This window comes from Rheinheimera sp. 1928-s (genome assembly GCF_029269265.1).
Taxonomy (GTDB): Bacteria; Pseudomonadota; Gammaproteobacteria; order Enterobacterales; family Alteromonadaceae; genus Pararheinheimera.
In genome coordinates, this window is the sequence record NZ_JARIXP010000013.1 from 1 (window position 1) to 47,807 (window position 47,807).

48 protein-coding genes are annotated in these 47,807 nt (G+C 46.2%); 19 read left to right on the forward strand and 29 right to left on the reverse strand.

Annotated elements, in window-relative coordinates; translation table 11 throughout:
- Positions 1–281 precede the first annotated feature (281 nt).
- From P3C17_RS19970 to P3C17_RS19980, 3 genes are all read right to left on the reverse strand, one after another.
- Entirely contained in the window at positions 282–1,325 is a 1,044-nt protein-coding gene (locus P3C17_RS19970) for an alpha/beta fold hydrolase (RefSeq protein ID WP_300931058.1), read from the reverse strand.
- A gap of 9 nt (positions 1,326–1,334) precedes the next feature.
- Positions 1,335–2,369 carry a serine hydrolase domain-containing protein gene (locus P3C17_RS19975; protein ID WP_300931059.1) on the reverse strand — a complete coding sequence of 345 codons (1,035 nt, stop codon included), beginning with the start codon at positions 2,367–2,369 and terminating at the stop codon, positions 1,335–1,337.
- Between the two features lie 85 nt (positions 2,370–2,454).
- Complete coding sequence (locus P3C17_RS19980) at positions 2,455–3,474, reverse strand: alpha/beta hydrolase (protein ID WP_300931060.1); 1,020 nt, start codon at positions 3,472–3,474, stop codon at positions 2,455–2,457.
- Between the two features lie 73 nt (positions 3,475–3,547).
- On the opposite strand from P3C17_RS19980, the gene P3C17_RS19985 reads away from it, so the two are divergent.
- Positions 3,548–5,689, forward strand: coding sequence for a winged helix-turn-helix domain-containing protein (locus P3C17_RS19985; protein WP_300931061.1), 2,142 nt, complete (start codon positions 3,548–3,550; stop codon positions 5,687–5,689).
- A 29-nt stretch (positions 5,690–5,718) separates the two neighbouring features.
- Here P3C17_RS19985 and P3C17_RS19990 read toward each other — a convergent pair whose 3' ends face one another.
- The 5 genes from P3C17_RS19990 to P3C17_RS20010 all read right to left on the reverse strand — a co-directional run bounded on the left by P3C17_RS19990 (position 5,719) and on the right by P3C17_RS20010 (position 8,672).
- The gene (locus tag P3C17_RS19990; protein WP_300931062.1) at positions 5,719–6,093 is read right to left on the reverse strand and encodes a nuclear transport factor 2 family protein; all 375 of its coding nucleotides are present in this window, start codon (positions 6,091–6,093) and stop codon (positions 5,719–5,721) included.
- 73 nt (positions 6,094–6,166) lie between these two features.
- Positions 6,167–6,763, reverse strand: a complete 597-nt coding sequence (locus P3C17_RS19995) for a flavodoxin family protein (RefSeq protein ID WP_300931063.1) — start codon at positions 6,761–6,763, stop codon at positions 6,167–6,169.
- Positions 6,760–7,653 (reverse strand): EamA family transporter, encoded by an 894-nt coding sequence (locus P3C17_RS20000; protein WP_300931064.1) that lies wholly within the window; start codon positions 7,651–7,653, stop codon positions 6,760–6,762. The genes P3C17_RS19995 and P3C17_RS20000 overlap by 4 nt, the downstream gene beginning before the upstream one ends.
- A gap of 110 nt (positions 7,654–7,763) precedes the next feature.
- Positions 7,764–8,276, reverse strand: coding sequence for a GNAT family N-acetyltransferase (locus P3C17_RS20005; RefSeq protein ID WP_300931065.1), 513 nt, complete (start codon positions 8,274–8,276; stop codon positions 7,764–7,766).
- Positions 8,277–8,672 carry a DUF4440 domain-containing protein gene (locus tag P3C17_RS20010; protein ID WP_300931066.1) on the reverse strand — a complete coding sequence of 132 codons (396 nt, stop codon included), beginning with the start codon at positions 8,670–8,672 and terminating at the stop codon, positions 8,277–8,279.
- Positions 8,673–8,851: 179 nt separating this feature from the next.
- Between P3C17_RS20010 and P3C17_RS20015 the strand changes: the two genes are divergently transcribed.
- Entirely contained in the window at positions 8,852–9,223 is a 372-nt protein-coding gene (locus P3C17_RS20015; protein ID WP_300931067.1) for a BON domain-containing protein, read from the forward strand.
- 98 nt (positions 9,224–9,321) lie between these two features.
- Here the strand turns inward: P3C17_RS20015 and P3C17_RS20020 are convergent, their stop codons facing one another.
- From P3C17_RS20020 to P3C17_RS20035, 4 genes are all read right to left on the reverse strand, one after another.
- The gene (locus P3C17_RS20020) at positions 9,322–10,413 is read right to left on the reverse strand and encodes a phospholipase A (RefSeq protein WP_300931068.1); all 1,092 of its coding nucleotides are present in this window, start codon (positions 10,411–10,413) and stop codon (positions 9,322–9,324) included.
- Between the two features lie 172 nt (positions 10,414–10,585).
- On the reverse strand, positions 10,586–11,032 hold the full coding sequence (locus tag P3C17_RS20025; RefSeq protein ID WP_300931069.1) for a GFA family protein: 447 nt from the start codon (positions 11,030–11,032) through the stop codon (positions 10,586–10,588).
- 59 nt (positions 11,033–11,091) lie between these two features.
- On the reverse strand, positions 11,092–11,886 hold the full coding sequence (locus P3C17_RS20030) for a PhzF family phenazine biosynthesis isomerase (protein ID WP_300931070.1): 795 nt from the start codon (positions 11,884–11,886) through the stop codon (positions 11,092–11,094).
- Between the two features lie 26 nt (positions 11,887–11,912).
- Entirely contained in the window at positions 11,913–12,383 is a 471-nt protein-coding gene (locus P3C17_RS20035; protein ID WP_233080288.1) for a DUF1456 family protein, read from the reverse strand.
- Between the two features lie 135 nt (positions 12,384–12,518).
- Here P3C17_RS20035 and P3C17_RS20040 point away from each other — a divergent pair, with 135 nt between their 5' ends.
- Both P3C17_RS20040 and P3C17_RS20045 read left to right on the forward strand, forming a co-directional pair.
- Positions 12,519–12,992 carry an NYN domain-containing protein gene (locus P3C17_RS20040; RefSeq protein ID WP_127687438.1) on the forward strand — a complete coding sequence of 158 codons (474 nt, stop codon included), beginning with the start codon at positions 12,519–12,521 and terminating at the stop codon, positions 12,990–12,992.
- A gap of 77 nt (positions 12,993–13,069) precedes the next feature.
- Complete coding sequence (locus tag P3C17_RS20045) at positions 13,070–13,411, forward strand: zinc ribbon domain-containing protein YjdM (RefSeq protein WP_300931071.1); 342 nt, start codon at positions 13,070–13,072, stop codon at positions 13,409–13,411.
- Between the two features lie 66 nt (positions 13,412–13,477).
- Here P3C17_RS20045 and P3C17_RS20050 read toward each other — a convergent pair whose 3' ends face one another.
- Positions 13,478–13,825, reverse strand: a complete 348-nt coding sequence (locus P3C17_RS20050; RefSeq protein ID WP_300931072.1) for a GFA family protein — start codon at positions 13,823–13,825, stop codon at positions 13,478–13,480.
- A gap of 147 nt (positions 13,826–13,972) precedes the next feature.
- Between P3C17_RS20050 and P3C17_RS20055 the strand changes: the two genes are divergently transcribed.
- Complete coding sequence (locus P3C17_RS20055; protein WP_300931073.1) at positions 13,973–15,709, forward strand: DUF4153 domain-containing protein; 1,737 nt, start codon at positions 13,973–13,975, stop codon at positions 15,707–15,709.
- 21 nt (positions 15,710–15,730) lie between these two features.
- On the opposite strand, the gene P3C17_RS20060 is transcribed toward P3C17_RS20055, so the two are convergent.
- The 11 genes from P3C17_RS20060 to P3C17_RS20110 all read right to left on the reverse strand — a co-directional run bounded on the left by P3C17_RS20060 (position 15,731) and on the right by P3C17_RS20110 (position 26,259).
- Complete coding sequence (locus P3C17_RS20060) at positions 15,731–16,441, reverse strand: polysaccharide deacetylase family protein (protein WP_300931074.1); 711 nt, start codon at positions 16,439–16,441, stop codon at positions 15,731–15,733.
- Positions 16,428–17,318, reverse strand: a complete 891-nt coding sequence (locus tag P3C17_RS20065) for a sterol desaturase family protein (protein ID WP_300931075.1) — start codon at positions 17,316–17,318, stop codon at positions 16,428–16,430. The genes P3C17_RS20060 and P3C17_RS20065 overlap by 14 nt, the downstream gene beginning before the upstream one ends.
- 25 nt (positions 17,319–17,343) lie before the next feature.
- Complete coding sequence (locus P3C17_RS20070) at positions 17,344–17,871, reverse strand: GNAT family N-acetyltransferase (protein ID WP_300931076.1); 528 nt, start codon at positions 17,869–17,871, stop codon at positions 17,344–17,346.
- Positions 17,868–18,293: a hypothetical protein gene (locus P3C17_RS20075; protein WP_300931077.1), complete on the reverse strand. Its 426-nt coding sequence runs from the start codon at positions 18,291–18,293 to the stop codon at positions 17,868–17,870. The genes P3C17_RS20070 and P3C17_RS20075 overlap by 4 nt, the downstream gene beginning before the upstream one ends.
- Before the next feature lie 60 nt (positions 18,294–18,353).
- Positions 18,354–19,115 (reverse strand): SDR family oxidoreductase, encoded by a 762-nt coding sequence (locus P3C17_RS20080; protein ID WP_300931078.1) that lies wholly within the window; start codon positions 19,113–19,115, stop codon positions 18,354–18,356.
- Positions 19,116–19,154: 39 nt separating this feature from the next.
- Positions 19,155–20,045, reverse strand: coding sequence for a 3-hydroxyisobutyrate dehydrogenase (gene mmsB / locus P3C17_RS20085; protein WP_300931079.1), 891 nt, complete (start codon positions 20,043–20,045; stop codon positions 19,155–19,157).
- Position 20,046: 1 nt separating this feature from the next.
- Positions 20,047–21,231: an enoyl-CoA hydratase/isomerase family protein gene (locus tag P3C17_RS20090; protein WP_300931080.1), complete on the reverse strand. Its 1,185-nt coding sequence runs from the start codon at positions 21,229–21,231 to the stop codon at positions 20,047–20,049.
- A 6-nt stretch (positions 21,232–21,237) separates the two neighbouring features.
- Positions 21,238–22,011, reverse strand: coding sequence for an enoyl-CoA hydratase (locus P3C17_RS20095; protein ID WP_300931081.1), 774 nt, complete (start codon positions 22,009–22,011; stop codon positions 21,238–21,240).
- Between the two features lie 107 nt (positions 22,012–22,118).
- On the reverse strand, positions 22,119–23,276 hold the full coding sequence (locus tag P3C17_RS20100) for an acyl-CoA dehydrogenase family protein (RefSeq protein WP_300931082.1): 1,158 nt from the start codon (positions 23,274–23,276) through the stop codon (positions 22,119–22,121).
- A gap of 170 nt (positions 23,277–23,446) precedes the next feature.
- The gene (locus P3C17_RS20105; protein ID WP_264342522.1) at positions 23,447–24,943 is read right to left on the reverse strand and encodes a CoA-acylating methylmalonate-semialdehyde dehydrogenase; all 1,497 of its coding nucleotides are present in this window, start codon (positions 24,941–24,943) and stop codon (positions 23,447–23,449) included.
- Positions 24,944–25,074: 131 nt separating this feature from the next.
- Positions 25,075–26,259: an acetyl-CoA C-acyltransferase gene (locus tag P3C17_RS20110; protein WP_300931083.1), complete on the reverse strand. Its 1,185-nt coding sequence runs from the start codon at positions 26,257–26,259 to the stop codon at positions 25,075–25,077.
- 269 nt (positions 26,260–26,528) lie between these two features.
- On the opposite strand from P3C17_RS20110, the gene P3C17_RS20115 reads away from it, so the two are divergent.
- The 8 genes from P3C17_RS20115 to P3C17_RS20150 all read left to right on the forward strand — a co-directional run bounded on the left by P3C17_RS20115 (position 26,529) and on the right by P3C17_RS20150 (position 35,118).
- Positions 26,529–26,960, forward strand: coding sequence for a MerR family DNA-binding transcriptional regulator (locus P3C17_RS20115; RefSeq protein WP_300931084.1), 432 nt, complete (start codon positions 26,529–26,531; stop codon positions 26,958–26,960).
- 101 nt (positions 26,961–27,061) lie between these two features.
- On the forward strand, positions 27,062–28,231 hold the full coding sequence (locus P3C17_RS20120) for an isovaleryl-CoA dehydrogenase (protein ID WP_127687413.1): 1,170 nt from the start codon (positions 27,062–27,064) through the stop codon (positions 28,229–28,231).
- 101 nt (positions 28,232–28,332) lie between these two features.
- Positions 28,333–29,946: a carboxyl transferase domain-containing protein gene (locus tag P3C17_RS20125; protein ID WP_346015681.1), complete on the forward strand. Its 1,614-nt coding sequence runs from the start codon at positions 28,333–28,335 to the stop codon at positions 29,944–29,946.
- A gap of 18 nt (positions 29,947–29,964) precedes the next feature.
- The gene (locus tag P3C17_RS20130; RefSeq protein ID WP_300931086.1) at positions 29,965–30,762 is read left to right on the forward strand and encodes an enoyl-CoA hydratase-related protein; all 798 of its coding nucleotides are present in this window, start codon (positions 29,965–29,967) and stop codon (positions 30,760–30,762) included.
- Between the two features lie 14 nt (positions 30,763–30,776).
- Positions 30,777–32,753: an acetyl/propionyl/methylcrotonyl-CoA carboxylase subunit alpha gene (locus P3C17_RS20135; RefSeq protein ID WP_300931087.1), complete on the forward strand. Its 1,977-nt coding sequence runs from the start codon at positions 30,777–30,779 to the stop codon at positions 32,751–32,753.
- Positions 32,754–32,779: 26 nt separating this feature from the next.
- Positions 32,780–33,718 (forward strand): hydroxymethylglutaryl-CoA lyase, encoded by a 939-nt coding sequence (locus P3C17_RS20140; RefSeq protein ID WP_300931088.1) that lies wholly within the window; start codon positions 32,780–32,782, stop codon positions 33,716–33,718.
- Positions 33,719–33,747: 29 nt separating this feature from the next.
- A complete protein-coding gene (locus tag P3C17_RS20145) occupies positions 33,748–34,449 on the forward strand; it encodes a CoA transferase subunit A (RefSeq protein ID WP_300931089.1) in 702 nt (233 codons plus the stop codon).
- Positions 34,450–34,461: 12 nt separating this feature from the next.
- A complete protein-coding gene (locus P3C17_RS20150; RefSeq protein ID WP_300931090.1) occupies positions 34,462–35,118 on the forward strand; it encodes a CoA transferase subunit B in 657 nt (218 codons plus the stop codon).
- 38 nt (positions 35,119–35,156) lie between these two features.
- On the opposite strand, the gene P3C17_RS20155 is transcribed toward P3C17_RS20150, so the two are convergent.
- Positions 35,157–35,672 carry a hypothetical protein gene (locus P3C17_RS20155; RefSeq protein WP_300931091.1) on the reverse strand — a complete coding sequence of 172 codons (516 nt, stop codon included), beginning with the start codon at positions 35,670–35,672 and terminating at the stop codon, positions 35,157–35,159.
- 101 nt (positions 35,673–35,773) lie between these two features.
- A complete protein-coding gene (locus P3C17_RS20160; protein WP_300931092.1) occupies positions 35,774–36,799 on the reverse strand; it encodes a helix-turn-helix domain-containing protein in 1,026 nt (341 codons plus the stop codon).
- A gap of 93 nt (positions 36,800–36,892) precedes the next feature.
- Between P3C17_RS20160 and P3C17_RS20165 the strand changes: the two genes are divergently transcribed.
- Positions 36,893–37,063 (forward strand): hypothetical protein, encoded by a 171-nt coding sequence (locus P3C17_RS20165; RefSeq protein ID WP_300931093.1) that lies wholly within the window; start codon positions 36,893–36,895, stop codon positions 37,061–37,063.
- Between the two features lie 13 nt (positions 37,064–37,076).
- Here P3C17_RS20165 and P3C17_RS20170 read toward each other — a convergent pair whose 3' ends face one another.
- Positions 37,077–37,964 carry an NAD(P)-dependent oxidoreductase gene (locus P3C17_RS20170; RefSeq protein WP_300931094.1) on the reverse strand — a complete coding sequence of 296 codons (888 nt, stop codon included), beginning with the start codon at positions 37,962–37,964 and terminating at the stop codon, positions 37,077–37,079.
- Positions 37,965–38,065: 101 nt separating this feature from the next.
- Here P3C17_RS20170 and P3C17_RS20175 point away from each other — a divergent pair, with 101 nt between their 5' ends.
- Together P3C17_RS20175 and P3C17_RS20180 are read left to right on the forward strand one after the other, a co-directional pair.
- The gene (locus P3C17_RS20175; protein ID WP_233080315.1) at positions 38,066–38,551 is read left to right on the forward strand and encodes a glutathione peroxidase; all 486 of its coding nucleotides are present in this window, start codon (positions 38,066–38,068) and stop codon (positions 38,549–38,551) included.
- Between the two features lie 78 nt (positions 38,552–38,629).
- Complete coding sequence (locus P3C17_RS20180; RefSeq protein WP_300931095.1) at positions 38,630–39,613, forward strand: 2-hydroxyacid dehydrogenase; 984 nt, start codon at positions 38,630–38,632, stop codon at positions 39,611–39,613.
- 29 nt (positions 39,614–39,642) lie between these two features.
- Here P3C17_RS20180 and P3C17_RS20185 read toward each other — a convergent pair whose 3' ends face one another.
- The gene (locus P3C17_RS20185; RefSeq protein ID WP_300931096.1) at positions 39,643–41,859 is read right to left on the reverse strand and encodes a S9 family peptidase; all 2,217 of its coding nucleotides are present in this window, start codon (positions 41,857–41,859) and stop codon (positions 39,643–39,645) included.
- Positions 41,860–42,151: 292 nt separating this feature from the next.
- On the opposite strand from P3C17_RS20185, the gene P3C17_RS20190 reads away from it, so the two are divergent.
- From P3C17_RS20190 to P3C17_RS20200, 3 genes are all read left to right on the forward strand, one after another.
- Entirely contained in the window at positions 42,152–44,740 is a 2,589-nt protein-coding gene (locus P3C17_RS20190; RefSeq protein ID WP_300931097.1) for a TonB-dependent receptor, read from the forward strand.
- A 106-nt stretch (positions 44,741–44,846) separates the two neighbouring features.
- Positions 44,847–45,737, forward strand: coding sequence for an alpha/beta hydrolase (locus P3C17_RS20195; protein ID WP_300931098.1), 891 nt, complete (start codon positions 44,847–44,849; stop codon positions 45,735–45,737).
- A gap of 81 nt (positions 45,738–45,818) precedes the next feature.
- On the forward strand, positions 45,819–46,925 hold the full coding sequence (locus tag P3C17_RS20200; protein ID WP_300931099.1) for an META domain-containing protein: 1,107 nt from the start codon (positions 45,819–45,821) through the stop codon (positions 46,923–46,925).
- Positions 46,926–47,634: 709 nt separating this feature from the next.
- Here the strand turns inward: P3C17_RS20200 and P3C17_RS20205 are convergent.
- Positions 47,635–47,807, reverse strand: a 173-nt coding sequence (locus P3C17_RS20205; protein WP_300931100.1) for a transposase, incomplete at its 5' end; no start/stop codon positions are given.

The window sequence follows — 47,807 nt, forward strand, 5'->3', positions numbered from 1 at the left end:
TGGCCTTTTTGTTTTCGGCCCTAAACCACCTACTTCAGTAGGTGGTTATCATCCAAAAGGCTTTGCCTGAAACTCTGTTTGTATTTTTCTTACGAGCTATACCAAGCTGGGATTAGACATCGAATTCTTTGGCGTAGACTAAGTAAAAAAGTAACGGACGCTGAAGTTGCTAAGTTACTCGACAAAAGGCCCCTTTTAGGGGCTTAACACAAAGCCACCTTCTTCAGAAGGTGGATTCTTTACTTGCTTTATCCTGGCACTCTCTCAGCCGCTAAGCGTTTTTACTCTGATGCAAAATGCGTCAGCACCTTCTCAAGTACCTGTTGACGAATGTCATCCTGCTCAAACAACAGTTCGTGTTTAGCGCCTTTAATCACTTGCAAACCACCGACACAACCTGAGTTTGGATTATTTGCCAGTACAGTACAAAACTCTTGCTGCGCTGTTGCTGACACTAGCGTATCCAGCTCTGCCTGCATCACCAGCACTGGAATTTTGATTTTATTGGCTTGCTGCTGCATTTGAGGTAATACCGAGCATGCCTGATCCAACCACCCCCAAGTGGCACCACCTAACTGCAACTGCGGATTGTCCTGATACAAGCTTTGCATCCACTGATAACGCTGTTTTGAGCCTGTCAGTTCATTGCCATCAAAAGAACCTGCGACATAAGGCTTGTCAGCAAAACCGGCGTAACCTTCTGTGGAAAACAATGTCACTGTTGATGCCAGACGACAGGCATCCCATTCGTCATAGGCGAGTTTGCCATTAATACCATGCATAGGTGCCGACAAAGCCGCTTTTTGAAACACTTGCGAGTGCTGCTGTAAATACAAAGTGCTGATAGCGCCCCCCATAGAGTGGCCTATAAGATACATAGGTAGCTTTTGATCAGCTTGCGCTTTATCCGCCAACACAACGCGGCTGATGAGCTGATGCATATCATCAATATAGTGCTGAAAATCTTCAACATGACCTTTGTATGGGTTGTCGGTCAAACGAGTCGATAGACCCTGTCCTCGGTGATCAAACATCAGCACCTGATAACCTTGCTGGGTCAGTTGATACGCCAGTTCCTGATACTTCAGATAAGATTCAGTACGGCCATTCACTACAACCACAGTAGCTTTCACCTGTTCAAGTCTAATCAATACGTAATGCAAGCTAGTGCCATCAGACAACTTCAGTTGTTGTGGTGTTACAGTCTGCCAAAAGGGTTGGACTTGCTGCTGATACAGTGTGGCAAAATTATCCACGGCTTGTACGTCAGCTGTCATTGCTCCGCATACCAGCGCTGTGGCGATCAATGAATAATGAAATTTCATGCCTTGTCCTTATTTACTCTGGCTCAGGATCTGAATGACTGAGCTTCTTAATTTGTCATGATAATAAGCAGCTCTGTCGAAATCTGCCGGGTTCAGCGCTTGATTTTCCAGCACCACTAAGCTCAGTTGATGTTGTGGAAAATAGTTAAATACCGAGACATAACCCGGAATATAACCGCCGTGGCTCCATTCAACACCTGCTGCAGTTTGTGTGATTTGCACCCCATAACCGTAATACACCTCACCCCATCGATGCTGACGCAACAACTGAGGTGTTGTCATTTGCTGCAGACTGGTTTTTGTCAGCTGCTGTTGCATACACAAAGGTAACATTGCAACATCAGCGGCAGATGCTATCAGGCCACCGCTAGGCTCTGCTGCAACAGGCATAAAAGCTGTGATGGCTTTTAACTGCCCCTGCTCTTCATACCAGCCCTGACTGACCCCGTCTGCCTTGTCCGCAAAACCAGAACTGTGCATCTGGCATTGTTGCAGTAATTCTGTCGCCAGCTCAGCATAAGGACGCTTTGTGACAGCCGTCAGAATTTGTCCCAGCAGCTGAAAATTTAAATTGTTATAACGGAACTCGCCATAGTTATTCTGGGTATTGATATCCACCAGACCAGAGCTGTGATTCAATAAATCAGCAACGCGCACTGATGCTGCCCATGGCTGTTTCAGTTCAGGCAAGTAGCGTTTTACCGGCGCCTGTACATCGACTGTGTCTGATTGCACTTGTTGCATCACTAAGATAGCGGCCAGAGTTTTACTGATAGAACCAACAAAAAATGTGCTGTGTTGATCAAAAGACGGACCTTGTGACAGCTCAGGTGTATTCTTTTGTATAAAGCGCCCCTGCTGATATTGCCACAACACTTCGTTGCCACGCATTAACAAAGCAGAGCCCTGAAAAGCGGGTCGGCCAGCAATTTTTTGTTGGATCTGATTTGTTAAGATATCAAAATCTGGACTTGATAGTTGCAGGCCCGCATTCGCTGCAGGTAGTGAAAAAAGTAAAAAAGGAAAAATAGATAATTTGAACATAAGCCCCTGAACTCAAAACAGATCATAGCAATAAAGGCCAAGTCTACCCTGAGCCTTTACCCTTGTAACCAGAATCAGGGCATATTTATTCCACAGCGGACGCCATCAACCATTCCACCGCTTGCATCAGTGCAGCAGGCCGCTGAAAAAGTACCAAATGATCTGAGCTTTTCAGCTCAATATACTGACCACCAGAGCCTTCTGCTTGTTGTTTACTCCAGTCATCACCTTCTTGCTGCCACGCCATCATTTGCAGCTTTTGTTCAGGATTTTGTTTGATTTGTAGTTGCTCAAAATCAGAATTAATCACAGACACCGGCCGCTTTGTGTACAAAGGTAAAGTCTGGTACAGATCCAGATCTGCTGCGTAAGCGGCAATTTCCCTGGCTCTGCTTTGCTGACGTTCCAGCCGCAACCGTTGTTGTGCCATAAAGTCAAAATAGGTCCAGTCCATCTGATTGGCATAAGTTTCAGGCAGCAACCGTTGAACCAGTTTTCGTTCTTGTTGCAGCTTTTTAGCGGTGCGTTCTGTCCAGACTCCGGTTTCCAGCGCAGGCAACAGCTTCGGCAAATTCGCTTTATACCAGTCCGCCGGATAGCCCTTATACAAAGCCATGGATGCCGGCCGCGGAATATCCGGATCAATCAGCAACATGCCCTGAATAGTCAGGTCAGAGTTTTGATGAGCCACTAACAAGCTCGACACAGAACCGCTGGCAAAACTGAGCAGCAGAACATGTGGCTCATTCAACTCAAGCAAAACTAAGGACAAATCAGTGGCAAAACGCGTATAAGAAGGATCCTCGACATCAGAACTCAGACCCTGCCCTAAACGGTCTATCGCATAGGTGCGATATTTTGTTGCCAGTAGTGGTTGCAACAATGCAAACCAGCCACTGTCACTATGCCAATGCTCGTTAGGTCCGGACAACAATACAACGGCCGGTCCCTGATGTTCCAACCCCAAAGAGCGTAGCTGAAACCTGGCATCACCGGCTTTGATCACACTGACCCCCTCTGGTATAAACTCTTCAGCTTTTGCCTCTGCTAAGCTTACCCATCCCATCACACAATAAAATAGCAGCCACCTTAACCCGATCATCATAGTCCTCCATCAGTACAAGCTTAATGTTGCATCAGAAAAAGGCTGCAGGAACACAAGTGTTTCGGACGTTTTTATGATAAAAAGCTTACCCTTGGCCAAAGCTTCTTTCCGGACTTTTTCTGATATGCCTGAACACCACTCTCATCAGCGATTTTTGATTGGTCAACTGACCTTTGATGCCAACAGCCGCGAGCTAAGCTCGGCGACAGAAAGCTTGTACCTGGAGCCTCAAGCCTATCAGCTGTTGTCGCTTTTTATTGCAGCAGAGCAAGGCCAACTGAGCCGCGATCAAATGATTGAACAGCTGTGGGCTGGTCGCGTGGTCAGCGAAAGCGCCATTAATAAGTCGGTGTCTTTATTACGCAAAGCCTTTGCTCAACTTGACCCGGCAAGCCCTTATATTGAAACCCTGCCTAAGGTAGGCTATCGGCTTTGTCAGCCCCTGACTATTGAAGCGCCACAACAGCAAGCCGTCGAATTCGTTGCAGAACCCGCCATCACAACTCAAACCACAACGCCTGCAGTAGTTGCAGTGAAAAGCTCCGGCTTTAAAACTAAATTGGGATTAGGCTTACTTTGGGCATCCCCTTTGCTATTTTTTGTCTGGTGGTTTTTTATTACTTTAGCGCCTGCGCCAGAACAACTGACTACACCTTATATGACAGCCCCTGTGCCCGTCAGTCATGGCCAAGGTGTTGAGTATGATCTTAGCCTTAGCGCTGATGGCGCTGTGCTGTTGTATTTCTCTTCACAAGCAGAAAAAAAACAGCTGCTGTTACAACAGAATAAAGACCAACTCCAGCTGTTGTCCGAAGACAATGACATTAGCACCGCAGCATTAAGCCCTGATGCTTTGCAAATTTTATGGGTAAAACAAAATCCGCAAGGCTGTGTTGTCGAATGGTTTTTACTAGCCAAGCCAGAGCAGAAAAAAACAGTAGCCCTGTGCAATACAGATGCAGTGGTAAAACTTAGTTGGCAAAACGACAGCAAGGGTTTTTATCTGCGTGACAGAGCAGACAAAACCCAACCTTATGCCTTGAGCCATTATCGTTTGGATACTACAGCCAAACAGCAGATCACCAATCCGCTCAGTTCAGAAAGCCCAACCGGCGAGTTAGCTTTTGCTGAGTCCGATGATGGCAAAAAGCTGGCAGTTTTACGTTATATGGAAAATCAGCAGACTTTGCTGTTGATCCTCGACAGCAGCAGTTTTGTGGTGTTACAGCAAAAAATTCTGCCGCTGCAAGCCACGCAGATAGACTGGTTAGGCAATCAGTTGTTACTGAGTAAAGGCGCTGAGTTGCTGCAATACAGTTTCGATACAGACCAGCTGGAGTTTTTATTTTATACAGGCCGTACTGTGCAGTCTCTGGCTGTGGTGCAACAGCAGATCTACTACGCTGACTACGAGCTGGACGCTGATATCTGGCAACATGATTTGAGCGATAATAAAGCCAGGATCCGTATAGGCAGCAGTAAAATTGATCGTATGCCGAGGGTGAGCCACAAAGGAGACTTAGCTTTTTTAAGCCAACGTCATGGTAAAGATCAGATCTGGTTGCAGCCTGTTGGCCAAAACGAATACTTGTTGGCGGATTTACCTGGCGTCCCCGCTTTTGTGCGCCTGCAGTGGTCACCAGATGGCGAGTCATTAATCTTCAGCAAAGATGGCGCCTTATGGCAACTTATTGTAGCTTCAGGCCAGCAGCGGGTATTGGTCGCGCCCGAACATCAGGTGGAAGTGGCCAATTGGATAGCTGATGGTTCAGGCATTATCTACAGCAGTCAACAAAGTGGTGACTGGCAATTATGGCAACTGGATTTAAACACCGCAGCCACCACTCAACTGACGACTCAGGGTGGTTACAGCGGTTATCTGCTAAAGGATCAGCTGTATTTCAGCAAGTTTCATCAGGACGGTTTATTTCAGCTGGATTTAACCACTGGAGAAGAACAATTACTGATCGCCGACTTTAACAAAATCAACTGGCTGAACTGGAGCTTGTCGCAAGGGCAGATTTATTATTATCAGCCGGATCAGGGCATACGCCAGTACCAGTTACAAAGCAAAGAAAACAGCCTGCTGCTGGCGACACCAGAGCGGTTTGTCCATCATTACGCTATTGAAAACCAGCAGTTGTTTTATGTCAAAGCAGGCTTGCCCAAAGGCGATATTTATAAGCTGGTGCCTGATGGTGCTAAATCCAACTGACAAGCAGGTACTGAATAAAAGCTCTGTGCTTAAAACAGCACTTTTTCTCCGAACTGAAACAGGGCCTTGACGATAAGGCCCTGTTTTACCTGATAACTGCATAAGAGTTCAATCTGACCACGGCCTTCAGGGAAATTACGCTGAATAAGTTCGTGGTCAATCACCCACTCGCCCATCACTATCCGGTTTAATAGCTGCGCATGCAAATCAGCTTCAGCAAAACGCTGGCTGATACGCTGCTGCATGTCGCTATGACCGCGCGCCAACACTGTGCCGTGAAAATCCAGCTGCACTGCATCCGGGTGATAACAAGCCAGCCAGGCTGAGATATCTTTGCTGTTATAAGCTTCCAGTTGCTGCTGTATCAATTGCTCTGGTGTGATCCGTTTTTTGCTGTCGGTCATCTGAGCTTTACCTTGCAATAAAACTCAGATGATGAGCAAAACCGTGCTAAAACACCAGCGCAGCTTTGGAAACTCAGAGTTGCTGCGTTAGCTCTGTTTTGTGACCTGAGGGTTGTAATCGGCTAAGCAGCCGGGCCACCCTTTGCCCCAGATAAAAAGCAGTTTCCAGATCGGGCGCTTCTATAGAGCCATCCACAGCTCTGGCAATCAAACCAGCCTGAGCACCAAGCCGATTGGGTGCCTTTGCATCACCAGCACCAGCTAAATCCAGTCCTGTCCACAACATACCGTGCTGCGCCGCCAGAATTTGCAAATAATGCAGGCTATGTAATGTATCGCCACAGTAGCCGGTGCCCACAGTAAAACCAGCTGCGATTTTGTCAGCCCAAAGTTGCTCAACCCAATGATCGCCAGCTGTGGCATCAGCAAAAGCTTTAAACTGCGCCGATACAGAACCCATAAAAGTGGGAGAACCAAAAATGACAGCATCAGCCTGATCAATGACTTCAAGCACGGCAGAATTCTTGTATCGGCCTTGCTGTATATCCGCCCCTTCAATGCGAATAAGTTGAGGTTCTGCAGCTGCGACTGAACAGCAACCTGCAGCCACAGCTTCAGCCAACTGTGCTGTGGTACCCGTGACCGAATGATAAACAATAGCTATCTTCATTGGCTTGCCTCCGCTTTCACTGGCACCATCGGAGTTGCCATTTTATGCTGACCAAGCCAGACACCGGTCAACACCAACAGCATACCCAGACTTTGCAGCAGCGTCAGATGCTGATCCAGCACCACAATACCAAGCACGGTCGCACTTAAGGGGCTGAGTAAACTAAAACCCGTGACTGCACTGGCAGACATCCGCATCACACCCCGTAGCCAAAAGATATAGGTCAGGCCAGTACCAATAAAGCCAAGCCACAGATAACCCAGAATATGAGTCAGGCTGATGCTTTCTGGCAGGGTTTCGACACTTAAAGCAAGCGGCAACAAAAACAAGCCGCCAACACTAAGCTGCCAACTGGTGAGTACCATAGCACTGACCGGAGGCTGCCATTTTTTCGTTAATAAGGTGCCACAGGCCATTGCCAAAGCACCAGCAGCTGCGGCCACCACACCAATAGCATCCAACTGAGCTGCAGGTCCTAACACCAGCAGAGCAACCCCCAATAAACCCAACAAAGCAGCAATCCAGCTTAGCCATGACGTACGCCCATCCAGTACTGCCCAGCTCAATATCACCACCACCAAAGGCTGAATAGCTCCTACCGTTGCAGCGACACCTCCGGGCAAACGATAAGCAGCAACAAAAAGCAGCGCCTGAAATACACCAATATTTAAACAACCTAACAGCAGAATTTTTCCCCACCAGCCGGACTCTGGTAACTGACGTAACCACAACAACATCAAAAGTCCGACCGGTAAAGTGCGTAAAGCGGCAGATAATAAAGGTACATCGGGAGGCAAAAATTCTGTGGTGACTAAATAGGTGCTGCCCCATATCAGCGGGGCTAAAGCGGTTAACCAGGGATCATACCAACGGGATACAACTGAACTCATGAACAAACTCTCCTTTTACAGTGCACAGCGCACAGACTTAAAATCTGCCGCCACTGTAAAAGCTCAAGCTAACTTGAGGTCAAAAAGAATTTAAATGATTTTTGAATAGCTTAGAGTTTCAGCCACATCAAATAACCAGCAACAGCTTTGCCCTGCACTATGGCCACCTGCGGAATGGTTTCCATTTTGTGAAAACCAGCTTTTTTCAGCACCTGCATAGAGGCCCGATTTTCTGTCGATACGCAGGCAAACAAAACCATTAACCCCATGTGCTTTGCATGCTGTATTAATTGACACAAAGCAAAGCTGGCTACACCTTTACCAGACCACTGTTCAGCGATGCGGTAGCCAACATAAGCAGATTTTGTCACCTGATCTATGTCTTTGATGTTAGCTCTGCCTATCAGCTCATTTTCTGCATTAAAAATTAGTGTCGGCAAAGCAAACGCCTGCTGTTTTAACAACAAAAACTCAGCTATATGCTGCTGTACTGCTGCTGGCTGATAAAACTCGTCCGGTCTTGCTTCTATACTTTGTTCAAAAAAGCTTTTGTGAGCCAACTCAAACTGAAGCACAACTTCAACATCCTCTGGCTGTAAAGCTCGGATAGAATAACCGGGCATTTAGAGAGGCCCACTCGCGGGCAGCACTGCAGTGCCCTGATGAAACACCATTTGCCAGCCAAGGCTATTGAGTTGCCATAAAGAGCTGCGTAACGACAACTTGCTTTGCATCTCTCCTGCTTTACGCAATTTGGCTTTATACAATACCTGAGCTAAATCGGCGGATAACAGCCGGACCTCAAAATCAAAAGCTTCCACCGAAGGAGCTTGCTCTTCCGGTAGTCGCTGCAACACATGAGCTTTGTTAAAACGCACCCCAGAGGCTGCTATCTCTTCAAACCCATTGGCCAGCAACAGATTTAACTGGGTTTGACTTCGCCTTGTTTCCGGCTGATGCAGTTGTAATTCCAGTGCAATCAACTGCTTTGTTAAGGCCTTTTGTTGTTCTGATGTCACGATCACCTACTTTGTTAGGCTTTGAAGCTACTATCGTCGTTTTACCTCAGTTAACAGAACAGACGCAAGTGTTTCTGAATGCAGCACGCAAGAAGTACGTTAGCGCACAGACGGCAAACCCGAGAAAGACCAGTATTGATACACCCAGCCCCCACGCATGGCCCAACGGAGACTTTACTATGAAATTATCTACTGGTTTTACCTTATCTGCATTACTGTTTTCAGCAGTTACACTGACTGCTTGCGATAAATCCACACCAACCTACCCTGGTGCTGTTAAAACGACGGACGATCAAAGTGCAGTAGTGCCAGTTGCAGACAGTGCAGTGCCTGTGGCTATCTCTGACGCCAACATCAACAATGATGTGACAACAGCTTTATTGCGTGATGATGACTTAAAAAACTTTGAGATCACTGTTGTGTCTACCAAAGGCGATGTTCGTCTGACGGGTGAGCTGGATAGCCAAAACCAAATTAATCAGGCGATATTGATTGCTGAAGGTGTTATTGGCGTTAAAACTGTAAACGATGAATTGACGATAAAACGTTAACACAACCACCGCCTCTTTGATTGGAGGCGGTGTTATTGTGCAAGTTACTGATTTCTCAAATGCGATTGACGCCTTGTTTTCCTCTTCACACTCCTCACTTAGAAGTTAAATAACATCACCCCTATGCCCATACTGTTTTGGCGGAAGTTGTAATCCAGCAAGGTTTCGCCGTAGCCGGAAAATATCTGCAAGTGCCAGCGTAATCCGTCCAGTTTGCTGCTGTCGACCGGATAGGTCAGATCCAACTGCCAGGAACCGCGGCTTATATAGGAAAAATCATTACGCCAGGTCAGCTGAGCTGTTGCGTTACCAGGTAACCAATTGGCGCTTATTTCATGACTGCCGATATAGTCAATTAAATCCGGGTTATCGTCTTCATCACCGCTTTCAGAAATACGCTGGTTGTAACGCCAGTTCAGGCCAAACTCACCTTTATCCACCGCTAAACCCGCATACACTTTATTCCAGCTACGCGATAAAGGCTTCGCTTGCCCATTCGACTGGTGAGCTATACCAAATTGCAACATACGTATTTGCCATTCGCCGGGTAAGTCTCCCCACGTATCAGCCACAGGCACTATATACATGAGCTCGGGCTGATAGTCGGTGTTACGAAAGGGAGCAGAATCCTGATTGTTCCATAACTGCCACATCGATCTCTGGCTAAAAGCAAACCACAAGTCAGCACCTGGCAACAGCAGCTCTGTCATCAGCTTGGCACGCAATGACACCTGGATCTTGCTCTCCATTTGTTTGTAGTTTTCGTTGGCTTCGGCTTGCCCCCGGGTTGGACTTTGTGGCGCTTTATTAATATTGGACGTGATATGAGCAGGTAAAAAGAAGTTAGGCTGGTAAGTGCGAAACACAAAACGATCACGTTTTTCTTCAGGCGTCAGCTCCCAGTATTTTTGCATCACTGTGGCAATTGGGATTTGAGCTGCACTGACTTCAGGTGCCTGAGCTGTAGTATGTTGTTTTACTTCTACATCTGCTTCTGCTGATTTAGTTGCGGCTGAAGTTTCAACAGTTTCAGCACTGCTGGTGCCAAAAATGCGGTCATAACAGGCAAGACGTTGGTCTTTATTTGTGGTTTCACGACAATTTTTAACGTCCTGAGCAGAAACCCCGGCACTGACTGAACTTATCAGCACAATAGCCGTTAGTGTTGATACCTTCTGTAGTTTTTTCACGCTCACTCCCGTAGCCTAAATACTGTCCTGCATAATAAGGGTTATGCCCCCTTAGATAGATACCCTCTGGCAACCATCATTATAGGACCCAAATATAAACAAGGACTTAACCACTATAAAAATAGCACTGAAGATAAGCTGTTCTGTTTGATCAAAAGTCCTGCTTAAAGCCTTAAGTTGTACTAAATGCAGCGAAAACTTCAGCTCCGGTCAGTTCTGTGGTTTGGTTAGCAAAACAGTACCAGTCTGGTTTTTGCTCTATGAAAATCTGATGATCGAGCACCAGATTAGTCAACTGGTCCAACAACCCCACAGGAATAAAATACTGACCATTTTGTTTCAGCCGGTAAAACAAATGAGTGCCACAGTTGTTGCAAAAGCCCCGCTCTGCCCAATCAGAAGAACTAAAAGTGGAGACAAAACAAGCCCCATCCAGTTTTACCTCTGTGCCAGCATCAAGCGTAAATAGCGGCCCGCCGCCCCACTTCTGGCAATACTGGCAATGACAAACTCCTGCCTGCGATACCACTGCGCCTGCCTGAATTTTCACTTTGCCACATAAACACTGACCATGAGCTTTTTGCAATGAAGGCTGAACTGTTGAAGAGGACGCTGACATACACCACTACCCGCTGGATACAATACAGAGTATCAGCCTACTGGATTTTGTTTTAGCTGTTAAGCAATTGTTGCAATAGGCCGGGTCAGATGCGGTAAATTCACAGCCTGAGCCTTTAAATGCAGCTGTTGAGTGTTGATGGCGACCGAAAAACTGGCATCAATCAGCGAAAGCTGCCGCACTTTAAACTCCGTACGACCTATTTTTTTAAACCAATAAGGTGCAAGTGAACACTGAGCCGAGCCTGTGGCTATATCTTCATTGATGCCAATGCGGGGGGCGAAATAACGTAATACATAGCTGTCTGGTGGGCTAAAGGCGCTAATAATCAACGCATGTTGTTCTAATTGTTGTATCAAAGTGAAGTCAGGTTGAAATTGCTGTACTGCCTGCTCGTCGGCAAGCACCAATACTAAATCGCGGGTCTGAAAATAATCGATGCTCTGACAAGCCAGCAAAGCCGGGGGTAATTCAGTTTGTGTTTCAGGGCACGGCAGCCACTGTGGTAAAACCATCTGCAAAGCAGCAAAACTGGCTGTTACCTCTAAATCACCATGCTGGCTTAAAAACTGATAACAGCCCTCACCTTTGAGCTCACGCACCAAAGCGGCCGCAGCTAAAGTGCCATGGCCACATAAGTTGATTTCCTGCGAACAGGAAAACCAGCGGATCTGGTATTGATTAGGGGCATCWGCAACAGGCACTATAAAAGCTGTCACCACCTGTTCGGCTTCAGACGCAATAGCCTGTAATACATCAAGATCAGGCCAATGACTTAATAAAGCGCAAGCCGCCGGGTTACCCTTAGTTGGGTTGTCAGTAAAGACTTTAAAAAATTGCAGCTGCGCTTCCATGCGTTCGGCCCTGTTAACTCTTGCCTTTAGTCTTCGGAGCTTTCGCGGTACTTGATCTGTACAGCTTTTATAAAGTTACGCAAAATTTGATCCTGGCACTGACGGAAATGGTGATGATCCGCGCGGCGGAAAAACGCACTTAATTCAGGTTTGCTGATGCGAAAGCCAATATCCGTCATCATTTGCACTATGTCGTCGTCTTTTAAATCCAGCGCAATTTTTAACTTACGGAAAATAATATTATTGTTTAAACGGCTTTCAGGCACTGGTTGTTCGCCGTCTTTACGACCACGTTTTTCGATGATCAAGCCATTTAAAAAGTTGGCTAAAGTGACATCATCACAGGCCTGAAAGGCTTCATCTTCATCTTTTTTCAGCCAGTCACTGACCTGCGCCCGGCTCACTGTTAAGCCAGCATGGCTAAATAAATTCATCATTTGTTGATCGCCAAAATCAAAGGCGTAACGTAAACGGCGTAAAACATCGTTGTTATTCATAAAAATTCGCAAAGCGCTCCAGTCAAGTTGCCGACATTTTAACAGACACAATGCGCTGCTGGCTGATTTTCTTTCGCGGTTTCAAACAGATGCCATGTTATAGTCCATTTCATCTTGTTTTGGGTTCTGTTTTTTATGACTAAAATTGCCGTTTTTGTTGATGTACAAAACATCTACTACACCACGAAGCAGGCTTACGGCCGCTCTTTTAACTACCGTAAGTTCTGGCAGCAACTACAGCTTCGGGGTGACATCAGCTATGCCTATGCCTATGCCATTGATAAAAAAGACGATCAACAAATTAAATTTCAGGACGCTTTGCGGCATATCGGCTTTGAAGTAAAGCTAAAACCTTTTATCCAACGTGCCGACGGCTCTGCCAAGGGCGACTGGGATGTCGGCATTACCATTGATGTTTTAACCTTAGCGGCCGAAGTTGACACTGTCGTCTTGCTATCTGGTGATGGTGATTTTGATTTGCTGTTGCAGGCTGTCTACAAACAACATGGGGTTGATACAGTGGTGTACAGCGTGCCTGGGCTCACAGCTCAGTCGCTGCAACAAAGCTGCGCTCTGTGGCGCCCTATTGAAGCGGACTTATTGCTGTAAAGCCCTGTAAAAAGTAAGGCCTTTCGGCTACACTACGCGCCCTTTTAAAGCTGTACCGAATTAAATCAGGACCCGTCATGAGCCAATTCCCTGCCTGCCCACAATGCAATTCTGCTTATACCTACGAAGACAATAGTCTGTTTATTTGCCCTGAATGTGGCCATGAATGGTCGACAACTGCCGCTGCTGATGCAGTTGAAGGCGAAAAAGTCATCCGTGATTCAGCAGGCAATCTATTGCAGGATGGTGACACTGTCACTGTGATCAAAGACTTAAAAGTAAAAGGCTCCTCTTTGGTGGTCAAAATTGGCACCAAAGTCAAAGGTATACGGTTAGTGGAAGGCGATCATGATATCGACTGCAAAATTGATGGTTTTGGCGCTATGAAGCTAAAGTCTGAGTTTGTTAAAAAGCAGTGATTTGAATACAACAAGGACCGGAACAAACCCGGCCCTTGCCTCTCTGTTTTGATACCCTGACGTTATTTAGCTGTTTTTACCATCGTATTTATGGATCTCTAACGCATCCAGATCGATATCCTGTAAACAGCGTACATTAATAGCAGCGACTTCATTACCTTCTGGATCCACACCTAAGCCAAAAGGTGCACAGCCACAAACAGGGCAAAACTGGTGTTTGATTTTATGAGTATTAAAGGTGTAACTGGTTAATGGCTGCTCAGTTTTTAGCATCGTCAGATTGCTGCCAGGTACAAAGCTCAGCAAATAGCCTTTTCTGCTACAAATTGAACAGTTACAACTTAAAGCAGAACTGATATCAGCCTCCACCTGATAAGCCACAGCACCGCAATGACAACTGCCTTGGTAAATCATAGTAAACCCTTGTTTTTGCTTTAATCCCTGTACACTATGACGCAAATCATCTATTTTTCAACCTGCACTGCACCAGGAACTCAAGCCGTATTTGAGTTCAATACCGAACAAGTACAACMCACCCTTTAGCAACGTCAGGGACGACCTATGTCAGGCCAACAACAGTTACCCACCTCCATTATGCTCCTGCTTGCTTTACTGCAGGGATTGTCGCTTTATCTGTTACATCAGTCGATCAGTTTTGACTTTTGGCCGTCGACCCAACCAGAGTGGCTGTTTTTCCTGTATAGCCTGGTTTTTGTTGCACCTTTAACCTTGTTACTGTCACTGGAAAAAGGCCAGGAACTGAAACTAGCGCTGCGCTTAGTGCCTTTTGCTTTGCTTGTTGCCGTTCTTGGTTTTTATGCCGGTTTACAGGTCACGCCACTCGAACACATCAGTTATGAGCCTCTGTTGTTTGCCTTTATTTTTTCCATGCTGATCGCCAGTTTTAAAGCCTTGCTGTATATCCAACAGCAGTCGTCAGGCAGACCATTGAGTTACAGCCTGTTGTTTCTTTACTCCTGGCGTAATTTTTTAACTCTGGGATTGTCTCTGCTTTTTACTTTGGCAGTCTGGGCCGTGCTGATGTTGTGGGCTGCTCTGTTTAAAGTGATCCAAATTGAGTTGTTCACCGACTTGTTTGCCAAACCATGGTTTTATTACCCCACTCTGAATCTGGCTTTTGGCTTTGGCGTTATTATTTTTCGTAATCAGGCCAGTGTGATTGACACTAWTACCCGCATTCACCAAGCACTGATGAAGTTTTTGCTGCTGATTTTGGCACTGGTTTCTGTACTTTTTATGCTGGCCTTGCCCTTTACCGGCTTAGAACCCCTATGGAAAACAGGACACGGCAGTGTATTGATTTTATGGCTGCAGGCCTTGATGTTGTTTTTCGTCAATGCTGTGTATCAGGCCGAAGCCGACAGCCGCCCTTACCCTCTCTGGTTGCATCGCGCCCTTTACCTTGCGATAGCATTGTTACCTGTCTACAGCCTGATCGCCTGTTATGGTTTGATGCTGAGAGTTGAACAATATGGCTGGAGCGTCAGCCGCTGCTGGGGTTTTGTGTTGTGGGCCTTATTGGCTTTATTTTCTGTGGGTTATTTGTGGGGCATACTGAAAAAACGGGATCTGTGGTTACAGCAATTAAGCTGGGTCAATCTGCGGATGGGACTGGTGGTACTGGCAGTGATGCTGATTGCAAACTCCCCTCTGCTGGATTTTCGTAAAATCACGGTAGAGAGCCAGCTTGCCCGGTTACAGGATGGACGTACAAGTTTGGCAGATCTTGATCTACATTATTTCCGCTACGCCCTGGCAAAACCTGGTTATAACGCTTTGCAACAGTTAAAAGCTGATAAGGCGAACACTGATCCTGCCCTGGTGCTGCGTATTGATGCGCTGTATAGCCCTACAAACTATTCTGGCTTAGCTGAAGAAAGCAGCAAAGAGCAGCAGCAACAGTTTCTGGAGGCATTAAAGATAGCAGAAGGAGCTCAGTTGCCAGAGGGGTTAGAGCAATCCTTATACAAATGGCAAGCGGACCAGCACTGGCAGCGGCAATATATCAGCCAGTATCATCTGCGGCCTTTGGATTTGAATAATGACGGACAGCAGGACTATGTGCTGTTGACCTACTCTCATCACTCTGTCTCTGCAGTGTTATTTAGTTTAAAAGAAGGCGAATGGCAAAGCACTGCCATGACGTCCAGCACTAAAGCAGAGCCTGATAAAACACCACCAGAGCCACAACTTGAAACTTTAGAATTAAAAACAATCCCACCACAATGGCCATTATTACAAGTGGGCGACAGAACATTTCAGGTAATACAGAATTAATCTGCCGAAACAATGCAGGGGTTATTGCGTTGTCAGCAGTTCAGAGACTGTGACCATACGATAACCTTTTGCTTTTAGGCCTTTGATGATCAATGGCAAAGCTGCGCGGGACGCCTCGCGGCTTTTGTACATAAGATGAAGTAAAACAATTGAACCAGGCTGAACATTCTCCAGTACATAACTGGCAATGGCTTGTGGATCGTCGGCTATATCGCCATAGCTTTCAGGCTCCAGATCCCACATCACAGTGGTTCTGTTGGTCTGTGCCAGATACCAGGGCAGCATCAGTAGTTTTTTGCCATAAGGTGGCCGGAATAAAATTTCGCCTTGAAAACCAGCCTCGCGAATTTGTTGATCCGTACCTTCAATTTCACGGCTAATGTCATCCAAAGACATCAACAGCATGCGGTTATGAAACCAGCTGTGATTGCCAAGCTGATGACCAGCAGCCACTATTTGTTTGGCCTGAGTCATAAATCGTTGGGTTTCTGCACCTGTGACAAAAAAGGTCGCTTTCACCTGATACAACTCTAATAGCTGCAAAATACCGGCGGTGTACTGTGGTGTTGGGCCGTCATCAAAAGTTAATGCGACCAGCTTTTGTTCTGTGTCCACCTTATCAACAAGCTCACCAAACAGCTGAAACTGTCTGCTGGATGAGAGTTGCCATAGGGTGATAAAGGTCACCAAAAGCAGCAGAACCAGTTTCAGCCATAGCTTAGTCTTTAACATGCTGTTGCTCAGTCGATGGATCTGTGGTTGATGCCCGGGCATCTGTTAGCCTAACTTCAGCAAAAGCTTCTGGTGGGCCAAATAAAAGTTTGAATTTATTACGCCAGCCATGCAGCCGAGGCCATAACAAGGTAATTTTTCTCCATTCATAAAAGGTAATAGCAATAGGGTTATTCGACTGAAAATCGTCGGTAATGCCATAACGACAGGCTTCTTCTTCAGGCACAAAAGTACCGAAGAGCCTGTCCCAAATCACTAAAACACCCGCATAATTGCGGTCTATATACTGCGGATTGCAGGCGTGATGCACTCTATGCCAGGCAGGAGTATTCAGCACCCAGCCCAAAATGCCCCAGTGTTTACCGGATTGAGTATGCACAAAAAACTGAAAGGCTAAGTTAATTGCCACTACAGCCAGCACCAGCTGCACCTCAAAGCCCAGCAACACTAGCGGTAACCAGAATAACCACATACCGGAAATTGGATAAGTTAAGGACTGACGAAAAGCCGTACTGAAATTCATTAAACGTGAGCTGTGATGCGCCACATGAGAGGCCCATAACCAGCGCACCCGGTGCGAGCAGCGGTGAAACCAGTAATACAAAAAGTCTTGGGCGATAAAAAGCAAAAATAAATTCAGTGCTGAAAACTCAATAGAAAACAAGGCGAACTGCGATAACCATAACATCAATGGCAACAGTACCAGCAAGGCAATAAAGTCACCAGCCTGATGCAAAGCGGCTAAACCAAAGTTAGCTGCTGTATCACGCCACTGGTATAAGGCTTTGCCGCGTTTTTCGCTATAAAGCCATTCAAAGGCAATAAAAATGAAAAAAACAGGGCTCAATAGCAACAAAATAAATTCAACTGGGATCAAACTCTTACTCCCTGATTCACCGTTTTTAAGCCAATTTTTTGTAGATTAAATCTGCAAAAAATTTACCACCTATCTGATAGCCATTATGCTGACGTTCAATCAGGCTAAAACCACATTTTTCCAGCACACGGCCTGAGCCTTTATTGCCTTCGGTTACCACAGCCTGCCACTGTTTTACGCCAAGTGTAGTTCCATAATCCAGGCAGGTTTTTAACGCCAAAGTTGCATAACCTTTGCCAAAAAATTGCGGCAAAAACAGATAGCCTACTTCGGCGGTTAAAGCTGAGTCAGCATCCAATTCTAAACAATGAAAACCACAGACACCTGTCGCAGTACCACTGTGTGTTTCCACCACAACCAAGCTCAGCCAATGCACATCACCGGCTTGCCAGGGTTGTAAACGTTCATCAAAACGCTGGCGGATTTGTTCGTCGGATAAAGGATCTGCGACATACTGCAGCACCTGTTCATGACGATGCAACTGCAGAAATAATGGCCAGTCTGCTTCAGTCAGCAAGCGCAAGGTTAAACTGCCAGCCTCGAGCGGTTTCATGATTTCGTCTCTGGTTCTGTTTGAGTGCTGTGGTCTGGATCCTCTTGCTGATTATTTTGGTGAGTGTCTTGTTGATAGTCCCAGACCCCCTGCTCTTCCAGCACTACTTTGCCAGAACTGCCTATCACTTGTAGCAAACCTGAGTCATGCACCAGATAACGAATACGGCCATTGTTGAACTGATAACCTAAGAAGCGGCATGGCGTCACACCATCAGCACAAAGGCTGTGCCAGGCTTTGCCTTTTAGTTCGATACTGGCACCTGAGACTTTAGAAGTGCCTTTGTATAGCACATTCTGACATTGCACTTCGCCTTCAGGGCAAAGCTGCTGAATTTCAACGGTGTAATTAGGGGTATCCAGTTGCTGGGCAAAGGTAAAAGCAGAAGCCAGAAGCAGCAAAGGCAGGAGAATAAGTTTCATTGGTGAGATCCTGTAACCAGATTTTATAGAGGCAGAGTTTATCACTCTGCCTCTATAAAGTTACATACTAATACCGCCATCCACTTCAACGACACGGCCGGTAAAGAAATCGTTTTCAAAAATATACTTCGCAGTATGCGCAATCTCTGTGGCTTCACCTAAACGACCCACAGGTTTCATTGCGACTAAACGGTCGCGGGCTTCTGGTTTCATCGCATCTGTCATGGCAGTGCGGATCACACCCGGAGCTATAGCGCCTACACGAATACCGTAACGGCCTAACTCACGAGCCCAGGTCACTGTCATAGCCACTACTCCGGCTTTGGACGCTGCATAGTTAGTTTGCCCCATATTGCCTGAACGKGCCACGCTCGACATATTGATAATTACGCCTTTACGACCTGATTTCACCATCAAAGCCGCAGCTTCACGGCCACATAAAAACACGCCTGTTAAATTCACATCAATCACAGACTGAAACTGCTGATGCGACATTTTACTCACCAGTTCGCCGTCTTTAAATTTCAGCAATAAACCGTCACGCAAAATACCAGCGTTGTTAATCAGGCCATCAATAGCACCAAAATCTGCTGCTACAGCAGCAAAGGTGTTTTCGACACTTTCTTCATTGGCCACATTACAAACATAAGCACGCACAGTCACACCAGTAGCTGACAACTCATCTTTAGCTGAAGCCAGTTGCTCTGCATTCATATCCAGCAAGGCTAAATGTGCCCCTTCAGCAGATAACATCCGGGCCATTTCTAAACCCAGGCCCTGAGCACCACCTGTGACTACTATAATTTTGTCTTTTAAATTCATGATCTTTTTACCTGCAAAAACCAACTGATGCCAAAAGTCTTAGTTCTTTTTGGCAAACATCTGAAAAATACCTGAGAAATCTTCTTTGCCATGGCCCTGACGCTGATGCGCGACATAGAGGCTACGGGCTAAAGTGCCCATTGGCGTGCTGGACTGGCTGGACAGTGCGGTTTCTGTGGCTAAAGACAAATCTTTTGCCATTAAATCCACCATAAAGCCGCCCTGATAGCCATTGCTTGACGGCACATTTGGCATCACATCAGGGCATGGATTATACAGTTCTAAAGTCCAGTTACGGCCTGAGCTTTTCAGCATAATATCGGATAAAATCTTCGGATCCAGGCCATTGTCTATGCCCATTTGCAGCGCTTCGCTGGTGCCAAGCATTAACACAGACAACAGCATATTGTTACAAATTTTCGCCACCTGGCCAGCCCCCACATCGCCAGCATGAAACAGGTTTTTACCCATCACAGAGAGCACAGGTTCGGCCCGGTTAAAGTTTTGCTCTGAACCACCGACAATAAAGGTCAGAGTGCCGGCTTTCGCACCACCTACACCGCCAGAGACTGGCGCATCGATAAAGGCTATACCTTGTTCTGCCAGTTCAGCTCCGACTTTGCGGGCTGTGGTAGCATCAATAGTTGAACAATCAATGACTAAGGCATCTTTGCTTATCACTGAAGCTATGCCATTTTCGCCTGTGTACACCATAGCCACATGTTTACCAGCAGGTAGCATAGAAATCACAAAATCTGCCCCTGTTGCGGCTTCTGCTGCCGAAGTACAGGCCGTAGCGCCCTCTAAAGCTAATTGCTCTAAAGCAGTTTCGGATAAATCAAAAGCCTGAACCTTAAAGCCTGCTTTTAATAAATTGCTGGCCATTGGGCCGCCCATATTGCCTAAACCAATAAATGCAACTGTACTCATATTAATGCTCCAATGAACCTAAATGTTGTAATGGATGTAAGTCGGCAGCCCAGGGCGAATGAAACAGCTGATTAATCACATCTGCAGGCACGTCAGCGACTGTTTTATACAGCCAGTCTGGCTTCTGATCTTTATCAATCAACAGCGCTCGTACCCCTTCAGTAAATTCGCCCAGTTTGCCGCACTGCACACTTAAGCCCAGTTCCAGACGGAACGAATCGGCCAGAATTTTGCTTTGGCCAAGTTCTAACAACCGATACACAATATGAGCAGTAATAGGGCTGCCATACTGCAAAGAGGCTTTGGCTTTGGTTAACCAGGCGTCCTCATTGGGCATAGCCTGGATCAGCTCAACAGCCTGCTGCAAGGACGTAGCGCGGCCTACAGCACTAATAGAAGCCTGATGTAAACGAATTTGACTCGGCGGCATCTGACTGCGGCACATATCTTCCATGCCTAATAATAAATCGGTCAGCTTCTGATGATTCAGCGCTATGGTATTGCCCCATTTCACCTGGGTTAATTTATCCAGCACAGCGGCTTTTTTATCATGAGTTAAAAAATGGTCGGCTAAATCAATCAGTTTGGCATCAGACGAGTTGATCGAAGCGCCTGTTAACCCCAGAAATAAACCGCAACCTTCCGGCATGCGGTTTAAAAACCAGCTACCACCCACATCAGGGTATAAACCTATGGCCATTTCCGGCATCGCAATACGACTGGTTGCAGTAACAATACGATGCGATGCACCCGCCATCAGGCCTAAACCACCGCCCATGACAATGCCATTGCCCCAAACCAGTACCGGTTTTTCAAAGGTATGAATTAAATAGTCAAGATTGTATTCTTTAGTGAAAAAGTCTTCGACATAAGGCTGAAAAGTGCCAGGCGCTGCTTTCATCGCCTGATACAAATCGCGGATATCTCCACCGGCGCAAAAAGCTTTATCGCCTGCGCCCTGCAGTACAACCAAGGCTATATTGTTATCGTTTTTCCATTGCTGCATTTGCGGTAGCAACAGCTCAACCATAGGCAAACTTAAAGCATTCAGCGACTTCTCTGAGTTTAAAGTGGCAATACCAATAATTTTGCCACCAACACAGGCGATTTCTTCAAACAGCACCACATCACGCTGTATAGATTGATCAGTCACGGCTTGTTCTGTTTTTGTGTTCAATTCTGTCATAGGGCCTTATCCATTAATCCAGCTGGCTTTACGTTTTTGCAAAAACGCCTGCACCCCTTCCACCTGATCCTGAGTATCAAACAACTTCACAAACAACTCTCGCTCTAAAGGCAATGCCGTTTGTACAGGAGCACTGCGGCCTTTTTGGATCAGCTGTTTACAGGCAGCCACTGCAGGTGGGCTTTGATCTGCCACTTTATCAGCCAGCAGTAATGCAGCTTCAAGTGCCACTCCAGTACCAACCACTTCTTCGACTAAACCTATGTGTAAGGCTTTCTCTGCGGTTAAACGTTCACCACACAAGATCATTCGTTTAGCCCAGCCCTCACCTACTAAGATCGCCAGATTCTGAGTGCCACCTGCGCAAGGTAATAAACCGACTTTGGCTTCAGGTAAAGCCATTTGTGCCTGAGTTTCAGCAATACGGATATCACAGGCTAAAGCGACTTCAAGGCCGCCGCCCATGGCATACCCATTAATGGCGGCAATAGAGACTCCACGAAAAGCCGTTAAGGTTTCAAAGGCTTCACCAAAAATGGCCGACATATCGGCAGCAACAGCTTTGTCACCAGAGGCAAACAAATTTAAATCAGCACCAGCAGAAAAGAATTTTTCACCTTCACCTGTGATCACTAAGGCATAAATATTTTTGTCCTGTTCCAAAGACTTCACCGCATCACGCAATTGCGTCAGGGTGTCTTTGGTCCAGGTATTGGCAGGAGGATTTGCCATGGTAATTAAAGCGGTATGGCCGCGTTTTTCGAGTTTGAGTTGTGCCATAAAATCTCCGTGTCTACCGGGCTTTTAATCAGCTTTTACCGGTTAGCTTTAATCTTTAAATAACACAAAGCAGGCCACACACCTGCTTCGTTCTGGGTTATTGCGTTTTATAAGATTTCATTAGCTGCTTCATCTAATAAACGTCGGCCAATAATCAGTCGCATAATTTCATTGGTGCCTTCCAAAATCTGGTGTACCCGTACATCGCGGAAATGCCTTTCCAGCGGATATTCTTTAATATAACCATAACCGCCGTGAAGCTGCAGCGCCTGATCACAAACCTGGAAACCGACGTCTGTAGCAAAACGTTTGGCCATAGCGCAATAGGCTGTTTTTTCCGGGTCGTTTGAATCCAGTTTAAACGCCGCCAAACGCACTAATTGACGAGCAGCGACTAACTCCGTTGCCATATCAGCCAGTTTAAACTGCAACGCCTGAAATGCAGCCAGTGGCTTACCAAACTGCTGACGTTCCAGCATGTAGTTTCGGGCTGTATTTAAGGCTTGTTGCGCTGTACCTATAGAGCAAGTGGCGATATTAATACGACCACCGTCTAAGCCTTTCATCGCAAAGCCAAAACCCTCACCTTCATTGCCGAGCAGGTAATGAGCCGGAATACGCACATTATCAAAAGTGATTAAACGGGTTGGCTGGGCATTCCAACCCATTTTCTCTTCGGCTTTACCATAAATAACGCCTTGTGCGTCGGCAGGTACGATAAAAGCGGAGATGCCTTTAGGACCGGCTTCGCCTGTGCGCGCCATCACTACTAACACTTCAGTTTCACCAGCACCAGAGATAAACATCTTGGAGCCGTTTAACACATAGTGATCGCCGTCTTTTTTCGCACTGGTGCGTAAAGAGGCCGCGTCTGAACCAGAACCTGGCTCAGTTAAACAATAAGAAGCCAGCTTTTCGCCTGTAACTAACTCCGGGCACCACTGGGCTTTCGCATCTTCTGTGCCCCAGCTTGCTATCATCCAGGTTGCCATATTATGGATAGTGAGCATTGCAGTTGTTGCAGTGCAGCCCATCGACAGCTGTTCAAAAATAATGCTGGAATCTAAACGAGACAGGCCTAAGCCGCCTTGTTCTTCAGGCGTGTATAAAGAACAAAAACCCAGCTCACCTGCTTTTTGGATCACGTCTTTTGGAAAATGATGATCCCGATCCCAGGCTGCGGCATGTGGCGCCAGTTCCTGGTCGGCGAATTGTTTGGCGACCTCAACAAAGGCCTTTTGATCGTCTGTTAAATTAAAATTCATCGCATCACCCTGAGGTTTGCAGCAAAGCAGTGTCTATTGCACTGTGATAGGTCTGCCGCTTTGGTCTTCATGCATTTGTATGCATTTAATCTGGCTTGGTTGTTTGCCTTAAGGCTTATTTATTAGTAAAGCGTTCTGCTTTAAAACAGAACGCTTTTATCCTGCGCGACTTAACGCAGGTTGATCGACATATTAGGGCCTGACACCGGAATGGAGTCATCAAACCAACGGGCCGTGATGGTTTTGGTTTCAGTGTAGAAACGCACAGCTTGTTTACCATAAGCATGTTGATCGCCGTAAAACGAGCCTTTCCAGCCAGTGAACGAGAAAAATGGCAGAGGCACAGGAATTGGAATATTAATACCGACCTGACCTACTTCGATTTCATGCTGATACTTGCGGGCTGCTGCGCCGCTGGCAGTAAAAATAGAAGTACCGTTGCCGTATGGGCTGTTGTTAACAAGCTCAATGGCTTCATCCAAAGAAGCTGCGTTAACAGTTGCCAGCACAGGGCCAAAAATTTCTTCTTTGTAAATCGTCATTTCAGGAGTCACATCACTGAATACAGTAGGACCAACCCAGTTGCCGTTTGGATAACCAGCGACTTTGACGTCTGAGCCATCCACTAAACAAGTAGCGCCTTCTACTTTGCCTTGTTCAATTAAAGACAAAATACGGGCCTTGGCCTGAGGACTGATTTGTGGGCCGTATGCAGCTTCCGGGTCTGTATACACACCAGGGCGAACTTTGGCGATAGCAGCTGCCACTTCTGGGATCCACTGCTGCGAATCACCAACAAAAACAGCTACAGAAATTGCCATACAACGTTGACCTGCAGCACCTACTGAAGCACCAACCAAGGCATTGATTACTTGTTGTTTATTGGCATCTGGCATTACGACCATATGGTTTTTAGCACCAGCAAAAGCCTGTACTCGTTTTAAATGATCAGTGCCTGTTTTGTAGATGTACTGGCCCACATTGACAGAGCCAACAAAGGAAATAGCTTTGATGTCCGGGTGACGTAATAACACATCGACCTGCTCTTTATTGCCATGCACCACCTGTAACACGCCTTTAGGTGCACCAGCCAAAGCAAAGAGTTCAGCGATTTTATTCACTGTCATCGGATCTTGTTCAGAGGGTTTTAAAATAAAAGTATTACCGCAAGCGATAGCCATTGGGAACATCCACAGCGGGATCATAGCCGGAAAGTTAAATGGCGTAATACCAGCACAAACGCCTAAAGGCTGAATATAGCTGTAGGTGTCTATGCTGCGCGCAACGTTTTCAACAGTTTCACCCATCATTAACGAAGGAATATTGGCGGCTTGTTCTACCACTTCAATACCACGCCAGACGTCGCCTTTGGCATCTTCCACTGTTTTGCCTAATTCACGGCAAATAATGTCAGCGATTTCAGCCTGATGTTCTTTTAATAAATGCGCAAAACGCATCATTAAACGGGCACGTTCTGATACCGGTACTTCTTTCCAGCTTTTAAAGGCTTCTTTGGCGGATGCGATGGCAAAAGCCATTTCTTCTGCTGTAGTGCAAGGCACCTGCGCTATCACGTCCTGAGTGGCTGGATCCGTCACCGGAATAAAGCGTTCGGACTTGGACGGGACAAATTCACCGTTGATAAATAACTGAACCTGATGGGCCATTAATGCGTCTCCCCTATTGCTGGTCATGTCTGTTTTAAACACAACCTTTGATTAAGTCTGTTGATTTGAATATATTTTTTATTAAATTCTTTTAAGCAAAAGGCGCAGTTTCTACCGCGCCTTTTTATTTGTTACGGCAGCTCTACCGCTAAAGCCACAGCCTCGCCACCGCCTATACATAAAGTAGCGATACCACGTTTTAAGCCACGAGCTTTTAAGGCATGAATTAAAGTCACCAGGATACGGGCGCCTGAAGCACCTATAGGATGACCTAAAGCACAAGCACCGCCGTTGACGTTGACGTTGTTTACGTCCAGCTTCAGCTCTTTAATCGCCAGCATAGTCACCATGGCAAAAGCTTCGTTAATTTCCCACAAATCCACATCTGTTGTAGCCCAACCTAAGCTCGCTAACAGCTTAGTCACAGCACCCACTGGTGCTACTGTAAACAACTCTGGTTCCTGCGAATGCGTGGCATGCCCGACTACATGAGCCAATACGGTTTTGTTTTGCGCTTTAGCGTCGTCAGCACGCATCAGCACTAAAGCTGCGGCGCCATCAGAAATAGAGCTTGAGTTGGCCGCCGTAATAGTGCCGTCTTTAGCAAAAGCTGGTCTTAAGGTAGGAATTTTGTCGACTTTCGCATTGCCAGGTTGCTCGTCTGTGGCAAAAGTTACATCGCCTTTACGGGTCTGGAAAATCACAGGGGTGATTTCTTCAACAAAAGCGCCGGAATTGATGGCGTGCTGAGCTCGGGTTAAAGACAACACTGCAAATTCATCCATCTGAGCACGGCTGAAATCGTGCTCGTCAGCTGTTTTCTGAGCAAAACAACCCATGGCTTTGCCATCGTAGGCGTTTTCCAGACCATCCAGCATCATATGATCTTTGACTTCACCATGACCCATGCGCATACCGGCACGGGCTTTTGGCAGAATATAAGGAGCGTTAGACATAGACTCCATGCCACCAGCGACGACCAGATCCGCAGAACCAGCCCGCAGTAAATCCGTCGCTAACATCACAGACTTCAAACCTGAACCACAGACTTTATTGATAGTGGTAGCACCAGCAGATAAAGGTAAACCCGCTTTTAACGTCGCCTGACGAGCTGGCGCCTGACCTAAACCTGCAGGTAACACACACCCCATGATCACTTCACTGACCTTGGCACCATCAACAGCCGCTTGTTCTAAGGCAGCTTTAATAGCTTGTGCACCCAAATCTGTGCTGCTGACATCAGCTAAGCCGCCTAAAAATCCACCCATTGCCGTTCTTTTGGCCGCCACTATGGCAATTTTTTCGTGCTGAGCCATGTTCATTTCTCCGTCGTTCAGAAGCATGATGAAAAAGTTGGTCCACACACTACACCAAATTTACGTTTACGCCAACGTCAACCACCTAACACTATGGTCCTATGACCAGTGAAAGGTTCAGAAAAATACACGCTTCAGCCCCCAGCTTTGGCACTTTAACTTTACAACGACCTGGAGAAAATCGCCGCCAGCCCTTATTTCACGCGAACACAGCTTTACCTTTACGTAAACTTCACTTATAGTTGTCGCCACTTTACTGGAAGGCCCAAATGACGACCCACATGACTGCCAAAAAGACTGAAACAGACGATAAAACCTACAGCATCAGCGAGCTGGCAAAAGAGTTTGATATCACCACCCGTAGTATTCGTTTCTACGAAGATCAGGGCCTATTAACACCTTTACGACAGGGACAAACCCGCATTTACAATCGTAGAGACAGGGTTAGGCTGAAACTTATTTTGCGTGGCAAACGGCTGGGCTTTAGCTTGTCAGAAACAGGCCAGTTATTTGAGCTGTACGATGCAGATAAAAGCAGCGTGACTCAATTGAGCACCATGCTGAAGTTGATTGAACAGAAAAAGGCTGAACTGCACCAACAGATGGATGACATCAAAGTGGTGCTGATGGAATTAGTCACAGTAGAAAAACGCTGTCGCGAAACCCTGGATCAGGCCAAGCAAGTCAAAGAACCGAATTAAATAAAAAACAAATTTAAACAAAATCAAATCAAACAGTGCCCAAAGTAATTGGCGTTGCAGTCAGGCAACCAGAGACGAAAGGCAAACGGGGATAGACCGACATGATTAGCACATACAAAACATTAAATTACGATCTGGGCGAAACAGTCGACATGATCCGTGAACAGGTCAACAGCTTTGCCCGTGACGAAATAGCGCCACGTGCAGCACAAATTGACCATGACAACGAATTCCCAAATGATTTATGGCGTAAATTTGGCGACCTGGGTTTATTAGGCATCACAGTCGATGAGCAATACGGTGGCTCTGGTATGGGTTACCTGGAACACATAGTGGCGATGGAAGAAATCAGCCGCGCTTCTGCTTCAGTGGCCTTGTCTTACGGTGCGCATTCCAATTTATGTGTCAATCAGATTGCCCGTAACGGCAACGAAGCACAAAAACAAAAGTACCTGCCCAAGTTATGTTCTGGCGAACATATTGGCGCTCTGGCGATGTCTGAGCCAAACGCTGGTTCAGATGTCGTGTCGATGAAGTTACGCGCCGACAAACAAGGTGACCGTTATATTTTAAACGGCAACAAAATGTGGATCACCAACGGCCCTGACGCCCATACCTATGTGATTTACGCCAAAACTGATATCAATGCCGGCTCTAAAGGCATGACAGCTTTTATTGTTGAACGTGGTTTTAAAGGTTTTAGCCAGGCACAAAAACTCGACAAGCTGGGTATGCGCGGATCGAACACCTGTGAGTTGGTGTTTGAAGACTGTGAAGTGCCGGAAGAAAACGTATTAGGCACTATAGGCACTGGCGCCCGCGTGCTGATGTCTGGTCTGGATTATGAGCGTGTGGTGTTATCCGGCGGTCCGCTTGGCATTATGCAAGCCTGTATGGATGTAGTAGTGCCTTATATCCACGACCGTAAACAGTTTGGCCAGTCTATAGGTGAATTCCAGCTGGTACAGGGCAAAGTGGCCGATATGTACACCAAAATGAATGCAGCCCGCGCTTATGTCTACACAGTCGCCAAAGCCTGTGACCGCGGTGAAACCACCCGTAAAGATGCAGCAGGCGCGATTTTATACAGCGCAGAACTGGCTACTCAAATGGCATTGGATGCAATCCAGCTGTTAGGTGGTAATGGTTATATCAATGAATACCCTACAGGGCGTTTATTACGCGATGCCAAGCTGTACGAAATCGGCGCTGGTACCTCAGAAATTCGCCGTATGTTGATTGGCCGCGAGTTATTTAACGAATCGAACTAAGTAGAACCAGTGCGGGCTCAACAACAATAAAAAAGCCGGACTCCTGTCCGGTTTTTCCTAAAGAGCCCCAACTCAAGACTCAATCCCGATAGCCAAAGGTGGTGAACGTGGCCAGACTGAATAGCAAAATTAATCCACGCAGTGACGAATTTATCCAGAACGCTCAGGCGATGCAGCTGCTGGTGGATGATTTAGAGCAAAAAGTACAACAGATCAAATTAGGTGGCGGCGAAGCCTTGATTGCCCGTCATACTTCACGCGGCAAGTTGTTTGTCCGTGATCGTATTCAAAAACTGCTGGACCCGGGTTCACCTTTTTTGGAAGTGGGTCAGTTTGCTGGCTGGTTATGTTATGACGACTATGTACCAGCAGCTGGTGTGGTTGCAGGCATAGGCCGGGTGAATGGTGTCGAATGCATGATTGTGGCCAACGATGCCACAGTCAAAGGCGGCACTTATTACCCACTGACGGTTAAAAAACACTTACGAGCGCAGGAAATTGCCGAAACCTGTATGTTGCCTTGTATTTATCTGGTCGACTCAGGTGGCGCTAACCTGCCCCGTCAGGACGATGTATTCCCAGACAAACTGCACTTTGGCCGTATTTTCTTTAATCAGGCGCGTATGTCCGCCAAAGGTATTCCACAAATTGCGGTGGTGATGGGACTTTGTACTGCAGGTGGTGCTTATGTGCCTGCTATGGCCGATGAAAGCATTATCGTTAAAGATCAGGGCACTATCTTTTTAGCTGGCCCGCCATTGGTCAAAGCCGCCACGGGTGAAGAAGTGACGGCAGAAGAGTTAGGTGGTGCTGATGTGCACTGTAAAATCTCTGGCGTGGCCGATCACTATGCGCTGAATGATGAACATGCGCTGCAACTGGCGCGTAATGCTGTCAGTCGTTTAAATCATCAAAAACCAGTGCAAGGGGACGTGCGCCCTGTCGAAGCCCCACTTTATGATGCCAGCGAGCTGTATGGCATTGTCGGCACCGATCTGAAAAAGCCATTTGATGTCCGCGAAGTGATAGCCCGACTTGTCGATGCATCAGACTTTGACGAATTTAAACAGTTTTATGGCGCGACTTTAGTCTGTGGTTTTGCCCGCATTTTTGGCCAGCCTATTGGCATAGTGGCCAACAACGGCATTCTGTTTTCTGAGTCAGCGCAAAAAGGCGCCCACTTTATTGAGCTCTGTGCCCAGCGCAAAATTCCACTTTTATTCCTGCAAAATATCACCGGCTTTATGGTCGGTAAAAAATACGAAGCCGAAGGTATTGCCAAACACGGCGCAAAAATGGTGATGGCGGTGTCTTGTGCCAATGTGCCGAAATTTACCGTATTAATTGGTGGATCATACGGTGCTGGTAACTACGGCATGTGTGGCCGTGCTTATGACCCAACCATGATGTGGATGTGGCCCAATGCCCGTATTTCTGTAATGGGTGGTGAACAAGCGGCAGGTGTGATGGCCACTGTGACTAAAGACGCCTTGGCCCGTAAAGGCGAAAGCTTAACAGCCGAAGCTGAACAAGCCATACGTCAGCCTATTGTCGCCCAGTACGAACAGCAAGGCCACCCGTATTACGCCAGTGCACGTTTATGGGATGACGGCATTATCGACCCGGCACAAACCCGTATGGTGGTTGGCCTGGCACTGACTGCCGCGCTGAATGCGCCTGTCGCCGAATCCAAATTTGGCGTGTTCCGGATGTAATGGCAAGGAGTAAACAAAATGCAAAACTATAAAACTATTACGACCTCGTTAAATGCAGCTGGTGTTGCAGAATTAGTGCTGAACCGAGCCGAAGTGCATAACGCCTTTGACGACAGCATGATTGGCGAATTAATAGACGCTTTGAAAAGCCTGGCTGCGAACCCAGCTGTACGGGTGTTGTTGCTGAAATCCTTGGGTAAAAACTTCAGTGCAGGTGCCGATCTGAACTGGATGCGCTCTATGGCAGAGAAAAACTACCAGCAGAACTTAGAAGATGCAGGCCAGTTAGCGGAGCTGATGCGTCAACTGGATTGCTTCCCTGCCCCCACTATAGCTTTGGTACAAGGTGCAGCTTTTGGTGGAGCTTTGGGTTTAGTCTCTTGTTGCGATATAGCCCTTGCCGAACAAGGTGCCAGCTTTTGTTTAAGCGAAGTGAAAATAGGTTTAATACCGGCCGTGATCAGCCCCTACGTGATGCGCGCTATTGGCGAACGTGCGAGCCGCCGTTATTTCTTAACCGCTGAACGTTTTGATGCTGCTACTGCGTTGAATTTAGGTTTAGTGCATCAGGTCGTAGACGCTGGAGGTCTTAGTGGCGCAGCAGAACATTTTGTTGGCACTTTGCTGAAGAACAGCCCTGCAGCTTTGCGCTGCGCCAAAGAGTTAATAGCCGCTGTAAATCATCAGCCGATTAATCAGCAGCTTATAGATAGCACTTCAGCCCGTATTGCCGCTATTCGTGTCTCGGCTGAAGGTCAGGAAGGCTTAACTGCCTTTTTACAAAAACGTACTCCGGCCTGGATCCGGTCAGAATAAGGAAAAACAGACTGATGTTTCGCAAAATTTTGATCGCCAACCGGGGCGAAATCGCCTGCCGAGTGATAGAAACCGCCCATAAACTGGGCATTCGTTGTGTGGCTGTCTATTCAGAAGCCGACACCAATGCCCGTCATGTGCATATGGCCGATGAAGCTTTTTTATTAGGCCCTGCGCCAAGCAAAGAGTCCTATTTACGGGCGGACAAGATTCTGGAAATTGCCAAATTAAGTGGCGCCGAAGCTGTGCACCCTGGTTATGGCTTTTTATCTGAAAACGAAGGATTTGCAGAAGCCTGCGCGGAAGCCGGTGTGGTCTTTATTGGCCCACCAGTGCCTGCCATAGCGGCTATGGGCAGCAAAAGCGCCGCCAAAGAGATTATGACCAAAGCAGGTGTACCTTTAGTACCGGGTTACCATGGCGATAATCAGGACCCTGCCTTTTTACAGCAACAAGCTGATCTGGTGGGCTACCCGCTGCTACTGAAAGCCGCATATGGCGGTGGTGGTAAAGGTATGCGTGTGGTGTGGAACAGTGACGAATTTGCTGAAGCTTTGGCTGGCGCCAAACGTGAAGCCTTAAATGGCTTTGGCAATGACAAAGTGCTGATGGAACGCTATCTGACCAAACCCCGTCATGTTGAAATTCAGGTGTTCGCCGACAGTTTTGGCAATGCAGTCTATTTAGCTGAACGCGACTGCTCTATTCAGCGCCGTCACCAAAAAGTGATTGAAGAAGCACCAGCACCAAATTTCAGTAGTGAGCAGCGCAAAGCCATGGGCGAAGCAGCAGTCAAAGCCGCTCAGGCTATTGCTTATCAGGGTGCCGGTACTGTTGAGTTTTTATTTGATGAAGACGGCTCCTTCTATTTTATGGAAATGAATACCCGTCTGCAGGTAGAACACCCTGTGACTGAAATGATCACAGGTCAGGATCTGGTGAAATGGCAGCTGTTGGTCGCCAGTGGCCAGCCTTTACCTTTGACTCAGGACCAAATCACTATTGATGGTCATGCCATTGAAGTGCGGGTTTATGCTGAAGACCCAGACCACAATTTCCTGCCAGCCACAGGCAAACTGACGTATTTACGCCAGCCTGAAGCCAGTCGCTATGTGCGGGTCGATACAGGCGTGGTCGAAAACGACGAAGTCTCGCCTTTTTACGATCCTATGATTGCCAAGCTGATTGTCTGGGATGAAAACCGTGACCGCGCCATAGCCCGTATGTTGCGTGCTTTAGATGATTATCGTATTGCTGGTGTGAAAAACAACCTGAATTTCTTAACCCGTTTAGTGGAGCAACCTGCTTTTGCCAAGGCAGAGCTGGATACGCATTTTATTGAACGGCATAAAGAATCCTTGTTTGCCCCAGGTCAGTCTGAAACCGAACAAGCCAGTTTATTGGCAGCCTTGTATCTGTTGCTGAAAGAGCGTTCAGACAATGTGGACGATCAAAGCCCATGGGCTTTGTGTTCTGGCTGGCGTTTAAATGAAGTTCCAACTGTGTCTTTCCCACTGATTTATCAGGATGAAACCCGTCTGATCAGCATCAGCTCTGAAGGTAAAACACTGAGCTTAACTCAGCATGGCGTCACCACCCCAGCCACCGCCCGCTTACAAGGTGATGAACTGCAAGCCAATTTAAATGGCCACAGAGTTAAAGTGCGGGTCAGCCAGTATCAGGAGACAGTGTCGGTTTTCATCAAACATCGACGTTATGACTTTATTTACCAGACGCAAGTGCAGACTCAAGTCGACGATAGTGCAGCGGCAGGTAGCCTGACGGCACCAATGAACGGCACTATAGTCGCTGTGATGGTGGAAAAAGGTGCGGTCGTCAGCGCTGGCCAAACGATTTTGGTGATGGAAGCGATGAAAATGGAATACAGCATTAAAGCGCCGAAAGATGGCGTGGTGAATCAGCTGTTTTATGCCGCTGGTGATCTGGTGAAAGACGGCGCTCAGCTGCTTGATTTTACAGCCGCTGAATAATACAGCCCCATTTTTAGGAGTCATGCATGTCACTGATATTAAACCCACACCACACAGCTGGTTTGCCCAAAGCCGTGCGACTTGTTGAAGTAGGCCCACGCGATGGTCTGCAAAATGAAAAAGCAGTGTCGCTGGAGGCCAAAGTTGAGCTGGTCAATCGCTTAGCTGAAACTGGCCTTATTACCATTGAAACCGGCGCTTTTGTCTCGCCAAAGTGGGTGCCACAAATGGCAGATTCAGCGGCAGTCTTTGCACAAATCAGCCGAAAAGCCGGTATTCAGTACACAGCGTTGACACCCAATCTGCAAGGCTATGAAGCAGCCAAAGCAGCAGGAGCCTCTGAAGTTGCGGTCTTTGGTGCCGCATCTGAGGCTTTTACCCAGAAAAATATCAACTGCAGCATAGCGGAAAGTCTGGAGCGTTTTGCCCCTGTAATGGCGCGGGCCAGACTGGATGGTATTAAAGTGCGGGGTTATGTCTCTTGTGTGGTGGGTTGCCCTTATCAGGGTGAGGTTGCGCCAGCAGAAGTAGCACGGGTTGCCAAAGCCCTGCTGGAGATGGGCTGCTATGAAATCTCTTTGGGTGACACCATAGGCGTTGGCACTCCGTCCAAAGTCAATGCCATGCTGGATGCTGTACTGGCGGTTGTACCTGTAGAGCAGTTAGCTGTGCATTTTCACGACACTTATGGCCAGGCGTTAAGTAATATTTACGCAGCGCTGCAACGTGGTATTGCTGTAGTAGACAGCTCAGTGGCTGGTTTAGGCGGCTGTCCTTACGCTGCCGGTGCGTCAGGCAATGTTGCCACTGAAGAAGTGGTGTATTTACTGAACGGCCTTGGCATCCATAGCGGTGTTGATTTACAACGGCTAGCCCCTGTTGGCTGGTTTATCAGCGAACAGCTGGGGAAAGCACCTAGTTCTAAAGTAGGATTGGCGCTAAAGGCCAAATGCCAGCAGAATTAATCATTGATAGCATCTTTTAAGGATACAAAATGGCAGGGTTTAATAAAGTTGTCACCAGCTACGAAGAAGCGCTGGCAGGCCTGACCGATGGCATGACAGTGATAGCCGGTGGTTTTGGTTTATGTGGTATTCCGGAAGGCCTGATTGCTCAGATCAAAAAAATGGGCACTACGGACTTAACAGTTGTCTCCAACAACTGTGGTGTCGATGGTTTTGGTTTGGGTGTGTTGCTGGAAGAGCGTCAAATCAAAAAAATGGTCGCCTCTTATGTGGGCGAAAACGCCTTATTTGAAAAGCAGCTGTTATCAGGTGAACTCGAAGTAGTACTGACACCTCAAGGCACACTGGCAGAAAAAATCCGTGCTGGTGGTGCTGGTATTCCGGCCTTTTATACGGCAACAGGCTACGGTACTCCTGTGGCTGATGGTAAAGAAACCCGCGAGATTAATGGTCGTAATTATGTGCTGGAAGAATCGATCACAGGTGATTTCGCTATAGTGCGGGCCTGGAAAGCGGACCGTTACGGCAATCTGGTGTTCCGCCATACCTCAATGAACTTCAACCCTATGGCAGCTACTGCAGGCAAAATTACTGTGGCTGAAGTGGAAGAAATTGTCGAGCCGGGTGAGCTGGAGCCAAGCCAAATTCACACACCAGGTATTTATGTACAACGTGTGATCAAAGCCAGCTTTGAAAAACGCATTGAACGTCGTATGGTCCGTCAGGCTTAAGGAGCACAGCAAATGGCATTATCACGTGAACAGGTCGCTATGCGGGTGGCTCAGGAATTACAGGACGGCTATTACGTCAATTTAGGTATTGGTATCCCGACATTAGTGGCGAACTATGTGCCAACAGGTATTGAAGTGATGCTGCAATCGGAAAATGGTTTATTAGGTATGGGCCCCTACCCAACCGAAGCTGAACTAGATGCCGATATGATCAACGCCGGTAAAGAAACAGTCACAGCTATTAAAGGCGCTGCCATTTTCAGCTCAGCTGAAAGCTTTGCCATGATCCGTGGCGGTCATGTGGATTTAACTGTTTTGGGCGCTTTTGAAGTGGATCAAAACGGCAATATCGCCAGTTGGATGATCCCAGGCAAACTGGTCAAAGGCATGGGCGGCGCTATGGATTTAGTCGCTGGCGCACAAAACATTATTGTTACCATGACTCACGCTGACAAATACGGCAGCTCCAAGCTACTGGATAACTGTACTTTGCCACTAACAGGCGTGAACTGTGTGAAAAAGATTGTGACTGATTTAGCTGTGCTGGAAGTAAGAGACGGCGCTTTCCACTTATTGGAACGAGCGCCTGGCATCAGCGTAGAAGAAATTCAGCAAAAAACTGCGGGTAAGTTAGTGATCTCTGGCGATATTCCGGAAATGCAGTTCTGATGTAAAACGTGAAAGGGTCAGAGGCAAGGTTTCTGACCCTATCGAAACGCCTTGGCCTGTAAACCAGCACCAGCGTTATCCCTGTTAATATCGCCACTAATTAACGCTATCGCGTTTTTAGTGCTGACCACTGTCACTTTGTCGATATCGCCAATCAGCATAACAAAAGCGGTCTGCTGATTGGCCAGCCTGTACCAACCGACTTTGTAATTAGGCAAATTAATCGCGTTTACAGCAACTACGGGCTTGAACTCGCCTAACTCGTCACAAAACACCACTGAAACTTTACTTTGCGCTGAGTGAATATCATCAATCTTGGTCTGATATAACCCAGCTTTCAACTCCAGAGCGTTGCCATTCATTAACAAAGTGTTATCACTAAACTTCAGACTAAGCAGTAAGAAGCACAAACTACAAAGGCTGAAAACCCATAAAGATTGTCTTAACCAAAGAGGTTTAAAATACACCAGAGCCGATAAAACCAAAGCCGGGAGCAGTACACAAACAAATAAAAGCAGTGCATAAAGATGCCAGCCGATCTCAGATAAATACATTTAATTAACTTTCATCAATGAATTGGCCACATGATAATAGCACAAAACAAACTTTTCCTGATTCATTTGTTAAACTTTGTTAATTAACAGTGCGGCGATAATTATGCCGCAGACTCCCGCTCACGGCCACTGACCGGACAGCAGTCAATTTGTGGCTCAAACATAAATTTTTGCCGATACGCTTTGGGGGTCAGGCTGGTGTAATGCACAAATAACTTCCGAAAAGACGAAATATCCTCATAGCCAACTTGCTGCATGATGTCTTCTGCAGTCCACAACGTATTTTCCAGCAAAGACTTCGCCCTCTCAATACGTAAACGCTGCAGATAAGCCATAGGGGTTTCGTCTAAATGTTGCTTAAAACGTCGGATCAAAGTGCGGGGTGTCATGGCAAAAGTTTCGGCGAGTTGCTCCAGACTGACAGGTTCCGCCAGATGAGCCTGAAGATACTGCTGAATTTCAGCCAATTTGCCGTCTTTATGTTGTGGGGTCAGTTGCAGAGATAAATAAGGTAACTGTGAAGTCCGGTTTGGATCGGTCAGCATAATCTTTGCCATTTGCTGAGCAAAAGCTGTATCCATACAAAGCTCGACAAAACGCAGACATAAATTCAGATAAGAAGTAGTAGCACCACCAGTTAAAATAGTTTGCTGCTGCACAACCAGTTGCTGTAAGTCCAGTTTAACTTGCGGGAACATCTGACGGAAATAGTCTTTAAAAAACCAGACTGACGTCGCCTGCAGACCATTTAATAAACCCGTTCCAGCCAGCGCAAAAGTGCCATTACAAAAAGCGCCCAGCCACTTTCCCTGTTGCAGCATCTGCTGTAATTCAGCCTTGTAAGGTAGCAATTCCTGACTCACACGCAGCAGATCGTTTGAGTTATAGGCGTAAAATCCGGGGATCAACAGAATATCAATCTGATTTACATCAACAGGTTCAACCTGCAGCGTAAAAGACCCCTGCTGTAGCTGAGTATTAGGTCCCATCAACACAGTTTCAAATAACTGCTGATCGCTTTGCTGTATTAATTGCCAGTATTTATTACAGAAGGTAAAAAAATCCATTACCCCTGTCACACTGCTCATCACTACGTCTTGATTTACCCAAATACCAATGCGTTTCATATTGTCACTTACCGCCTCAAATACGTCATTAGCGACACTTTAGACCCTGTCAACCTAAGAGTAAAGTATCAGCATCAACAACAGGAGGTAGTTATGTTTCAACTGTCAAAACGCACTGCAGTATGGGCTTTATTGGCTTTGGTCTGGGCTATGGTGGTAGGGCTTGCTCTGCAAATAACACCAGATCCAATGCTGCATCTGGTGCACATTCCTATACTACTGGTGCTGACCTTAGGTTTGGCCAGCATCAGTCTGGAGGACTAAAAGTGCTGAAATGTTAACTTTTACGCTGCAATACGGTCAGTAAACTGGACGTATCCCAGCGACCGCCACCCATAGCCTGCACTTGAGCGTAAAACTGATCGACTAAAGCAGTCAGTGGCAAAGTAGCTCCATTGTGACGGGCTTCGTTTAAGGTGATCGCTAAGTCTTTGCGCATCCAGTCGACCGCAAAGCCGAAGTCGTATTTGCCTTGCAACATAGTGGAGCCGCGGTTTTCCATTTGCCAGGACTGAGCAGCGCCTTTGCTGATGGTGTCCAAAACAGCCTGACCATCCAGTCCGGCCTGTTGAGCAAAATGCATAGCCTCAGCCAAGCCTTGTACTACGCCGGCGATACAAATTTGATTGACCATTTTGGCCAGTTGACCTGAACCTGCAGGCCCTAATAAACGGGCGCTGCGGGCGTATTTCATCAGCGTGTTTTCAGCTTTTGCAAACTCAGCAATTTCGCCGCCCAGCATAATGGTCAGTAAGCCATTCTGAGCACCAGCCTGACCACCTGATACAGGTGCATCTAAAAAACCTATGCCTTTTGCTTTGCAGGCCAAAGCCAGTTCACGGGCTAAATCGGCTGAGGCTGTGGTGTGATCAATCAATAAAGAGCCAGGTCGCATCGCAGCTAAAACGCCCTGTTCGCCATACACCACAGAACGTACATCGTTGTCATTCCCGACGCATAACATCACCAAATCGGCACCAGTGGCAGCGTCTGCCGGAGTTGATGCACAGGTACCACCGTACTGCTGAACCCAGTCTAAAGCTTTCTGATGAGTTCGGTTATAGACACAAACTTGCTCGCCTTTTTGCTGCAGATGCCCAGCCATAGGAAAACCCATAACACCCAAACCGACAAAGGCAACTTTTTGTTGTGATAAATTTGACATAATTTTGACTTATTTCTGTGACAGACTTGAATGCCAAGAAGCTTACTAGAATCAGGGGCTCTGACGCAAAAGCATCAGACGAGTTGCAGAAAAGGACAGTTATGCCAAAGGTTCACCATTTCAAAGTGAAGGACAGTCTGGGTCAGGACGTCGATTTAGCTCAATACAGGGATAAAGTGGTACTGATTGTCAACACAGCCAGCCAGTGCGGATTTACCTCGCAGTATCAGGAGCTGGAAGCTTTATATCAGCAATATAAAGATCAGGGTTTTGTCGTATTAGCTTTTCCCTGTAATCAGTTTGGAGCTCAGGAACCAGGGTCCAATGCAGAAATACAGCAATTCTGTCAGCTGAATTACGGTGTTAGTTTTCCGGTTTTTGGCAAGGTACAGGTGAATGGCCTGGATTCAGACCCTTTGTTTGAATATTTAAAAGATCAGGCCCGTGGTTTGATGAAAACCCGTGCCATTAAATGGAACTTCACTAAGTTTTTAGTGAATCGTCAGGGTGATGTCGTCAAACGTTATGCCCCACGCACTAAGCCATCCAGCTTGCATCAGTCGGTTGAAGAAGTATTGAATAGCTGATGCTTTGATTAAAAACAACATAGACAGCGACTTTTTGCGTTACTCTGAGATTCGGATCAAGAAGCAAGGAGCCCCAAAATGAAAGTTGCAGTCTTTAGCGCGAAAAAATACGATCAGACAAGTTTTGCTGATTGGGCAGACTCAAGCCTTGAGTTCAGCTTTTTTGATGGCCCACTGGATCAACAAAGCGCCAAACTAACGCAAGGCTATGCTGCTGTTTGTGTTTTTGTAAATGACGATCTGTCTGCCCCTGTGCTTGCTGATTTGAAAGCCGCGGGCGTAGGCATGATAGCCCTACGCTGCGCAGGTTTTAATAATGTCGATTTGGCGGCGGCCAAAGAGCTTGACCTGCGGGTTGCCCGCGTTCCCGCTTACTCACCTGAAGCTGTCGCAGAACACACTGTTGCGATGATCCTGTGTTTAAACCGAAAATTACATAAAGCCTATAACAGAGTGCGGGATGACAACTTTGCGCTCGATGGCTTATTGGGTTTTAACTTGCATGGCAAAACTGCAGGTTTGGTGGGTACAGGCCGCATAGGAGCGGCAACGGCGAAGATCCTGCTTGGTTTTGGTATGCAAGTGCTCTGTTACGATATTCAGGAGAATGATGAGCTGGTCAAAGCTGGTGTACGCTATGTGTCGTTGGAAGAACTATGGACAGAATCAAATGTGATCAGTCTGCATTGTCCGTTAAATCCTCAAACTCAGCATATGGTCAATAGTGATAGCCTGGCATTGATGAAAGACGGTGTGATGCTGATCAATACCAGCAGAGGTGGCTTAATAGATACCAAAGCCGTGATTAAAGCGCTGAAGAGCCGTAAAATTGGTTATTTAGGTCTGGATGTCTATGAGCAGGAAGCAGATTTGTTTTTTCAGGATTTATCCGGACAACTGATAGATGATGAAGTGTTTAAGCGGCTACTGACTTTCCCTAATGTATTGATCACCGGACATCAGGCGTTTTTTACTACAGAAGCTTTACAGCAAATTTGTCAGGTGACCAGTGATAATCTGCTGGCTTTTCAGGCCAACAGATTAAGTGGCAACGAATTGTGATAAAAGGCGGGTTAAATACCCGCCCCAAATTATTGTTTTAATTGACGTTCAAAAAACGCAGTAATGGTTTTATGTAAATGGGTTTGCACCGGCTGACCGAACATAGAGTGTTTGCTGCCAGGGTAATCCATACTTTCAAATAATTTACCTTGTTGCTGTAATTCAGAATACAACTTGGTACTGTGGGTAAAAAGCACGTTGTCGTCCGCCATACCATGGTAAATCAGCAGATTGCCCTGATAATCTTTCACATAAGGAAAGACTGAGCTTTGCTCGTAGCCCGCTTTATTGGTTGCAGGATGACCTAAATAACGTTCAGTGTAATGGGTGTCATACAAAGCCCAATCGGTGACAGGAGCACCTGCTACACCAGCTTTAAAATAATCTCCTGCTTTGAACATCGCCATAATAGCCATGTAACCGCCATAGCTGTGGCCATAAATGCCAATACGCTTTGCATCGACATAAGGCAAAGTCCGCAGATACTCGACACCAGTGATTTGATCTTCCAGCTCTATATCGGCAAGTTTTTTATAAATGGGGTCTTCAAAAGCTTTACCACGATTTTCAGATCCTCTGTTGTCCAGCTGGAACACCACATAACCATTTTGTGCCAGATACTGGAAATACAAATCCCTGGCACTCCAGCTATTGGTTACGCGCTGTGCGCCTGGTCCACCATAAACCCCGACTACAACAGGGTACTTTTTGCCCTGTTCAAGCTGTTTTGGCTCAAATACACGGTAATGTAAAGTTTGCCCATCTTTTGCTTTTAAGGTGCCAAAACGCGGTTTTACCAGACTATCTTTGTACTCGGCCAGTGGATGGGAACCAGCCACAGTATTAGACTCAAGCACAGTCAGCACTTTGCCTTCGACACTCTTCAATTCCACTTTAGTCGGCTGTAATACGCTGGAGTAACTATCAATAAAGCTCTGGCCTGTTTCAGCCATAACAACTGCATGTGAAAACTCAGCCTGAGTTAAACGCTTGCTGTCACCGCCTTTGACGGGTACTGAATACAGATGACTTTCCAGCGGTGTATCTTTGCGGCCAGAGAAGTAAATAATGCCTTGCTCTTCATTAATTGCTTCTATTTTATTAACAACCCAGTGGCCTTGGGTCAACTGACGTACCAAAGTGCCATCCAGTTTGTACAAATACAGATGCTTATAACCGTCCCGCTCAGACGCCCAGACAAAATGTTGTTTGTCTTTTAAGAAATGCAAATCGTCATTTAGGTTAAGCCAGGTTGAGCTTTGTTCTTTTAACAGCACGTTGGTCTGACCGGATGGCAATTCAACCGAACGCAACTCCAGTTGCTGTTGATCACGGCTTTGCCATTGATAAGTCAACAAAGAGGCTGTTTTACTCCAGTTCACCCGAGCCAGATAAATATCCTGCTCTTTACCTAAATCCAGCCATTGCACTGCAGGTTGTTGTACTGCGACCACACCCAGTTTTACCTTCACATTCGCTGTGCCGGTAAAAGGATAACGCTGATTAAATAACTTAATTTCATCGGCATAGATTTCATTACGTACCGCTTCAGCCACTGGCGACTCATCAATCTGACTAAAAGCAATTTTGCTGTCATCAGGAGCCCACCAATAGCCAGTCATTCTGCCCATCTCTTCCTGAGCAACAAATTCAGCCATACCATTTTTAATCAGCCCCTTACCATCTGTCGTTAACTGAGTTTCTTTGCCTGATTTCAGGTCCAATACAAAAATATTTTGTTCCCGAATAAAAGATACGTACTGACCTTTGGGCGATATTTGTGCATCGGTTTCAAAGGCTTCGGTATTGGTTAACTTACGCGCTTTCTGGCTGGCTAAGTCGTAATAAAACAAATCGCCATTTAACGGAAACAGCAAAGCTTTGCCATCTTTGGACCAGTTATAACTGACAATACCACTGGCAAATAAGCGTAAACGCTCACGTCGGGCTTTTTCTTCATCTGACAATAACTCAGGACCACTAAACAATTGATTTGAATCAACTAAAAGGCTGTGTTTACCTGTTTTTATTTGATATTGCCACAGGTCCAGTCTGTTGGCGTCTGTCTCTTTGCCTTTGAGATAGGTCACACGACTGCCATCAGGCGAAAAGCTTAAAGAACGAGGAGCTGTACCGCTTAATGCGGGTTCAGCAAACAAACGCTCTAAAGGTAACCTACTATTTGCCAGTGCTGTTGTTGAAAGTAACAAGGTAGCTAAAGCTGCCGGAGTAAGAAGTTTTTTCACTACTGTAAATCCTTGATTAAAGTAACCCTGCTATCTGAATCGACTTTGACTAAAACAGCAAGTCCGATCCGATATTTTTCATTTATTCAGGTTCAAATTTGTCGCTTCATTTTCCGAAGCAAAACGTCCAAAACCAGCGAAAGCACCAGATTGGTGCGGCAAATCACCACAATGAAGCGACAAATTAACATTAAATCACGATAGACAAACAAAAGCTTTTCAAATATGGTCTCTACAGAGCTCGTAGATAAAAATGAGCCAACACAAAAATCCAGATGAGAAGGCAACATCCATGAAGAAAGAAATAACCCACTACCATCCAGTTGCAGCAGCGATAAAAATCGCTTTATGCGGCAGTTTATTATTCAGTACCTCTTTAATAGCCCAGGAAACTCCCGACGCAGCAGCGGAACAAAAAGCAGAAGGTGCTGTTGAGAAAATTGCCGTTATTGGTGCAAGGGGTGCACCACGTTCGGTAGGTGATTCAGCTGTTCCTGTAGACGTGATCGGCGGCGAAGAGTTTTCAAAAACAGGCACAAGCGATATGGTCAGCTTAATGACCGCGGCAGTGCCGTCTTTTAACGTCAATGCTCAGCCAATTAATGATGCTTCTACCTTAATACGCCCGGCTAACTTACGTGGTCTGCCGCCAGACAGTACCTTGGTATTAGTGAATGGTAAAAGACGTCACCGTGCTGCTGTTATTACCTTTTTAGGCAGCGGTATTTCTGATGGTTCTCAGGGCCCGGACATTTCTGTTATCCCTTCCATTGCGTTAAAACAAGTTGAAATTTTACGGGATGGCGCAGCAGCTCAATACGGTTCGGACGCTATTGCTGGTGTTATTAACTTCCGTTTAAAAGATGCCGACGAAGGTGGCTCTTTTGAAGTGAAAGCAGGTCAACATTATGAAGGCGACGGTGATTTACGCCAGATTTCCGGCAATATAGGCCTGCCTTTTACCGATAACGGTTTTGCCAATATCAGTGGTGAATATAAACAAGCCGATCCTACCAGCCGTTCAGTGCAAGTAACCGATGCCGCCGACGCGATCGCGGCAGGCAATCCTTTTATTCTAGACCCAGCTCAGGTTTGGGGCTCACCAGAATTTAAACGGGATGCGAAACTATTTGCAAATATTGGTCTTGAAGTTGCCAAAGACCGTGAATTTTATTTATTCACTAACTGGGCAGAACGTGATGTCGAAGGTGGTTTTTATTACCGTCACCCAACGCTGCGGGGTGGTGTCTACACTGGTGACAGTGGTGCGAACCTGTTAATTGGCAATCTGGATGAAAGTTTAGGTGCTTGCCCAGGTATTTCTGCAAGAACGGGCGACAATATACGTAACCATGCAGATATCCAGGCAGATGTCGATGCCCTTCCGGAACACTGCTTTACTTATTACGGTATGTTGCCGGGTGGTTTTACGCCTAAGTTTGGTGGTGTAGTTACAGACACAGCTATAGCTTCTGGTGTAAAAGGTGAATTAGATTCAGGCTGGGCTTTTGATGCCAGTATGTCTATTGGCCGTAGTGAAGTAGAGTTTTATATCAAAAACACCCTGAACCCTTCTTTGGGCGCTAATACTCCACGTGAATTTAGCCCTGGTAAGTATGTGCAGCTGGAAAAAGCAGCCAACTTAGATTTTAACAAACCATTTGATATAGATGCCTTACCTTACCCATTAAATGTGGCAGGTGGTGTCGAGTACCGCGATGAAACCTTTGAAATTTATGCTGGCGATGCAGCTTCTTTTGAAGTAGGTCCATTGGCTTCACAAGGTTTTGGTGTAGGTTCAAACGGCTTCCCGGGTTTTAAACCTGAAGATGCCGGGTCTTTTAATCGTTATAGCTATGCTGCGTATACCGAGTTAGGAGCTGAATTCAGTGACGACTTCCGTATGGACTTTGCATTACGTTTCGAAGACTTTGAAGACTTTGGCAATACCACCAATGGTAAAATTACAGCACGTTATCAGGCCACTGATGAAGTAGCATTCCGCTCAGCAGTCAGTACTGGCTTCCGTGCTCCTACTGTAGGCCAAAGTAATGTGCGTAATGTGACTACGGCTTTCAGCTCTGAAGGACTGGTGGACCAGGCTACATTACCACCAACCCACCCTATTTCTTTGCAGAAAGGCGGCAAACCCTTAACTCCGGAAAAGTCGAAAAACTTCTCTGTGGGTACAGTGGTTGAAGTTAACGGCTGGTACGTTACTTTAGATTACTTCCATATCAAAGTAGAAGACCGTATCAGTCAGACCTCTCCTTTAAAGTTAACAACTGATGATATTACTGCATTATTGGCACTTGGCATAAATGACGCCAGCAGTTTTTCCGACGTGAAGTACTTTACCAACGATTTCGATACCACAACTCAAGGTTTAGATTTAGTTGCCAACTATGGTTTTGATTTATGGGATGGTCGCACTACCCTGGCTTTTGCTTATAACTGGACAGATACTAATGTTGACCGTATCAGCGAATACCTGATCGATGGCGAGTTAAAAACAAATATCAGTGCATCAAAAGTTGAACAGCTAGAACGAGGTTTACCTCGGGTTCGCGGCAGCTTTACCGTCAACCAAAACTATGGAGATTGGAAAGGTTATGTCCGCTTTAACCACTTTGGAGCATTCTACGAAGACCATCTGGATAGCGGTTTCCCTATTGAAGTAGATTCCGCTATTACAACAGATCTTGAAATCAGTTATAGCGTCAATGACAGTTATGAAATCAGTGTGGGCGCACAGAATATTTTTGATGCATATCCAGATGAACATGAATGGCAAGGCGTGGCAGGATCTAAGTACCCGACCACTGCTGTTATGGGAATCAACGGCGGTTTTTACTACGTCCGTTTGAACTATAACTTCTGATCGACATAGATAAACTCAATAGCCCGGTTTAACGCCGGGCTTTTTATTTGCAGATCTGGTATGACCATGGCAAAGTGCATTCTGGTTTAGATACGAAAGACAAAAGATGGATTTAATCCCCTGGAGCTACGCTACACAACACGGTTTTACCTTACGAGGATTTTACACTTCTCCCAGTGGTAAACCGGTGTTGCATATTTTGCATGGCAACGGTTATTGCAGCCGGATGTACCAACCTTTTTTAGCTCACTTGTTACCCCACTTTGATTTGTTTTTATCTGACGCACAAGGCCATGGTGACAGCGATCATGGCGACGCTTTTATAGGCTGGAACCAAAGTGCAGATCTGGCCCTTGATGCCTGGCTGGCACACAGAGACTTATTCGCTGATGCCCCCTGTTATGCTGTAGGACATAGTTTTGGTGGTGTATTAACAGCACTGATTAACAGTAAAACAACCAGTCCATTTGATGCCGTAGTTTTACTTGATCCGGTGTTGTTTACACCTGGGATGCTGACACTGATGCAAACTCTGGATTGGCTGGGCTTATACAAAAAAAATCCCATGGTTAAAAAGGCGCTCAACCGTCGTCAGCATTGGCCAGATAAAGATTCTGCTTTTACCTACCTACACCAAAGAGGTATGTTTAAAAACTGGCAGGATGATGCGCTGGCAAGTTACATCGATCATGCCTTGTATCATAGTAATGACGGGCTGGAACTAAAATGCAAAGCTGAGCGTGAAGCGGAAATATTTGGCTCTTACCCAAAACAGCTCTGGTCTCAGTTAAAGCAACCCTGTAGTCCTACTCTTCTGATTTATGGCAACAAAACCTACCCATTTGTCAGCAAATCAGCAGAAAAATGGCGTAAATTAAATCATTCTGTTCAGTTGCATAAGTTAACTGGTGGTCATTGTTTTATGCAGGAAAATCCAAAAGAAAGCTCGGGTTTGATCCTGGACTTTCTGTTACCACAGCAAAAGAACGAAATATGACAATTTTTAATCAGTAATACCATTCGACTGTCTGCACAGTTGCTTTATAATGGCGCCAATTTTCTCCGGATCCAGATAAATATGAAACATAGTTTTATCGTAAGTGCTGTATTGCTGGCTTTGGCTGGTTGTAGCCAATTGCCTCAGCAGACGCCTGCTCCCATTCAGGAAGTCAGTGAACCTGTGGTCGCCGCAGAACCTGATTTAGTCGAAAATGAAGTATTAAATGACAACATAGCTCAGGCACAAGCCACTGACTTTGGTCATATTTTTATCGACCGCGATATGAGTTTTACTGGCACTTTACCTTGTGAAGGCTGCCCGGGTATAAAATATCATGTCAATTTGTTCCAGGATGGCAAGTTTGAAGCCCGTCAGGAGTTTATTGATCAGCATGAAGTAAATTTGGTGAAAGGCACCTGGTTATTGGAAGGTCGGGTGATCCATCTGATGTCTCAGCAAGCAAAAATTCCGTCGTTCCAGTTTGTTAGCAATAACAAAGTTGTATTATTGGATGAAGCTGGTAAACCTGTAGTGTCTAAAGATAACTATGAGTTAGTGCGCTCCAATGATTTTATTAAACTTGATACCAGTATGCAGATGCTAGGTATGTATCAGGTTGTTGATAATAATGCTTTTTTTACCTCATGTAGCAATGGTGAAAAATCATCTGTAGCCATGACTCAGCATCATATACCTATGTTGCGTAATTACCAGACAGACAAAAATCTGAACGGAAAGGCAGTCATTGCCACTATGGTTGCGCGCCAAAGCCCAAAAGAAGACAAGATGTTGTTTGTCGAAAAATTTGAACAATTTTGGCCTGGAGCCACCTGCCCTGACAAACTGAATCTTGCCAAAGTGCAAGGCATCGTCTGGAGGGTTGAACGAGTAAAATTTATCCAGGTACCACAACAATACAATTTACGTATGTTGTTTAATGATAATGCCAAACTTTATGGTTTTTCTGGTTGTAATGTATTTAACGCCAGCTACAGCCAAAGCTCTAACTTATTGAAAGTAAATCCTTTAGTTAGTACTAAAAAGTACTGTGCTCAAAGTAACTACTACGAGTCAAACTTTACTCAGCACTTACAGATGGCTGATCGTATTGAATTAAACGGTGATAAGTTACAACTTTTCCATAACAACGAAGTTGTGGTTGAAATGAGACCTGCACTTAATTAATCATTCTGATGCCTTTGTGATGTCGTTGATGTCACAAAGGCTCTATTTTCTCTGTAAACATCCCTTAGCGCTTGCTGATTTCTATCTGTATCCAGCCGTATAGCAAATTCACAATGATCCTGTTGTAACCAGAACATTGTATTGATCAATCGTCTTTGTTGACTCCACTGCCCTTTTCTATAATTCAGACCTGCTCTTGCGCTTAACGTTAAGCTTGGGTTTCCACCCAGTATCGCGTTTAGTAAACGGCTTAGAGCGATAAAGATGTTGTTGCTGTAGGTACGGAGCTTGCCTGACATAAGTTGACCTTAAAATTTTTATCTGTTTGATGGAATACTTTTGCATGAAAGTGTGTAGGGCGCAATCGCCGGAGGCATTGCGCCGTTGGTGCAATTGCTGGTTGGATTTGTTTTGAATTTGAGTGCGGTGAACTACTTTAACAGCGGATTAGCTCTGAATTCGGAGGCGGTGAACTACTTTAACAGCGGATTAGCTCTGAATTCGGGTGCTTATTCCGGGTGGTGAGGCGACAGCAGGCCGTCTTGTCCGGCCTTTCGCAGAGCTCAAGGCGTGAAACAGGCGTGACGCAAAACTGTTTGCGTCCCGTTTTTCCTGTTTCACCCTGGCGACCGCCTATAGCAACGCAAGTAAATAATCCACCTTCTGAAGAAGGTGGCTTTGTGTTAAGCCCCTAAAAGGGGCCCTTTGTCTAGTCTAGTGCCAATTCGGCCTGCTCTTGCCGTTCCATTTTTTCTTGGTGCCGCACATAGCGCCGAATTATATCTTCGTTTATTCCAACTGAATCTACAAAATAACCTCGTTGCCAGAAATGATTTCCCCACATTTTATTCTTTCTCAGATGAGGAAATTTGCTGAACAACT

What these genes read in the sequence shown, in the direction of transcription:
- P3C17_RS19970 (WP_300931058.1), bottom strand. Translation starts at nt 1,325, where the DNA reads ATGAAATTTCATTATTCATTGATCGCCACAGCGCTGGTATGCGGAGCA.
- P3C17_RS19975 (WP_300931059.1), bottom strand. Translation starts at nt 2,369, where the DNA reads ATGTTCAAATTATCTATTTTTCCTTTTTTACTTTTTTCACTACCTGCA.
- P3C17_RS19980 (WP_300931060.1), bottom strand. Translation starts at nt 3,474, where the DNA reads ATGATGATCGGGTTAAGGTGGCTGCTATTTTATTGTGTGATGGGATGG.
- P3C17_RS19985 (WP_300931061.1), top strand. Translation starts at nt 3,548, where the DNA reads ATGATAAAAAGCTTACCCTTGGCCAAAGCTTCTTTCCGGACTTTTTCT.
- P3C17_RS19990 (WP_300931062.1), bottom strand. Translation starts at nt 6,093, where the DNA reads ATGACCGACAGCAAAAAACGGATCACACCAGAGCAATTGATACAGCAG.
- P3C17_RS19995 (WP_300931063.1), bottom strand. Translation starts at nt 6,763, where the DNA reads ATGAAGATAGCTATTGTTTATCATTCGGTCACGGGTACCACAGCACAG.
- P3C17_RS20000 (WP_300931064.1), bottom strand. Translation starts at nt 7,653, where the DNA reads ATGAGTTCAGTTGTATCCCGTTGGTATGATCCCTGGTTAACCGCTTTA.
- P3C17_RS20005 (WP_300931065.1), bottom strand. Translation starts at nt 8,276, where the DNA reads ATGCCCGGTTATTCTATCCGAGCTTTACAGCCAGAGGATGTTGAAGTT.
- P3C17_RS20015 (WP_300931067.1), top strand. Translation starts at nt 8,852, where the DNA reads ATGAAATTATCTACTGGTTTTACCTTATCTGCATTACTGTTTTCAGCA.
- P3C17_RS20025 (WP_300931069.1), bottom strand. Translation starts at nt 11,032, where the DNA reads ATGTCAGCGTCCTCTTCAACAGTTCAGCCTTCATTGCAAAAAGCTCAT.
- P3C17_RS20035 (WP_233080288.1), bottom strand. Translation starts at nt 12,383, where the DNA reads ATGAATAACAACGATGTTTTACGCCGTTTACGTTACGCCTTTGATTTT.
- P3C17_RS20040 (WP_127687438.1), top strand. Translation starts at nt 12,519, where the DNA reads ATGACTAAAATTGCCGTTTTTGTTGATGTACAAAACATCTACTACACC.
- P3C17_RS20045 (WP_300931071.1), top strand. Translation starts at nt 13,070, where the DNA reads ATGAGCCAATTCCCTGCCTGCCCACAATGCAATTCTGCTTATACCTAC.
- P3C17_RS20050 (WP_300931072.1), bottom strand. Translation starts at nt 13,825, where the DNA reads ATGATTTACCAAGGCAGTTGTCATTGCGGTGCTGTGGCTTATCAGGTG.
- P3C17_RS20060 (WP_300931074.1), bottom strand. Translation starts at nt 16,441, where the DNA reads ATGTTAAAGACTAAGCTATGGCTGAAACTGGTTCTGCTGCTTTTGGTG.
- P3C17_RS20070 (WP_300931076.1), bottom strand. Translation starts at nt 17,871, where the DNA reads ATGAAACCGCTCGAGGCTGGCAGTTTAACCTTGCGCTTGCTGACTGAA.
- P3C17_RS20075 (WP_300931077.1), bottom strand. Translation starts at nt 18,293, where the DNA reads ATGAAACTTATTCTCCTGCCTTTGCTGCTTCTGGCTTCTGCTTTTACC.
- mmsB (WP_300931079.1), bottom strand. Translation starts at nt 20,045, where the DNA reads ATGAGTACAGTTGCATTTATTGGTTTAGGCAATATGGGCGGCCCAATG.
- P3C17_RS20090 (WP_300931080.1), bottom strand. Translation starts at nt 21,231, where the DNA reads ATGACAGAATTGAACACAAAAACAGAACAAGCCGTGACTGATCAATCT.
- P3C17_RS20095 (WP_300931081.1), bottom strand. Translation starts at nt 22,011, where the DNA reads ATGGCACAACTCAAACTCGAAAAACGCGGCCATACCGCTTTAATTACC.
- P3C17_RS20100 (WP_300931082.1), bottom strand. Translation starts at nt 23,276, where the DNA reads ATGAATTTTAATTTAACAGACGATCAAAAGGCCTTTGTTGAGGTCGCC.
- P3C17_RS20105 (WP_264342522.1), bottom strand. Translation starts at nt 24,943, where the DNA reads ATGGCCCATCAGGTTCAGTTATTTATCAACGGTGAATTTGTCCCGTCC.
- P3C17_RS20110 (WP_300931083.1), bottom strand. Translation starts at nt 26,259, where the DNA reads ATGGCTCAGCACGAAAAAATTGCCATAGTGGCGGCCAAAAGAACGGCA.
- P3C17_RS20115 (WP_300931084.1), top strand. Translation starts at nt 26,529, where the DNA reads ATGACGACCCACATGACTGCCAAAAAGACTGAAACAGACGATAAAACC.
- P3C17_RS20120 (WP_127687413.1), top strand. Translation starts at nt 27,062, where the DNA reads ATGATTAGCACATACAAAACATTAAATTACGATCTGGGCGAAACAGTC.
- P3C17_RS20130 (WP_300931086.1), top strand. Translation starts at nt 29,965, where the DNA reads ATGCAAAACTATAAAACTATTACGACCTCGTTAAATGCAGCTGGTGTT.
- P3C17_RS20135 (WP_300931087.1), top strand. Translation starts at nt 30,777, where the DNA reads ATGTTTCGCAAAATTTTGATCGCCAACCGGGGCGAAATCGCCTGCCGA.
- P3C17_RS20140 (WP_300931088.1), top strand. Translation starts at nt 32,780, where the DNA reads ATGTCACTGATATTAAACCCACACCACACAGCTGGTTTGCCCAAAGCC.
- P3C17_RS20145 (WP_300931089.1), top strand. Translation starts at nt 33,748, where the DNA reads ATGGCAGGGTTTAATAAAGTTGTCACCAGCTACGAAGAAGCGCTGGCA.
- P3C17_RS20150 (WP_300931090.1), top strand. Translation starts at nt 34,462, where the DNA reads ATGGCATTATCACGTGAACAGGTCGCTATGCGGGTGGCTCAGGAATTA.
- P3C17_RS20155 (WP_300931091.1), bottom strand. Translation starts at nt 35,672, where the DNA reads ATGTATTTATCTGAGATCGGCTGGCATCTTTATGCACTGCTTTTATTT.
- P3C17_RS20160 (WP_300931092.1), bottom strand. Translation starts at nt 36,799, where the DNA reads ATGAAACGCATTGGTATTTGGGTAAATCAAGACGTAGTGATGAGCAGT.
- P3C17_RS20165 (WP_300931093.1), top strand. Translation starts at nt 36,893, where the DNA reads ATGTTTCAACTGTCAAAACGCACTGCAGTATGGGCTTTATTGGCTTTG.
- P3C17_RS20170 (WP_300931094.1), bottom strand. Translation starts at nt 37,964, where the DNA reads ATGTCAAATTTATCACAACAAAAAGTTGCCTTTGTCGGTTTGGGTGTT.
- P3C17_RS20175 (WP_233080315.1), top strand. Translation starts at nt 38,066, where the DNA reads ATGCCAAAGGTTCACCATTTCAAAGTGAAGGACAGTCTGGGTCAGGAC.
- P3C17_RS20180 (WP_300931095.1), top strand. Translation starts at nt 38,630, where the DNA reads ATGAAAGTTGCAGTCTTTAGCGCGAAAAAATACGATCAGACAAGTTTT.
- P3C17_RS20190 (WP_300931097.1), top strand. Translation starts at nt 42,152, where the DNA reads ATGAAGAAAGAAATAACCCACTACCATCCAGTTGCAGCAGCGATAAAA.
- P3C17_RS20195 (WP_300931098.1), top strand. Translation starts at nt 44,847, where the DNA reads ATGGATTTAATCCCCTGGAGCTACGCTACACAACACGGTTTTACCTTA.
- P3C17_RS20200 (WP_300931099.1), top strand. Translation starts at nt 45,819, where the DNA reads ATGAAACATAGTTTTATCGTAAGTGCTGTATTGCTGGCTTTGGCTGGT.